The 56,649-nt window shown below is 71.7% G+C and carries 48 protein-coding genes, 1 tRNA gene and 1 pseudogene; 26 read left to right on the forward strand and 24 right to left on the reverse strand.

Annotation, left to right across the window (positions count from 1 at the left end):
* Positions 1-103 precede the first annotated feature (103 nt).
* The 5 genes from IEZ01_RS14980 (at position 104) to IEZ01_RS15000 (ending at position 5,174) form a co-directional block, all read left to right on the forward strand.
* Positions 104-793, forward strand: a complete 690-nt coding sequence (locus IEZ01_RS14980) for a helix-turn-helix transcriptional regulator (RefSeq protein WP_019887023.1) — start codon at positions 104-106, stop codon at positions 791-793.
* Positions 794-970: 177 nt separating this feature from the next.
* A complete protein-coding gene (gene galT / locus IEZ01_RS14985; protein WP_189202074.1) occupies positions 971-2,011 on the forward strand; it encodes a galactose-1-phosphate uridylyltransferase in 1,041 nt (346 codons plus the stop codon).
* Positions 2,011-2,982, forward strand: a complete 972-nt coding sequence (gene galE, locus IEZ01_RS14990; RefSeq protein WP_189202076.1) for a UDP-glucose 4-epimerase GalE — start codon at positions 2,011-2,013, stop codon at positions 2,980-2,982. Before galT ends, galE begins: the two co-directional genes overlap by 1 nt.
* Positions 2,979-4,118 (forward strand): galactokinase, encoded by a 1,140-nt coding sequence (gene galK, locus IEZ01_RS14995; protein ID WP_189202078.1) that lies wholly within the window; start codon positions 2,979-2,981, stop codon positions 4,116-4,118. Before galE ends, galK begins: the two co-directional genes overlap by 4 nt.
* Before the next feature lie 294 nt (positions 4,119-4,412).
* Positions 4,413-5,174 (forward strand): response regulator transcription factor, encoded by a 762-nt coding sequence (locus IEZ01_RS15000; RefSeq protein ID WP_189202193.1) that lies wholly within the window; start codon positions 4,413-4,415, stop codon positions 5,172-5,174.
* On the opposite strand, the gene tamR is transcribed toward IEZ01_RS15000, so the two are convergent.
* Positions 5,133-5,630 carry a MarR family transcriptional regulator TamR gene (gene tamR, locus IEZ01_RS15005; RefSeq protein WP_019887016.1) on the reverse strand — a complete coding sequence of 166 codons (498 nt, stop codon included), beginning with the start codon at positions 5,628-5,630 and terminating at the stop codon, positions 5,133-5,135. The genes IEZ01_RS15000 and tamR overlap by 42 nt on opposite strands.
* Before the next feature lie 131 nt (positions 5,631-5,761).
* On the opposite strand from tamR, the gene IEZ01_RS15010 reads away from it, so the two are divergent.
* Positions 5,762-6,610, forward strand: a complete 849-nt coding sequence (locus tag IEZ01_RS15010) for a trans-aconitate 2-methyltransferase (RefSeq protein WP_019887015.1) — start codon at positions 5,762-5,764, stop codon at positions 6,608-6,610.
* 67 nt (positions 6,611-6,677) lie between these two features.
* Here the strand turns inward: IEZ01_RS15010 and IEZ01_RS15015 are convergent, their stop codons facing one another.
* Both IEZ01_RS15015 and IEZ01_RS15020 read right to left on the reverse strand, forming a co-directional pair.
* Positions 6,678-7,349, reverse strand: coding sequence for a TetR/AcrR family transcriptional regulator (locus tag IEZ01_RS15015; protein WP_040875141.1), 672 nt, complete (start codon positions 7,347-7,349; stop codon positions 6,678-6,680).
* On the reverse strand, positions 7,346-8,311 hold the full coding sequence (locus tag IEZ01_RS15020; RefSeq protein ID WP_019887012.1) for an acyl-CoA desaturase: 966 nt from the start codon (positions 8,309-8,311) through the stop codon (positions 7,346-7,348). The genes IEZ01_RS15015 and IEZ01_RS15020 overlap by 4 nt, the downstream gene beginning before the upstream one ends.
* A 216-nt stretch (positions 8,312-8,527) precedes the next feature.
* Between IEZ01_RS15020 and ppc the strand changes: the two genes are divergently transcribed.
* Complete coding sequence (gene ppc, locus IEZ01_RS15025) at positions 8,528-11,257, forward strand: phosphoenolpyruvate carboxylase (RefSeq protein WP_019887011.1); 2,730 nt, start codon at positions 8,528-8,530, stop codon at positions 11,255-11,257.
* Between the two features lie 60 nt (positions 11,258-11,317).
* Here ppc and IEZ01_RS15030 read toward each other — a convergent pair whose 3' ends face one another.
* From IEZ01_RS15030 to IEZ01_RS15065, 8 genes are all read right to left on the reverse strand, one after another.
* On the reverse strand, positions 11,318-12,046 hold the full coding sequence (locus tag IEZ01_RS15030; RefSeq protein WP_019887010.1) for an LAVTG motif-containing sortase-dependent surface protein: 729 nt from the start codon (positions 12,044-12,046) through the stop codon (positions 11,318-11,320).
* A gap of 171 nt (positions 12,047-12,217) precedes the next feature.
* Positions 12,218-12,676 carry a hypothetical protein gene (locus IEZ01_RS15035; RefSeq protein WP_019887009.1) on the reverse strand — a complete coding sequence of 153 codons (459 nt, stop codon included), beginning with the start codon at positions 12,674-12,676 and terminating at the stop codon, positions 12,218-12,220.
* 26 nt (positions 12,677-12,702) lie between these two features.
* Positions 12,703-13,299, reverse strand: coding sequence for an aminoacyl-tRNA hydrolase (gene pth, locus IEZ01_RS15040; RefSeq protein WP_019887008.1), 597 nt, complete (start codon positions 13,297-13,299; stop codon positions 12,703-12,705).
* A 95-nt stretch (positions 13,300-13,394) separates the two neighbouring features.
* Positions 13,395-13,994, reverse strand: a complete 600-nt coding sequence (locus tag IEZ01_RS15045; protein WP_189202081.1) for a 50S ribosomal protein L25/general stress protein Ctc — start codon at positions 13,992-13,994, stop codon at positions 13,395-13,397.
* Positions 13,995-14,190: 196 nt separating this feature from the next.
* Positions 14,191-15,168, reverse strand: a complete 978-nt coding sequence (locus IEZ01_RS15050) for a ribose-phosphate diphosphokinase (RefSeq protein WP_019887006.1) — start codon at positions 15,166-15,168, stop codon at positions 14,191-14,193.
* A 149-nt stretch (positions 15,169-15,317) separates the two neighbouring features.
* The gene (gene glmU / locus IEZ01_RS15055; RefSeq protein ID WP_189202083.1) at positions 15,318-16,763 is read right to left on the reverse strand and encodes a bifunctional UDP-N-acetylglucosamine diphosphorylase/glucosamine-1-phosphate N-acetyltransferase GlmU; all 1,446 of its coding nucleotides are present in this window, start codon (positions 16,761-16,763) and stop codon (positions 15,318-15,320) included.
* A 109-nt stretch (positions 16,764-16,872) separates the two neighbouring features.
* Positions 16,873-16,944: transfer RNA gene (locus IEZ01_RS15060), tRNA-Gln, on the reverse strand.
* Between the two features lie 29 nt (positions 16,945-16,973).
* Positions 16,974-17,831 (reverse strand): hypothetical protein, encoded by an 858-nt coding sequence (locus IEZ01_RS15065; RefSeq protein ID WP_189202085.1) that lies wholly within the window; start codon positions 17,829-17,831, stop codon positions 16,974-16,976.
* A 155-nt stretch (positions 17,832-17,986) separates the two neighbouring features.
* On the opposite strand from IEZ01_RS15065, the gene IEZ01_RS15070 reads away from it, so the two are divergent.
* Positions 17,987-19,321 carry a sensor histidine kinase gene (locus IEZ01_RS15070; RefSeq protein WP_019887003.1) on the forward strand — a complete coding sequence of 445 codons (1,335 nt, stop codon included), beginning with the start codon at positions 17,987-17,989 and terminating at the stop codon, positions 19,319-19,321.
* 9 nt (positions 19,322-19,330) lie between these two features.
* On the opposite strand, the gene IEZ01_RS15075 is transcribed toward IEZ01_RS15070, so the two are convergent.
* Both IEZ01_RS15075 and IEZ01_RS15080 read right to left on the reverse strand, forming a co-directional pair.
* A complete protein-coding gene (locus tag IEZ01_RS15075; protein ID WP_019887002.1) occupies positions 19,331-19,819 on the reverse strand; it encodes an SUKH-3 domain-containing protein in 489 nt (162 codons plus the stop codon).
* Positions 19,820-19,830: 11 nt separating this feature from the next.
* A complete protein-coding gene (locus tag IEZ01_RS15080) occupies positions 19,831-20,343 on the reverse strand; it encodes a YwqJ-related putative deaminase (protein WP_019887001.1) in 513 nt (170 codons plus the stop codon).
* Positions 20,344-20,583: 240 nt separating this feature from the next.
* Between IEZ01_RS15080 and IEZ01_RS15085 the strand changes: the two genes are divergently transcribed.
* The 3 genes from IEZ01_RS15085 to IEZ01_RS15095 all read left to right on the forward strand — a co-directional run bounded on the left by IEZ01_RS15085 (position 20,584) and on the right by IEZ01_RS15095 (position 25,214).
* Positions 20,584-21,597, forward strand: a complete 1,014-nt coding sequence (locus IEZ01_RS15085; protein ID WP_078513312.1) for an SMI1/KNR4 family protein — start codon at positions 20,584-20,586, stop codon at positions 21,595-21,597.
* 7 nt (positions 21,598-21,604) lie between these two features.
* Positions 21,605-24,160 carry an SUKH-4 family immunity protein gene (locus IEZ01_RS15090; protein WP_040875140.1) on the forward strand — a complete coding sequence of 852 codons (2,556 nt, stop codon included), beginning with the start codon at positions 21,605-21,607 and terminating at the stop codon, positions 24,158-24,160.
* Between the two features lie 142 nt (positions 24,161-24,302).
* Entirely contained in the window at positions 24,303-25,214 is a 912-nt protein-coding gene (locus tag IEZ01_RS15095) for a coiled-coil domain-containing protein (RefSeq protein ID WP_189202087.1), read from the forward strand.
* On the opposite strand, the gene IEZ01_RS15100 is transcribed toward IEZ01_RS15095, so the two are convergent.
* Positions 25,168-26,973 carry an MFS transporter gene (locus IEZ01_RS15100; protein WP_506417161.1) on the reverse strand — a complete coding sequence of 602 codons (1,806 nt, stop codon included), beginning with the start codon at positions 26,971-26,973 and terminating at the stop codon, positions 25,168-25,170. The genes IEZ01_RS15095 and IEZ01_RS15100 overlap by 47 nt on opposite strands.
* Positions 26,974-27,384: 411 nt before the next feature.
* Between IEZ01_RS15100 and IEZ01_RS15105 the strand changes: the two genes are divergently transcribed.
* Both IEZ01_RS15105 and IEZ01_RS15110 read left to right on the forward strand, forming a co-directional pair.
* Positions 27,385-28,173, forward strand: a complete 789-nt coding sequence (locus tag IEZ01_RS15105; protein WP_189202089.1) for an ABC transporter ATP-binding protein — start codon at positions 27,385-27,387, stop codon at positions 28,171-28,173.
* Complete coding sequence (locus IEZ01_RS15110) at positions 28,170-30,743, forward strand: ABC transporter permease (protein WP_189202091.1); 2,574 nt, start codon at positions 28,170-28,172, stop codon at positions 30,741-30,743. Before IEZ01_RS15105 ends, IEZ01_RS15110 begins: the two co-directional genes overlap by 4 nt.
* Positions 30,744-30,824: 81 nt before the next feature.
* Here the strand turns inward: IEZ01_RS15110 and IEZ01_RS15115 are convergent, their stop codons facing one another.
* From IEZ01_RS15115 to IEZ01_RS15125, 3 genes are read right to left on the reverse strand one after another with little or no spacing between them, the layout of a single operon-like run.
* On the reverse strand, positions 30,825-32,291 hold the full coding sequence (locus tag IEZ01_RS15115) for a DUF2079 domain-containing protein (RefSeq protein WP_189202093.1): 1,467 nt from the start codon (positions 32,289-32,291) through the stop codon (positions 30,825-30,827).
* A 16-nt stretch (positions 32,292-32,307) separates the two neighbouring features.
* Positions 32,308-32,778, reverse strand: coding sequence for a hypothetical protein (locus IEZ01_RS15120; protein ID WP_019886990.1), 471 nt, complete (start codon positions 32,776-32,778; stop codon positions 32,308-32,310).
* Positions 32,771-33,265 carry a SigE family RNA polymerase sigma factor gene (locus IEZ01_RS15125; RefSeq protein WP_019886989.1) on the reverse strand — a complete coding sequence of 165 codons (495 nt, stop codon included), beginning with the start codon at positions 33,263-33,265 and terminating at the stop codon, positions 32,771-32,773. The genes IEZ01_RS15120 and IEZ01_RS15125 overlap by 8 nt, the downstream gene beginning before the upstream one ends.
* 187 nt (positions 33,266-33,452) lie before the next feature.
* Here IEZ01_RS15125 and mfd point away from each other — a divergent pair, with 187 nt between their 5' ends.
* A complete protein-coding gene (gene mfd / locus IEZ01_RS15130) occupies positions 33,453-37,007 on the forward strand; it encodes a transcription-repair coupling factor (protein ID WP_189202095.1) in 3,555 nt (1,184 codons plus the stop codon).
* 321 nt (positions 37,008-37,328) lie between these two features.
* Here the strand turns inward: mfd and IEZ01_RS15135 are convergent, their stop codons facing one another.
* Together IEZ01_RS15135 and IEZ01_RS15140 are read right to left on the reverse strand one after the other, a co-directional pair.
* Positions 37,329-37,763, reverse strand: a complete 435-nt coding sequence (locus IEZ01_RS15135) for a protein-tyrosine phosphatase family protein (RefSeq protein ID WP_019886985.1) — start codon at positions 37,761-37,763, stop codon at positions 37,329-37,331.
* Positions 37,760-38,377 (reverse strand): TetR/AcrR family transcriptional regulator, encoded by a 618-nt coding sequence (locus IEZ01_RS15140; protein WP_189202097.1) that lies wholly within the window; start codon positions 38,375-38,377, stop codon positions 37,760-37,762. Before IEZ01_RS15140 ends, IEZ01_RS15135 begins: the two co-directional genes overlap by 4 nt.
* Positions 38,378-38,497: 120 nt before the next feature.
* Between IEZ01_RS15140 and IEZ01_RS15145 the strand changes: the two genes are divergently transcribed.
* A complete protein-coding gene (locus IEZ01_RS15145) occupies positions 38,498-39,367 on the forward strand; it encodes an SCO6745 family protein (RefSeq protein WP_019886982.1) in 870 nt (289 codons plus the stop codon).
* Between the two features lie 193 nt (positions 39,368-39,560).
* Here IEZ01_RS15145 and IEZ01_RS15150 read toward each other — a convergent pair whose 3' ends face one another.
* Positions 39,561-39,752 (reverse strand): antitoxin, encoded by a 192-nt coding sequence (locus IEZ01_RS15150; RefSeq protein ID WP_019886981.1) that lies wholly within the window; start codon positions 39,750-39,752, stop codon positions 39,561-39,563.
* A gap of 118 nt (positions 39,753-39,870) precedes the next feature.
* On the opposite strand from IEZ01_RS15150, the gene IEZ01_RS15155 reads away from it, so the two are divergent.
* From IEZ01_RS15155 to IEZ01_RS15170, 4 genes are all read left to right on the forward strand, one after another.
* Complete coding sequence (locus tag IEZ01_RS15155; protein WP_189202099.1) at positions 39,871-40,548, forward strand: HNH endonuclease family protein; 678 nt, start codon at positions 39,871-39,873, stop codon at positions 40,546-40,548.
* 70 nt (positions 40,549-40,618) lie between these two features.
* Complete coding sequence (locus IEZ01_RS15160) at positions 40,619-41,365, forward strand: N-acetyltransferase (protein ID WP_189202101.1); 747 nt, start codon at positions 40,619-40,621, stop codon at positions 41,363-41,365.
* A 229-nt stretch (positions 41,366-41,594) separates the two neighbouring features.
* The gene (locus IEZ01_RS15165) at positions 41,595-42,143 is read left to right on the forward strand and encodes a hypothetical protein (RefSeq protein ID WP_229832964.1); all 549 of its coding nucleotides are present in this window, start codon (positions 41,595-41,597) and stop codon (positions 42,141-42,143) included.
* Positions 42,140-43,660 (forward strand): serine/threonine-protein kinase, encoded by a 1,521-nt coding sequence (locus IEZ01_RS15170; RefSeq protein WP_019886974.1) that lies wholly within the window; start codon positions 42,140-42,142, stop codon positions 43,658-43,660. Before IEZ01_RS15165 ends, IEZ01_RS15170 begins: the two co-directional genes overlap by 4 nt.
* 11 nt (positions 43,661-43,671) lie before the next feature.
* On the opposite strand, the gene IEZ01_RS15175 is transcribed toward IEZ01_RS15170, so the two are convergent.
* The 3 genes from IEZ01_RS15175 to IEZ01_RS15185 form a co-directional block, all read right to left on the reverse strand.
* Positions 43,672-45,429, reverse strand: coding sequence for a PP2C family protein-serine/threonine phosphatase (locus IEZ01_RS15175; RefSeq protein WP_019886973.1), 1,758 nt, complete (start codon positions 45,427-45,429; stop codon positions 43,672-43,674).
* A gap of 358 nt (positions 45,430-45,787) precedes the next feature.
* On the reverse strand, positions 45,788-46,594 hold the full coding sequence (locus IEZ01_RS15180; protein WP_019886971.1) for a class I SAM-dependent methyltransferase: 807 nt from the start codon (positions 46,592-46,594) through the stop codon (positions 45,788-45,790).
* Between the two features lie 184 nt (positions 46,595-46,778).
* Positions 46,779-49,208: a YfhO family protein gene (locus IEZ01_RS15185; protein ID WP_019886970.1), complete on the reverse strand. Its 2,430-nt coding sequence runs from the start codon at positions 49,206-49,208 to the stop codon at positions 46,779-46,781.
* A 136-nt stretch (positions 49,209-49,344) separates the two neighbouring features.
* Between IEZ01_RS15185 and IEZ01_RS15190 the strand changes: the two genes are divergently transcribed.
* The 5 genes from IEZ01_RS15190 to IEZ01_RS15210 all read left to right on the forward strand — a co-directional run bounded on the left by IEZ01_RS15190 (position 49,345) and on the right by IEZ01_RS15210 (position 54,328).
* Entirely contained in the window at positions 49,345-50,304 is a 960-nt protein-coding gene (locus IEZ01_RS15190; protein ID WP_028797620.1) for a glycosyltransferase family 2 protein, read from the forward strand.
* Positions 50,305-50,321: 17 nt separating this feature from the next.
* Positions 50,322-50,795, forward strand: a complete 474-nt coding sequence (locus IEZ01_RS15195) for a GtrA family protein (RefSeq protein WP_040875495.1) — start codon at positions 50,322-50,324, stop codon at positions 50,793-50,795.
* Positions 50,796-50,818: 23 nt separating this feature from the next.
* The gene (locus tag IEZ01_RS15200) at positions 50,819-51,463 is read left to right on the forward strand and encodes a SurA N-terminal domain-containing protein (RefSeq protein ID WP_019886966.1); all 645 of its coding nucleotides are present in this window, start codon (positions 50,819-50,821) and stop codon (positions 51,461-51,463) included.
* Positions 51,464-51,602: 139 nt separating this feature from the next.
* A complete protein-coding gene (locus IEZ01_RS15205; RefSeq protein WP_189202104.1) occupies positions 51,603-52,589 on the forward strand; it encodes a nucleoside triphosphate pyrophosphohydrolase in 987 nt (328 codons plus the stop codon).
* 35 nt (positions 52,590-52,624) lie between these two features.
* The gene (locus tag IEZ01_RS15210; protein WP_189202106.1) at positions 52,625-54,328 is read left to right on the forward strand and encodes a tetratricopeptide repeat protein; all 1,704 of its coding nucleotides are present in this window, start codon (positions 52,625-52,627) and stop codon (positions 54,326-54,328) included.
* Here IEZ01_RS15210 and IEZ01_RS15215 read toward each other — a convergent pair.
* Positions 54,319-54,956: pseudogene (locus IEZ01_RS15215) on the reverse strand (Uma2 family endonuclease). The gene IEZ01_RS15210 and the pseudogene IEZ01_RS15215 overlap by 10 nt on opposite strands.
* A 99-nt stretch (positions 54,957-55,055) precedes the next feature.
* Between IEZ01_RS15215 and IEZ01_RS15220 the strand changes: the two are divergent.
* Together IEZ01_RS15220 and IEZ01_RS34935 are read left to right on the forward strand one after the other, a co-directional pair.
* Positions 55,056-56,333 carry a cytochrome P450 family protein gene (locus tag IEZ01_RS15220; protein ID WP_189202108.1) on the forward strand — a complete coding sequence of 426 codons (1,278 nt, stop codon included), beginning with the start codon at positions 55,056-55,058 and terminating at the stop codon, positions 56,331-56,333.
* Positions 56,334-56,440: 107 nt separating this feature from the next.
* The coding region (locus IEZ01_RS34935) for a transglycosylase family protein (RefSeq protein ID WP_229832966.1) at positions 56,441-56,649 on the forward strand (209 nt) is incomplete at its 3' end.

A 56,649-nucleotide genomic window follows, 5' to 3' on the forward strand; every position in this document is an offset into this window, starting at 1 on the left:
GGCTTCTGACACGTAAGGGGCGCGCGGCGTCGAACAAGCGTGTAGCTTGCCGGGTCAGTAGGAGCCGGGGGGCCGACTCCAGGGGGATTTGGGGGTTTGCTCGATGGGCGTGCGGCTCATGGTGGTCGACGACCACCGACTGCTCGCGGAGGCGCTTGCCTCGGCACTGAAACTGCGTGGGCACCGGGTGCTCGCGGCGGCGGCCCCGACAGCCGGCGCGGCCGAACTGGTGGTGAGCCGTGCGCCGGAGGTGTGTCTGTTCGGTACGGCGACCCCGGCCGCGGCGGGCGTCTTCGATCCCGTGCTCCGGATCAAACGGGAGCGGCCGCAGGTGGCCGTCGTGGTCCTCGGCCCGGTGCCGTCACCGCGCGGGATCGCGGCGGCGTTCGCGGCCGGCGCGTCCGGGTACGTCCGCCACGACGAGCGGATCGAGGGCGTCGAGCGGGCCATGATGAAGGCCCGCGCCGGTGAGGCGGCGGTCGCCCCGCAGCTGCTCCAGGGCGCGTTCACCGAGCTGCTGAACCCGGCCGCCCAGCCCGACGACGAGGGCCAGCGGCTGCTGCGGATGCTCACCCCGCGCGAGGTGGAGGTGCTGGTCCGGGTCGCGGAGGGCGAGGACACCCGCCTCATCGCGGCCGGCATGGGCATCGCACCGAGCACGGCCCGTACGCACGTCCAGCGGGTGCTCATGAAGCTGGGCGTCGGCTCCCGCCTGGAGGCGGCCGCGCTGGCGGCCCGTACGGGCCTGCTGGACCGGGCCGCGTCGGTGCCGTCTCAGCCCGGCCCGCGCTAGCGCCACGACTCCCCGGCCGTCGCGGCGGCCGGGCGAGCCCGCTGACGTTCTTTGTTTGATCCTGATCGAGCACGAGGCCGGAAACCGCGCCCGGGGCGTCGCATTCCACCGTTGACGCACCTGTTTGTTTATGATGTCTTGTGTGCGTTTCTGTTGGTGGTCGTGAGGGAGCTCCCTGTGAAGAAGACCTCGACCAAGCTCGCCGACGGCCGCGAGCTGCTCTACTACGACCTGCGCGACGACACCGTCCGCGACGCCGTCGACCGACGCCCCCTGGACGCGATCACCACCGCCTCCGAGATCCGGCACGACCCGCTCCTCGGCGACGCCGTCGCCATCGCCTCGCACCGCCAGGGCCGCACGTACCACCCGCCGGCCGACGAGTGCCCGCTGTGCCCCTCTGCGGACGGGCGGCAGAGCGAGATCCCCGACAGCGACTACGAGGTCGTCGTCTTCGAGAACCGTTTCCCCTCCCTTGCCGGCGACAGCGGCCGCTGCGAGGTCGTCTGCTTCACCTCCGACCATGACGCCTCCTTCGCCTACCTCACCGAGGAGCGGGCCGCGCTCGTCCTCGCCGCCTGGACCGACCGCACCGCCGAACTCGCCGCCATGCCCCAGGTCGAGCAGGTCTTCTGCTTCGAGAACCGGGGCGCCGAGATCGGCGTCACCCTCGCCCATCCGCACGGCCAGATCTACGCCTACCCCTTCACCACTCCGCGCACCGCGCTGATGCAGCGCTCCGCCGCCGCCCACCGGGCCCGCACCGGCCGCAACCTCTTCGACGACGTCGTGGCCCGCGAACGCGCCGACTCCGTCCGGGTGGTTCTCCAGGGCGAGCACTGGATCGCCTTCGTGCCGTACGCCGCCCACTGGCCGTACGAGATCCACCTCCACCCCATCCGCCGCGTCCCGGACCTGCGGGCCCTGGACGAGGCGGCCCGCGCAGAGCTCCCACAGATCTATCTGGAACTCTTGAGGCGCTTCGACCGGATCTTCGGCGAGGGCCGGCCCCCGACCCCGTACGTCGCCGCCTGGCACCAGGCGCCGTTCCGTACCGAAGGACGCGACGAGTTCGGGCTCCACCTCGAGCTTTTCACCGTCCGCCGAACGTCCGGCAAGCTGAAGTACCTCGCGGGTTCCGAGTCCGGCATGAGCGTTTTCGTCAACGACGTGCCGCCGGAGGCCGCGGCCCGGCGACTGCGAGAGGTAGCGAGCTGATGAGATATCTGGTGACCGGCGGGGCCGGCTACGTCGGCGGTGTGGTCTCCGCCCACCTGCTGGAGGCGGGACACGAGGTCACCGTCCTCGACGACCTCTCCACGGGCTTCCGCGAAGGCGTCCCGGCGGGCGCCACGTTCATCGAGGGCCGTATCCAGGACGTGGCCCGCTGGCTCGACGCCTCCTACGACGGCGTCCTGCACTTCGCCGCCTTCTCGCAGGTCGGCGAGTCCGTCGTCGACCCCGAGAAGTACTGGGTCAACAACGTCGGCGGCACCACCGCCCTGCTCGCCGCCATGCGGGACGCCGGGGTACGGCGGCTCGTCTTCTCCTCGACCGCCGCCACCTACGGGGAGCCGCGCTCCGTCCCCGTCACCGAGACCGACCCGACGCTCCCCACCAACCCCTACGGCGCCTCCAAACTCGCCGTCGACCACATGATCACCGGCGAGGCCCGCGCCCACGGCCTGGCCGCCGCCTCGCTGCGCTACTTCAACGTCGCCGGGGCGTACGGCAGCTGCGGCGAGCGCCACGACCCCGAGTCGCACCTCATCCCGCTCGTCCTCCAGGTCGCCCTCGGCCGCCGGGACGCCATCTCCGTCTACGGCGGCGACTACCCCACCCCCGACGGCACCTGCGTCCGCGACTACATCCACGTCGCCGACCTCGCCGAGGCCCATCTGCTCGCCCTCGACGCCGTCACCCCCGGCGACCATCTGATCTGCAACCTCGGCAACGGCAACGGCTTCTCGGTCCGCGAGGTCGTCGAGACCGCGCGCAAGGTGACCGGTCACGCCGTACCGGAAGTGACCGCCCCCCGCCGGGCCGGCGACCCGGCCGTCCTCGTCGCCTCCGCCGAGGCCGCCCGCGAGCGGCTCGGCTGGGTCCCCTCCCGGCCCGACCTCGCCGAGATCATCGAGGACGCCTGGGCCTTCGCCCGGCGCGCCGCCGCGCGGGAGAGCGCCGGATGAGGGTGGCGCGGGAGTTCGCGGAGCTGTACGGGGCCGCGCCCGAGGGTGTCTGGGCCGCCCCCGGCCGGGTCAACCTGATCGGCGAGTACACCGACTTCAACGAGGGTTTCGTGCTCCCGCTGGCCCTGCCGCACACCGCTGTCGCCGCCGTCTCCCGGCGCGGCGACGGTGTGCTGCGGGTCCACTCCGCCGAGTCCGGCGAGGGCGTCGTCCAGCTGGACGTGGCCACGCTCGCCCCCCGTCGCTCCGCCGGCTGGGCCGCGTACCCGGCGGGGGTCCTGTGGGCGTTGCGGGAGGCCGGCCATCCGGTCACCGGTGCCGACATCCACCTCTCCTCGACCGTGCCGTCGGGCGCGGGTCTCTCCTCGTCGGCGGCGCTCGAAGTGGTGGTCGCCCTCGCCCTCGACGAGCTGTACGGGCTCGGGCTCACCCGTCCCGAGCTGGCCCTGATCGCCCAGCGGGCCGAGAACGACTTCGTGGGTGTGCCGTGCGGCGTCATGGATCAGATGGCGGCGGCGTGCTGCGTGGCGGGCCATGCGCTCCACCTCGACACCCGCGATCTGTCCTGGCGGCAGGTGCCCTTCGACCTCGCCGCCCACGGGCTGCGGCTGCTGGTCGTGGACACCCGCGTGAAGCACGCGCTCGGCGACGGCGCGTACGCGGAGCGGCGCGCCGGGTGCGAAGCCGGTGCGCGGGCGCTCGGCGTGCGCACGCTGCGTGAAGTGGATGGCGTGCAACTGCCCGTGGCGCTCGTGGAGTTGACTGGCGAAACGGTTCGCCGCTATGTCCGCCATGTCGTCACGGACAACGAACGCGTCCGCCGTACGGTCGCTCTCCTCGACGCCGGGGACCCCCGCGCGGTGGGTCCAGTGCTCACCGAGGGCCATGTCTCACTGCGCGACGATCTACGGGTCTCCTGCCCGGAACTGGACCTCGCGGTGACGGCCGCCAATGCCGCGGGCGCCCTCGGCGCCCGGATGACCGGAGGCGGCTTCGGCGGCTCCGTGATCGTCCTCACCGGCGAAGACGCCGCCGACGAGGTGGCCTCGGCGGTCGGCAAGGCCTTCGCCGACGCCGGGTTCACCGCCCCCCACGTCTTCTCCGCCGTCCCCTCGCCGGGGGCCCGCCGGCTCTGAGCCGACCCCCGAACGGCCGCTGAAATGTCGACTTCTGTCGCACCCCCGCCCTCCCGCCCCACGGGGATCGGCGTGGGCGACCAGTTCCCCGATTCGGCTTCCCCCGCCGCCGCCCGCCCGTACCCTGATGCACAGCGCCGGTGGGGGCCGGTGCTGATCAGGGGACGAGACGGTCGGGTACGGCGTCCGGGGCGGGGTAACAGTCACTGCACGGCGGCGGCCGTGCGACCGATGGACCCTCACTCTCCAGGCGCCGTACCCGCGCCGCTCCGTTTCTGACACTTGGGGGTGTCCGTGGTCCGTATCCGGGTTCTCGTGGTGGATGATCACCGCATCTTCGCCGAGTCGCTCGCCGCGGCCCTCGCGGCCGAGCCCGACGTGGACGTCTCGGCGGCAGGCAGCGGCCCCGCCGCCCTGCGCTGTCTGGAGCGGGCGGCGGCAGAGGGCCGCAGATTTGACGTGATGCTCGTCGACGCCGACCTCGGCGCCGGCGCCGCGCCCGCGGTGGCCCGCCCCGTTCCCGACGGCCCGGACCCGCTGGTCGACGGCATCTCGCTGGTCACCGGGGTCCGCTCCGGCCAGCCCGCTGTGCGCATGGTGGTGCTCGCCGAGAAGGACGACCCCCGCCGCGCCGCCCTCGCCCTCCAGGCCGGCGCCTCCGGCTGGGTCGCCAAGGACTGCTCCCTGCAGCGGCTTCTCACGGTGATACGGGGCGTCCTGCGCGACGAGACCCATCTGCCGCCCGCCCTGCTCACCGGCGTCCTGCGCGAGCTGACCGCGGCCCGCAAGCACCGCACCGAGAGCGAACAGCTGGTCGAGTCGCTGACCCCGCGCGAGCGCGAGGTGCTGCGCTGCATGGTGGCGGGCCTGGGCCGCAAGGCGGTCGCCGAGCGGCTCTTCCTCTCCCCGCACACCGTCCGCACGCATATGCAGAACGTGCTGGGCAAGCTCGGGGTGCACTCCACCCTGGCGGCGGTCGCCCTGGCTCGCAGGGCCGGTGTCGGCCCCGCCGAATCAGCCGGGGACGTTGTCGAACGGGGCGGTCAACTGGCGTAGCAGGGCGGCCAGTTCACCGCGCTGCGTACGGGACAGCTCGGCCAGGATCGCGCGCTCCTGGGCGAGCAGCCCGGCGAGCGCCTGGTCCGCCCGGTCGCGCCCCTCGGGGGTCAGCCGCACCAGCACACCCCGCCGGTCGCTCGGGTCGGGCAGCCGCTCCACCAGACCCTTCTTCGCCAGGCGGTCGATCCGGTTGGTCATCGTGCCGGAGGTGACCAGCGTCTGGGTCAGCAGCTGGCCGGGGGAGAGCTGGTAGGGGGCGCCGGCCCGGCGCAGCGACGTGAGGACGTCGAACTCCCAGGGCTCCAGATTGTGCTCGGAGAAGGCGAGGCGGCGGGCCCGGTCGAGGTGGCGGGCAAGGCGCGAGACGCGGCTGAGCACCTCGAGCGGTTCCACGTCGAGGTCGGGGCGCTCACGGCGCCATGCTGCGACCAGTCGATCGACCTCGTCCTCCATGACGATCAGTGTAGAGGGTCTGTCGATATGAAGTCTCTTGACGTCAAGATATATTCTGCTTGACGATTGGGAAGGACCGGGCCGGAACCTCGTTCCGCTTTGGCGTTCCGTTCCAGCAAGGGGGCTCGAACATGTATTCCGCACCAACCTGGGATCCACAGCAGTATCTCCGGCACTCCGGACACCGCACCAGGCCCTTTCTCGATCTTCTCGGCCGGATACCGGACCTCCCAGGCGATGCCGCCCGCGCCGCGGGCCGCACCGGTGACGTCAGGCCCGCCCGCATCGCCGACCTCGGCTGCGGCCCCGGCAATGTCACCGCACTGCTCGCCGACCGCTGGCCGGACGCCCACATCACCGGCTTCGACCTGTCACCCGAAATGCTGGAGCAGGCCGAGAAACACTACGCCGGCACCACATCCGGCGGAGGCTGGCTGGACTTCCGGCCCGCCGACGCCGCCCACTGGACCCCCGACGAACCGTACGACCTGATCGTCTCCAACGCCGCCCTCCAATGGGTCCCCAACCACCCCGAGTCCTTCCCGCTCTGGCTGGAGGGACTCACCCCCGGCGGCACCCTCGCCTTCCAGGTCCCCGGAAACTTCACCTCACCCAGCCACGCCCTGCTCGGCGAACTCTGCGACACACCCCAATGGCACAGCCGCCTCGCCGACCAGGGCCGCCGCTTCGTCCACATCCTCGAACCCGCCGACTACCTCACCCGCCTCACCGACCTCGGCTGCCAGGTCGACGTCTGGGAGACCACCTACTCCCAGCTCCTGCCCGGCGAAGATCCCGTACTCGACTGGGTCAAAGGCACCGCGCTGCGGCCGGTGCTCACGGCCCTGGCGGGCGACGACGAGGCGATCCAGACATTCCTTGACCAGTACCGCACCCTGCTCCGCCAGGCCTACCCGCCCGGTCGGCACGGCACCGTCTTCCCATTCCGAAGGATCTTCGCAGTGGCGAGGAAGCCATAAGCAGCAGCGCGGCCGGCGGCACCACCCCCACCAGGGGCCCACCGCCGGCCGCGTCCCGCACCCAGCTTCAGTTCTTCCGGTGACCTATCAGCCGTGGCTTCTGCTCCAGACCGTCCAGACCGTGCCACGCCAGATTCACCAGATGCGCCGCGACCTCCGCCTTCTTCGGCTTACGGACGTCCAGCCACCACTGGCCGGTCAGCGCCACACTCCCCACCAGCGCCTGCGCGTACAGCGGCGCCAGCTTCGGATCGAACCCCCGGGCCTTGAACTCCAGTCCCAGAATGTCCTCGACCTGCGTGGCGATGTCGCTGATCAGCGACGCGAACGTACCCGTCGACTGAGCCACCGGCGAATCCCGCACCAAGATCCGGAACCCGTCCGTGTAGTTCTCGATGTAGTCCAGCAGTGCGAACGCCGCCTGCTCCAGCAGCTCCCGAGGATGCCCGGCCGTCAACGCGCCCGTCACCCCGTCCAGCAGCTGCCGCATCTCCCGGTCGACCACGACCGCGTACAGCCCCTCCTTGCCACCGAAGTGCTCGTACACCACCGGCTTCGACACCCCGGCCTTCGCCGCGATCTCCTCCACCGACGTGCCCTCGAAGCCCTTCTCGGCGAAGAGCGTCCGGCCGATGTCCAGCAGTTGCTCACGGCGCTCCGCGCCCGTCATCCGCACCCGGCGGCCACGCCGGGGCTTGTCGCTGCTGTTCGTACCGTCGATCGCCACATCCTCAATCATGCCGCGTTCGCGGACTCGCTCCGGCGCCGGGCGGCGATCCGGTCCTTGTCCGGCCACCGCACATCGTGCGCCCAGCCCAGCAGCTCGAACCAGCGGATCAGCCGCGCACTCGAATCCACCTGCCCGCGCAGCACCCCGTGCCGCGCCGACGTCGGATCCGCGTGGTGGAGGTTGTGCCACGACTCACCGCACGACAGCACCGCCAGCCACCACACGTTCCCGGACCGGTCCCGCGACTTGAACGGACGCTTCCCCACCGCGTGACAGATCGAGTTGATCGACCACGTCACATGGTGCAGCAGCGCCACCCGCACCAAGGACCCCCAGAAGAACGCCGTGAAAGCGCCCCACCACGACATCGTCACCAGACCGCCGATCAGCGCCGGCAGCGCCAGCGACAGCGCCGTCCACAGCACGAACTGCCGCGAAATCGCCCGAATGGCCGGATCCTTGATCAGATCCGGGGCGTACTTGTGCTGCGGCGTCTGCTCCTCGTCGAACATCCAGCCGATGTGCGCCCACCACAGGCCCTTCATCAGCGCCGGAACCGTCTCCCCGTACCGCCACGGCGAATGAGGGTCACCCTCCGCGTCGGAGAACTTGTGGTGCTTGCGGTGATCCGCCACCCAGCGCACCAGCGGCCCCTCCACCGCCAGCGACCCCATGATCGCCAGCGCGATCCGCAGCGGACGCTTCGCCTTGAACGCGCCATGCGTGAAATAGCGGTGGAAGCCGATCGTGATGCCATGGCAGCCGATGTAGTACATCGCCACCAGCAGACCGAGATCCAGCCAGCTCACGCCCCACCCCCAGGCCAGCGGCACCGCCGCGACCAGGGCCAGGAACGGCACCGTGATGAACAGCAGCAGCGTGATCTGCTCGATCGAACGCTTGTTGTCCCCGCCGAGTGTCGCGGAGGGTAGATCCGGGGCGGGTTCGAGCACGTCGGGGCGTGTGGTCATGGGTGTCCCCCGAGGGGTGAAGGGAAGTGGAATGGACGCGCGGCTACGCTCCCGTAACCTACGGCGACGTAAGTATCGCAGCGCCCAGGCGCGCGGCAAGAGGGCCAAGGGCGGCGCCGCGAAAATGGACACCTATCCTGGGTGTGTCGGACAGCGCGGTCCGCAAGCCTCCAGAAACCCTCCAGACGTGCTCAAACGCTGCAAGGAGCCGCACCTGTGAGCAGTGCCGACCAGACCCCCGCCGCAAACGCCGAGCTGCGATCCGATATCCGCCGACTGGGCGATCTGCTCGGCGAGACCCTCGTCCGGCAGGAAGGACCCGAGCTCCTCGAACTCGTCGAGAAGGTCCGCCGGCTCACCCGCGAGGACGGCGAAGCCGCAGCCGAGCTGCTCGGAGACACCGACCTGGAGACCGCCGCGCGCCTCGTCCGTGCCTTCTCCACCTACTTCCACCTCGCCAACGTCACCGAGCAGGTCCACCGCGGCCGCGAGATGCGCGAGAAGCGCGCCGCCGAAGGCGGCCTCCTCGCCCGCACCGCCGACATGCTCAAGGACGGCGACCCCGAGCACGTACGCGAAACGGTCAAGAACCTCAACGTCCGGCCCGTCTTCACCGCACACCCCACCGAAGCCGCCCGGCGCTCCGTGCTCAACAAGCTCCGCCGCATCGCCGCACTCCTGGAAACCCCGGTCATCGAGGCCGACCGGCGCCGCCACGACCTGCGCCTCGCCGAGAACATCGACCTCATCTGGCAGACCGACGAACTCCGCGTCGTGCGTCCCGAGCCCGCCGACGAGGCCCGTAACGCCATCTACTACCTCGACGAGCTCCACGCCGGAGCCGTCGGCGACGTCCTCGAAGACCTCACCGCCGAGCTCCACCGCGTCGGCATCGAGATCCCGGCCGGCACCCGCCCGCTCACCTTCGGCACCTGGATCGGCGGCGACCGCGACGGCAACCCCAACGTCACCCCCCAGGTGACCTGGGACGTCCTGATCCTCCAGCACGAACACGGCATCACCGACGCCCTCGAAGCCATCGACGAGCTCCGCGGACTGCTCTCCAACTCCATCCGCTACACCGGCGCCACCGAGGAGCTCCTCAGCTCCCTCCAGGCCGACCTGGAGCGGCTCCCCGAGATCAGCCCCCGCTACAAGCGCCTCAACGCCGAAGAGCCCTACCGCCTCAAGGCCACCTGCATCCGGCAGAAGCTGGTCAACACCCGCGAACGGCTCGCCCACGGCACCCCCCACCAGGAAGGCCGCGACTACCTCGGCACCGCCGCACTCGTCGAGGACCTCGCCCTCCTGCAGACCTCCCTGCGCGAGCACCGCGGCGGCATCGTCGCCGACGGCCGCCTCGACCGCACCATCCGCACCCTCAGCGCCTTCGGCCTCCAGCTGGCCACCATGGACGTCCGCGAACACGCCGACGCCCACCACCACGCCCTCGGCCAGCTCTTCGACCGCCTCGGCGAGGAATCCTGGCGCTACGCCGACATGCCCCGCGACTACCGGCAGAAGCTCCTCGCCAAGGAACTCCGCTCCCGCCGCCCCCTCGCACCCACCCCGGCCCCCCTCGACCCGGCCGGCGAGAAGACCCTCGGCGTCTTCCACACCATCAAGGAAGCCTTCGAGCGCTTCGGCCCCGAAGTCATCGAGTCCTACATCATCTCCATGTGCCAGGGCGCCGACGACGTCTTCGCCGCCACCGTCCTCGCCCGCGAGGCCGGCCTCATCGACCTCCACGCCGGCTGGGCCAAGATCGGCATCGTCCCCCTCCTGGAGACCACCGACGAGCTCAAGGCCGCCGACGTCATCCTCGACGGCATGCTCGCCGACCCCTCCTACCGCCGCCTCGTCTCCCTGCGCGGCGACGTCCAGGAGGTCATGCTCGGCTACTCCGACTCCTCCAAGTTCGGCGGCATCACCACCAGCCAGTGGGAGATCCACCGCGCCCAGCGCCGCCTGCGCGACGTCGCCCACCGCTACGGCGTACGCCTGCGCCTCTTCCACGGCCGCGGCGGCACCGTCGGCCGCGGCGGCGGCCCCTCCCACACCGCGATCCTCGCCCAGCCCTGGGGCACCCTCGAAGGCGAGATCAAGGTCACCGAACAGGGCGAGGTCATCTCCGACAAGTACCTCATCCCCTCCCTGGCCCGGGAGAACCTGGAACTGACCGTCGCGGCCACCCTCCAGGCCTCCGCCCTGCACACCTCCCCCCGCCAGTCCGGCGAAGCCCTCGCCCGCTGGGACGCGGCCATGGACACCGTCTCCGACGCCGCACACTCCGCGTACCGCAAGCTCGTCGAAGACCCCGACCTGCCCGCGTACTTCTTCGCCTCCACCCCCGTCGACCAGCTCGCCGAACTCCACCTCGGCTCGCGCCCCTCCCGCCGCCCCGACTCCGGCGCCGGCCTCGACGGACTCCGCGCCATCCCCTGGGTCTTCGGCTGGACCCAGTCCCGCCAGATCGTCCCCGGCTGGTACGGCGTCGGCTCCGGCCTCAAGGCCCTGCGCGAAGCCGGCCTCGACACGGTCCTCGGCGAGATGTACGACCGGTGGCACTTCTTCCGCAACTTCCTCTCCAACGTCGAGATGACGCTGGCCAAGACCGACCTGCGGATCGCCCGCCACTACGTCGACACCCTCGTCCCCGACCACCTCAAGCACGTCTTCGACACCATCGAGGCCGAACACACCCTCACCGTCGCCGAAGTCCTCAAGATCACCGGCGGCGAGAAGCTCCTCGACTCCAGCCCCGTCCTCCAGCAGACCTTCGCCATCCGCGACGCCTACCTGGACCCCATCTCCTACCTCCAGGTCGCCCTCCTCGCCCGCCAGCGCACCGCCGCCGAACGCGGCGAGGAAGCTGACCCCCTGCTCTCCAGGGCCTTGCTCCTCACCGTCAACGGCGTCGCCGCCGGCCTGCGCAACACCGGCTGACCCCACCCCCGCACACAACAGTGCCCCCGCCGGACCGGCGGGGGCACTGCCTTACGCGTATCAGTGCTGCTGAGCCTTACGACGCCGCATTACCAGGAAGGCGCCGGCACCCGCGAGGGCGACGGCGACGGTGGCGAGCACACCGACCGGCGCACCGGCGCCCGTCTCGGCGAGATCACCGGAACCGCCACCCTGACCCGACGGAGCCGCCGACGGCGCCGGCGACTCGCCACCCGGCTGCTCCGCGGCCGGCTTCGACGGCTCCGAGACAGGCTCGGACGGCTCCGAGACGGGCTTCGACTCCTTCGGACCCGGCTTCGACTCCTCCGGAGCCGGCTTCGACGGCTCGGTGCCCGACTCCTTCTGCGGCTCGCAGTCCGACTTGAAGACCTTGTGCTTCGCCTTGCCGTTCTCGCCCTCGAAGTTCCAGAACAGCTTGTACTGCCCGTCGGGCAGCGTCATGTCCGGCGTACGACCATGACCCGAGCCGTCCAGCGTCAGCGAACCGGCCTTCACCGTCTCGCCCTTGTCCAGCTCGTTGACGGCCCAGGCCTCGATGTGCCAGATCACCTTCTGGAGGGCGTCAAAACCGAAGCCGTCGAGGTAGAACGCGCAGACCTTGGGCTCGTTCCGGCGGTCGTCCGCGGCGGTCCTGGCGTCATGGATCTTCACGGTGCCGTTGTCGCCCTTGGGCTTGGGCTTGGGCGTGGCGTAAGTGGGGGAAGTCAGCAGCAGCGGCACGGACATGGCCGTGACCAGGGCAGCACTGACGGAAACACGGATGCGCATGGGCAGTCCAACGTGAGAAGTGAGGGATGCCGTGGGGGGCGGCTTGAGCCTCCCACGCACCCCACGCGGCCCCACACCCCCGGCGATAACGATCAGGTGAATCTCAGATTCCGCTACGCGCGCCGCGCCCGACGAGCCCCCACGCAAGCCCCCGAACCCCCACACACGCCCTCACAACGCGAAGAACGTCCCCACCAACACCGAACCACCCGCCGCCGCCACACCCCACGCCACCCGAGGCAACCGCATACCCCCACCGATCACCAGCGACGCCAGCAACAACGCCCCACCCAACGGCAGCCACGCGTGCAAACCCCCCGCCCAGCCCGACCGCAGCGCCTCCTTCGTCCCCGGCTTCACCACCACCGGCAACGACTGCCCCTTCTGCACCGCCACAGAACGCTCGATCGTCACATCCGTACGAGCCCCGCCAACCTCCGGCGCAAACCGGCCCGTACAGACCTCCTCACCACACCCCGCCACCGAAAACGTCCCGTGCTCACGGCCCTTCGACAACACCACATGCTGCGCCGAACCCCACGACGACCACACACCCGCCACCACCAACAACACGGCCACCAACGCCATGGCGAGACTGCGGGCAAGGGGGACGAGGTCACTCCGCTTCATGAGCGGGGATCGTACAGGCGTACCCCTCAGGAGTTGTACGTGGACTGCGCCCGCTCCAACCCCTCGATCACCAACGCCTCCACCGCATCGGCGGCCCGGTCCACGAAATACCCGAGCTCCTTACGCTCCGCCGACGAGAAATCCTTCAGCACGAAATCCGCCACCTGCATCCGCCCCGGCGGACGCCCGATCCCGAACCGCACCCGGTGATACTCCGCACCCATCGCCTTCGTCATCGACTTCAGACCGTTGTGACCGTTGTCCCCGCCACCCAGCTTCAGCCGCAGCGCCCCGTAATCGATGTCCAACTCGTCATGGACCGCCACCACATGAGCCGTCGGCACCTTGTAGAAATCCCGCAACGCCGTCACCGGCCCACCCGACAGATTCATGTACGACATCGGCTTCGCCAGAACCACCCGACGATTCGCCGGACCCGCAGGCCCCAGACGCCCCTCGACCACCTGCGCCTGCGCCTTCTGCGCCCGCTTGAACTTGCCGCCGATCCGCTCCGCCAGCAGATCCACCACCATGAAGCCGACATTGTGCCGATTACCGGCATACTCCGGACCCGGATTACCGAGGCCCACGATCAGCCAGGGGGCGTTCGCGTCGGTCGTCATGTGCGTCACGTCTCCTCGAATGCGTACACGTACAAAAGAAACGGGGTGGCGGGCCGCAGCCCACCACCCCGTCCACGTCAAGCAGAGCCTACGGCTCAGGCCTCGGCGCCCTCAGCGGCCTCGGCAGCCTCACCCTCGGCAGCCGGCTCCTCGGCCTGCGCGGCCAGAACCTGCAGCACCACGGCGTCGGCGTCCGTCACCAGGACGACGCCGTTCGGCAGGGTCAGGTCCTTCGCCAGCACCGACGAACCGGCCTCCAGGCCCTCGACCGACACAGTCACGGCCTCCGGCAGGTGGGTGGCCTCAGCCTCGACGGAGACCGTGTTCAGCACGTGCTCCAGCAGGTTGCCACCGGCCGCCAGCTCACCCTCGGCCTGCACCGGAACCTCGACGGTGACCTTCTCGCCGCGCTTCACCAGCAGCAGGTCGACGTGCTCCAGGAAGCCCTTCAGCGGGTCACGCTGCACAGCCTTCGGGATCGCCAGCTCGTTCGACTTGCCGTCGATGTCCAGGGACAGCAGAACGTTCGGCGTACGCAGCGCCAGCAGCAGGTCGTGACCCGGCAGGGTCAGGTGCAGCGGGTCGGTACCGTGACCGTACAGAACACCGGGAACCTTGTTGTCGCGGCGGATACGGCGGGCAGCACCCTTGCCGAACTCGGAACGGGTCTCGGCGGTGATCTTCACCTCGGACATGTGCACTCCTCGTAAGCAGTAACGAATGTGGCTGAGTCACCCGGCCACGACTGGCCTGCTACGAAGAGCGCGTCGATAACGGACCGCCGCACCCATGGGTACGGCCTCCCTCGCCGAGCAACCTCGCCAGTCTACGCGGAAGGCCGCGAGCAACCCAACTGGATCACTCGCGGCCTTACCAGCACAGAGGAAACGACTAGCCCTGCTCCTCGAAGAGGCTCGTCACCGAACCGTCCTCGAACACCTCACGCACCGCACGCGCGATCGTCGGCGCGATCGACAGCACCGTGATCTTGTCCAGCTCCAGCGAGCTCGGGTCCGGCAGCGTGTCCGTGAACACGAACTCGCTCACCTTCGAGTTCTTCAGCCGGTCCGCCGCCGGGCCCGACAGCACACCGTGCGTCGCCGTCACGATGACGTCCTCCGCACCGTGCGCGAAAAGCGCCTCAGCGGCCGCGCAGATCGTGCCACCCGTGTCGATCATGTCGTCGACCAGGACACACACCCGGCCCTCGACCTCACCGACGACCTCGTGCACGGTCACCTGGTTCGCCACGTCCTTGTCACGGCGCTTGTGCACGATCGCCAGCGGCGCGTCCAGCCGGTCGCACCAACGGTCCGCCACCCGCACCCGGCCGGCGTCCGGCGACACGATCGTCAGCTTCGAACGGTCCACCTTCGCGCCCACGTAGTCCGCCAGGACCGGAAGCGCGGAGAGGTGGTCCACCGGACCGTCGAAGAAGCCCTGGATCTGGTCCGTGTGCAGATCGACCGTGAGGATCCGGTCGGCACCCGCCGTCTTCAGCAGATCCGCGATCAGACGCGCCGAGATCGGCTCACGACCACGGTGCTTCTTGTCCTGACGGGCATAGCCGTACGACGGAATGATCACGGTGATGCTCCGGGCCGACGCCCGCTTCAGCGCATCGATCATGATCAGCTGTTCCATGATCCACTTATTGATCGGAGCCGTGTGACTCTGGATCAAGAAGCAGTCCGCGCCACGCGCCGACTCCTGGAAGCGGACGTAGATCTCACCGTTCGCGAAGTCGAAAGCCTTGGTCGGCACGAGGCCGACACCCAGCTGATGGGCGACCTCCTCGGCCAGCTCGGGGTGGGCGCGGCCGGAGAAGAGCATCAGCTTCTTCTCGCCGGTCGTCTTGATCCCGGTCACAGCACTGTCTCCTCAGACGTGTTCTCTGGCCGCGGGTCCCTCGAGCGCGAGCCAGCCGACTGTACGGACCCGGGGATGGCACCCCGGACCCCGAGCCGAATTAATGTGCACGTATCACGGTACGCCCAGATCGGCGCACCTGTTTTCGGTCAGTCTTCGCCGTTGGCCTGTTCAGCCGCGACCTGAGCCGCCTGAGCGGCCGCGCTTCCAGGCCGCTTCCGGGCCACCCAACCCTCGATATTCCGCTGCTGGCCACGGGCGACGGCGAGCGAGCCGGGCGGCACATCCTTGGTGATCACAGAGCCCGCCGCGGTGTACGCGCCGTCCCCGACCGTGACAGGAGCCACAAACATGTTGTCCGAGCCGGTCCGGCAGTGGGACCCGATCGTCGTGTGGTGCTTCTTCTCGCCGTCGTAGTTCACAAAGACACTCGCGGCACCGATGTTCGAGTGATCACCGATCGTCGCGTCACCCACGTACGACAGATGCGGCACCTTCGTACCCTCACCGATCGACGCGTTCTTCGTCTCCACGTACGTACCGATCTTGCCCTTGGCACCCAGCCGCGTCCCCGGCCGCAGATACGCGAACGGACCCACCGACGCGTCCTCACCGATCACCGCGGAATCGGCGACCGTGTTGTCCACCCGCGCCCCACGGCCCACCGTCGTGTCCCTCAGCCGGGTGTTCGGACCCACCTCGGCGTCCTCGGCCACATGCGTCGAACCGAGCAGCTGCGTCCCCGGGTGCACAATCGCGTCCCGCTCGAACGTCACCGTCACGTCCACCAGCACCGACGCCGGATCCACGACTGTCACACCAGCCGTCATCGCCGCCGTCAGCAGCCGCTCGTTCAGCAGCCGACGGGCCTCCGCGAGCTGCACACGGTTGTTGATCCCCAGGATCTCCCGGTGATCACCCGCGACCGACGCACCCACCCGGTGCCCCGCCTCCCGCAGGATCCCCAGGACATCGGTGAGGTACTCCTCGCCCTGGCTGTTGTCCGTACGCACCTTGCCCAGCGCGTCCGCGAGCAGCCGCCCGTCGAAGGCGAAGACCCCGGAGTTGATCTCCCGGATCTCCCGCTGCTCCGCCGAGGCGTCCTTGTGCTCGACGATCGCCGTGACGGCCCGGGAGGCGTCCCGCACGATCCGGCCGTAACCGGTGGAGTCCGGCACCTCGGCGGTCAGCACGGTGACGGCGTTGCCGTCGGCGGAGTGGGTGGCGGCGAGGCTCTTCAGCGTCTCCCCGGAGAGGAGAGGCGTGTCACCGCATACGACCACGACGGTCCCGTCGGGAGCCTGCCCCAGCTCTTCGAGGGCCATACGAACGGCGTGACCGGTGCCGTTCTGCTCGTGCTGGACGGCGGTGCGGGTGCCCTCGTAGTACGCGTCGAGATGCCCCTTGACCTGCTCACGGGCGTGCCCGACGACCACGACGAGGTGCTCGGGCCCGAGCTCACGGGCGGCGGAAACGACGTGTCCGACGAGCGAGCGCCCGCAGATCTCGTGCAGGACCTTGGGGGTCTTCGACTTCATGCGGGTGCCCTCACCCGCTGCGAGGACGACGACGGCTGCCGGGCGGTTGGCGCTCACGGGAATGCCCTTCGGCTTCGGGTGGTGGACATCCGCAGGATACCGGGGGGTCTCGGGGGTGAAATGAGTGCGGGTCCCGACCGTGGAGGTCGGGACCCGAACCAAGCAGCTCCCCTGCCAGGACTCGAACCTGGAACAAATCATCCAAAGTGACCCGTGTTGCCGATTACACCACAGGGGATAGCTTACCGGGCCGAAACGGACAATTCGTTAGTCCGCTGACCTGGCGGCCTCCACTATGCCGTACCAAGACCCTTCGATGCGACGGTAGAGCTCGGCGCTCTGCCGTACTTTGACGACGAGGCAGCCTCGGTAGTCGGACCCGGTGTTCTTGCGGACCGTCTTGGGGTTGTGCCTCTTGAGCGTGGTCTTGTTGAAGGCGCTGCGATCCGCCCCCACGAGCTGCGCCCAGTACTGCTCGGCGCCCTCGACGTCGGCGTTCTCGTGGATCATCACGCAGTACCGGACCAGCCCCCGTTCCACTCCGAGGAGATCGAGCCAGGCGAGGAAGATCTCGATCATCCCGGGGTCGCTGTTGACGAACGTGACGTTCTCCCGGCGGTCGTAAGGCTTGTCCTTGCTGCCTTCCGCCCAGTACAGGCCCACACCCAGCAGGAACAGCTCACGGTCCGAGAGGGTGCCTACCTCGCTCGCGGCGGTGCGCTTGGTCGCCTGCCGTTCCTCCTCGCGTCGCTGCAGCGTGACCTCCCAGCCGCGCTTGGCGATCTCCGACGCCTGCTCGCGGGTCCGCTTCCGCTCCGGCTTCGGCAGATCCCGTACCCACAGCGAGATCGAACTCTTCGAGCACCCCAGTTCCAGCTGGATCTGGTCGTACGTCTTCCCCTCCCGCCGCAGCTCCCGCGCCCTCTCCCTCAGGTCGTCCTTCGCGTTCGGGCGCTTCGTCCACTCCGGTGCGGGTTCGCCGTCCAGGAGGCGGTTGAGGATGTCGTTGTTGTCGACGAAGAGGCGGTCGCGGATCTGGCGGCGGCTGAGGCCTTCGCGGCGCAGGGCGATCGCCTGGCGGCGAAGGCCCTCGAAGTCGGCGTACTTGCCGGTGGTGGAGGTCATGGGCATACCGTCGTCCGGAATCCGGACGTCCGGCTCGAAAGCGCGGGCGATTCAGTTGTTCGGGGGATCTCTGCCCGTTTCGAGGGTGAATCGCCATTTTCCGTGCTCCCGTACCCCCCGGAAAATCGCTCGCCACCGCCCTTAGTCTGGGAGGCATGACCACATCGGGGGCACACCAGGACGCGGCGGGCGTTGCCGCTCGTGGCTGGTGGTGGTGGGAGCGGCGGCGGAGTGTCGCGTTGGACGTGGGGCTTGGCCTGGTGTCCGCGCTGGAGTGTGCGCTGGAGGGGGTCGGGTTCGCCGATCGGGCCGGGGTGCCGGTGCCGGTGGGGGTGTTGTTCGGGCTGGTCGTCGGGGCCGTGCTGGTGTTGCGGCGGCGGTGGCCGATCGTCGTGGTGCTCGTGTCGATCGCGGTGACGCCGGCCGAGATGGGCTATCTGATGGGCATCGTCGGGCTGTACACGCTCGCGGCGTCCGAGGTGCCCCGGCGGATCATCGCCGCGCTCGCGGGGATGTCGATGGTCGCGGTGATGATCGTGACCTTTGTGCGGCTGCGGCAGGACATGGCGGAGGCGGATTTCGACGCCTCCGCGTGGTACGTCCCGCTGGTGTCGGTGATCATGACGCTGGGGCTGAACGCGCCGCCTGTGCTGTTCGGTCTGTACATAGGGGCGCGGCGGCGGCTGATGGAGAGTCTGCGGGAGCGGGCGGACAGTCTTGAGCAGGAGCTGTCGTTGCTGGCGGACCGGGCTGAGCAGCGGGCTCAGTGGGCGCGGCAGGAGGAGCGGACGCGGATCGCGCGGGAGATGCATGACGTGGTCGCGCACCGGGTGAGTCTGATGGTGGTGCATGCGGCGGCGTTGCAGGCGGTGGCGTTGAAGGATCCGCAGAAGGCGGTGAAGAACGCGGCTCTGGTGGGTGACATGGGGCGTCAGGCGTTGACGGAGCTGCGGGAGATGTTGGGGGTGCTGCGGGAGGACGCCGGGGGCGCGGGGCAGGTGCGTGGGGTGGCTCCGGTGCCGTTGGCGGCGGTGGGGATGGCTGCTGCGGCGGCTGCTCAGGCTGCGGCTGATGCGGGTGGGGGCTCTGAGGGGCCGTGTCTGGAGCATGTGGCGGAGCTGGTGGAGCAGTCGCGGCAGGCCGGCACGGTGGTGGAGCTGGTGGTGATGGGGGAGGCGCGGGTGTATGCGCCGGAGGTGGAGCAGACGGCGTACCGCGTGGTGCAGGAGGCGCTGACGAATGTGCACAAGCATGCGGCGGGGGCGAAGGTGATTGTTCGGCTGGCGCACCGTGAGGCGGAGGTGGCGATGCAGGTGGAGAACGGTCCGTCGGACGGGGCGGTGGCGGATGCGGGTCTGCCGAGCGGGGGCAATGGTCTGGTGGGGATGAGGGAGCGGGTGACGGCTCTGGGTGGGGTGTTTGTGTCGGGGCCGACGGATGCGGGTGGTTTCCGGGTGTCGGCGGTGTTGCCGACGGGTGGGGTTGTCTGAGCCTGGCTGTCAGGGGGAGACGAGGCGGGTGGGCCGGGCCCCGGTGATCAGGGTGGCGAGGGCGGCGTCGATGGTGTTGCCGAGGTACCAGTCGCCGGTGTGGTCGAGGCTGTAGACGCGGCCTTCGGTGTCGATGGCGAGGACGGCTTGGTGGTCGCCTTCTTCGCCGAGTGGGGCGATTTCGGTGTCGAGTGCGCGTCCGAGGTCGGCGAGGGTGCGGGCGAGGTGGAGTCCGGCGAGTGGGTCGATGTGGAGGGTGGCGGGGGCGATTTCCCGGCCGGGGCCGGGGGCGGTGATGTGGAGTCCGCCGAATTCGGCCCAGGCTTCGACGGCGGCGGGGAAGAGGGTGTGGCGGTGGCCGGCGGGGGAGACATGGGCGCGCAGGGTGTCGGCCCAGTGTTCGGCCTGTTTGATGTCCCAGCGGCCGGGTTGCCAGCCGGCTTCGCGCAGGGCGGCGTCGACGGCGACGGGGAAGCGTGTGGTGTTGAGGTCGGGCATGGGGGCGGGGTTCAGCCGTTCTGGGCGGTGGGGTCGACGGGGCGTACGCCGAAGTGGGCGAGCATGGCCGTGCAGGAGCGGCAGGGGGCGGCGTAGCTGCCGTGGAGGGGGTCGCCGTCTTCGCGGATGCGGCGGGCGGTGAGTTTGGCGTGCTTGAGGGAGCGGCGGGCTTCGCCGGGGGTGAGTGGTTTGCGCTGGGCGCGTTTGGAGCGGCCTGCTTCGGTCGCGGTGAGGTGGCGGGAGAGCAGGATGGCTTCGGGGCAGCGGCCGGTGAAGCGTTCGCGTTGGCCGCTGGTGAGGGTGTCCAGGAAGTCCTGGACGAGGGGGTGCAGCGGGGGTGGGTGTTCGCCGCGTCCGGCGGTGCAGGTGAGGGTTTCGCCGCGGACGGAGAGTGCTGCTCCTACGGTGGGAAGGATGCCGTCGCGGCGTTGACGCAGTAAGGGGGCGCGGTTGGGTTCGGCGCTGCTCCAGCTGAGGCGTGGATCGCCTCCGGTATTCGTCGTACCGGCCTGTGCTGCGTGCATTGTGCGGTCTTCCCCTCCTACGCAATCCCCCGAGTTGCGGTTACAGCCTGCCAAATGGGGTGGGTCGTGTGGAAGCTGGGGCGCTGAAACGTGTCGTGGGTGTGTCGTGGGGTGGTGTGGGGGCGTCTTTGGGTCACGTGGCTGTGACGGTTGGTCACGGTGGATGCGGGCCGGGACCGGGCGGCGGGGCACCGCATAGGCTGTGCGGAACCAGCCAGACGCAGCAGGGGGTCATCCGCCATGACGACAGGTCGGCTCGGGCTTGGGGCACCTCCCGGCCCCCAGGGCCGGGGGAATGCCGCGCCACCGAACGCGGCCTATGCCGGGCAGGTCGTGCACTTCCCGGATCCGGTCCGGGCGTCCCGGCATCCTAGAGGGGTGCGGGTGGACGAGAACGGCTATCCGGATTTCTCGCCGTACGCGCGGGCGGCCGCGGAGATCGCCGATCCTCCGGAGGGGTTCGGTGTGGACGAGTTGCGGCTCACGGATTACGTGTCGGCGAATGCGGCGCAGCATGGTGCGGGGCATGAGCTGTGGGACACGGTGGCGCCGGTGGCGACGCCGCACGGCTGGACGTGGCATCACGTGGCGGGTACGCGCCGGATGGAGTTGGTGCCGGTCGAGGTGAAGGCGTTGCTGCGGCATCACGGTGGTGTGGCGACGGCGGCGGTGGATCATGGGAAGCGGGGTACGCGGCCTCTTCAGGAGACGCGGCCTGCGCATTTCGGTCTGCCGAAGGGGTCGGTTTCTGTCTCCGAGCAGCAGTTGCTGGGGGTGGAGGAGGACCTGGGGTACCGGCTTCCGGGTGCGTACCGCTCGTTCCTGAAGGCGGCGGGTGGTTGTGCGCCGGTGGGTGTGGCGCTGGATGCCGAGTTGGGGCTGCTGGTGGACCAGCCGTTCTTCACGGTGCGGGAGCAGGCGGCGGCCAATGACCTGGTGTATGTCAACAAGTGTCTGCGTGATCATCTGACGAAGGACTATCTGGGCGTCGGTTTTGTCCAGGGTGGGATCCTCGCGGTGAAGGTGAAGGGCGGGGACATCGGCTCGGTGTGGTTCTGTGCGTATGACGATGCGCGGGATCAGGACGGGTGGAGTGTGCAGGAGCGCGTGGAGCGGTTGTTGCTGCCGTGCGGTGCGGACTTCGACGAGTTCTTGCAACGGCTGGCGGGGAGCCCGCCGGAGCTGGAGACGGTGGCGAACCTGATGGTTGACGGCGGCTTCGCGCGTGCTGTCCCGGTTTTGGACGAGGGGTGAGCGCTCGGTGGTGACCTTCGCGCAGGCGCAGGAGCGCGCGGAAGAGTGGATCAACGGCGATGTGCCCGTGTATCAGCACCGTGAGGTGCGGGTGCGGGAGTTCGAGCTGGGGTTCGTGGTGTGGGCGGAGGACCGTGAGGACGGTCCGACGTCGGACGGTGGCCGGCAGCGGCTGGTGATTGCCCGGGACAGTGGCGAGGCGTCGTTGTGGCCGGGGTTGCCGGTGGGTGAGGTGATCCGTCGGTATGAGGAGGAGTACGGGGTGACGCAGGAGGCGTCGGAGCCGGTGGCGGCGGCGCCTGAGCGGATCGATCTGAATCAGACGTCGTTCTTGCTGAGTCCGCCGGAGTGGTTGCAGGAGGCGGCGGACAAGCTGGGGATTCCGGACGCGCGGAGGGACGGGGCGTCTGCGGAGTCCTCGTCGTCGCCCCAGCCGGGGGCCGCGCCCGCCGCACCTGTCGCCGCCGCTGCTTCGCCTGCTGTTCCTTCCGCTGTTCCGTCTGCGAACGCGTCGCAGGCGGCCGGGAGTTCGTCGGACCAGTCCGCGCCGTGGGAGCCGGGTTCGTCGTCGGGGGCCTCGTGGCCGAGCGCCGGAACCGGTGGTCCGGAGCACGAGCCGACGGCGTCCGAGGGGGTGCCGCCGCGTGCTCCGTGGGCGGATGCGAACGCCTCGGACGACGACAGCGGTTCCGTACCGCTGCCGGCGACGGTGTTCGCGCCGCCGCTGTCGGGGACGGACGACGAGGACACTCCGCCGCCGGCGGTGGGTGCGGACGCTCCGACGGCCCTGATGTCGGGTGGCAGCCAGTTGCCGAGGACGGCGGTGGCCCCTGCCCTGCGCCCGGACGCCCCGGCGCCGGCTGCCCCTGTGGCCCCGGCGGCTCCCGGTGATCCGTTCGCCGCGCCCGGTGCGGGGGCGACGCCTCCGCCCGCGCGGGACCCGTTCGCCACGCCCGCGGGCGGGCCCGCGGACATCGCCGACGCCGCGACGAGCAAGGCCGCGCTGCCGCCGACGGGCGGGCGGGGCACCGGGGCGACCACTCCGCCGCCGCCGGCTCCGCCCGGTGTTCCTGGCGCGCCTGGTGGTGGGGGCGTACAGCACGCGGCGACGATGCTGGCGCACCCGGGCCCGGGTGGCCCGGCTGGTCCTGGTGCGCCGCCGCCTCCGGCTCCTCCGGCTCCGCCCGCCGCGCCTGGCGCTCCCGGGGCTCCCGGTGGTGGGGTGCACCATGCCGCGACGATGCTGGCGCATCCGGGCCAGATGGGGCCCGGTACGCCGCCGCCTCCGGCTCCGCCCGGTGTTCCTGGCGCGCCCGGTGGTGGGGACGTTCAGCACGCGGCGACGATGCTGGCGCACCCGGGCCCGGGTGGCCCGGCTGGTCCTGGTGCGCCGCCGCCTCCGGCTCCGCCCGGGGCGCCCGGTGGGGGGATGCAGCACGCGGCGACGATGCTGGCGCATCCGGGTCAGATGGGGCCCGGTACCCCGCCGCCTCCCGCTCCTGCCCCGGCGCCCGCTCCGGCTCCCGGCCCCGGCCCTGTGCCCGGTCCCGGGCCCGGTCCCGCGTACGGGTATCCGCAGCAGTCGATGGGTCAGCCGACCGTGGGCCCCGGCTACCAGGCAGTGTTGCGCTACCGCGCGCCGGACGGGTCCGAGCAGCAGCTCATCCGCCGCTCGGCGCCCGGTACGCCGCATCCGGAGTGGCAGATCTTCCATGAGCTGCGTGCCATGAACATCCCGCCGGACCAGGTGCTGGAGCTGCACACCGAGCTGGAGTCGTGCGAGCTGCCCGGTGGTTACTGCGCCCGGATGATCCGGGAGACGTGGCCGCAGGCGCGGATCACCAGTATCGCGCCGTACGGCCGGGATCACGCGGGCCGTCAGCAGGGCATGCGTCAGCTGCTCACGCACCAGGGGGAGTTGCACCAGGTCGCGGACGGTCCGGCGCGGCCGGCTCCGGTGCGGGCGCCGCTGCCGCAGGTGCAGCCCGCGCCGCCGGTGCCGCCGGAGGCGATCGCGCAGGAGCTGGCGGGCGCGTTCGGGCCGGGGATCTGCCGGTTCGACCAGCGGGCGGTGTCGCGTCAGGGTGTGCCGGAGATGGTGGCCCGTACGCTCGTGTGGGCGGGTCTTCCGGCGGACTTCGGGCCGTTCTTCTGGGCGCAGCCGGCTCAGCCGGTGGTGCCGACGCTGGCCGAGCTGGCCGCGCAGAGGCAGGTGCAGCCCGCGGCGGACGCGGGGTCGTATCTGGTGGTCGGTTCGGACTTCGGCCGGGCGATCTGTGTGCAGTACGGCACGGCGCACATCGTGGCGGTGCCGGTGGAGGCCGGTCCGGGTGGTCAGCCGGTGGCGCCGCAGTTCGTGAACAGCGGTCTGCCCGAGTTCACCCGCTCGATGGCGCTGCTGGGGCGGATGTGGCGGCTGCGGTTCGGGCTCAACCCGGAGCAGGCGGGGCGCTGGACGGTGGACTTCCAGGCGCAGCTGGCGATGGTGGATCCGGCGGCGCTGGCGTCGCCGGAGAGCTGGTGGTCCGTGCTGCTGGAGCAGATGTGGGACGGACTGCTCTGAGCTGAGCCCCCGCGGGAATGCCCGCGAACGTGCACGAACGGCGGTGCCCCGGTCTGGATCCAGGCCAGGGCACCGCCGTTTCTGTCCGCAATTGCCGCATCCTTGACCGAGGAATGGTTCATCGTGAGAGGAGCCGGCAGGGATGAGTTCGGAAGCGACATCGCATGGCTTCGCCGTCGTCCGCGGCCGCGGCTACGGCTACCGCGCGGAGCAGGTGGACCGCCGGTTCGCCGACCTCTCCGCGGAGCGGGACACGGCGTGGGAGCGGGCGGCGCGGCTCACCGTCCTGGCGAAGGAGATGGAGGAGGAGGCGGCGCGGCTGCGGGAGGTGGTGGCAGGGCTCGCTCCGCAGCGGTACGAGTCCCTGGGCAGCCGGGCCCAGCACATCCTGGTCCTCGCGGAGGACGAGGCGGACGCGGTCCGGGCGGGCGCGGCCGAGCAGGCGCAGGCGCTGCAGGATGCGGTCGAGGTGGCGGGGCGTCAGGCCAGGGACGCGGCGCGCGCCGGCGCGGACGCGGTCCGGGCGGAGGCGGAGGAGTGGGCCCGTGGGGTGCTGCGGTCGGCCGGGGAGGAGGCGGACGCGGTACGGGCGGCGGCCCGCGCGGACGCCGAGCGTGAGCGGGGCGAGGCGCAGGAGGAGCTGGAGGCGACGCGCCGCCGGATCGACGAGCTGCTCGCGGCGGACGAGGCGGAGCGGGCCGAGCGGCTGGAGGAGCTGGAGCATGAACTCGCCGAACGGGAGGCGGCGCTGGATGCCCGGCACGCGGAGCTGACGGGGTATGCGGAGGCGCGGCTTTCGGAGGCGAAGCGGGACTTCGCCGAGTTGGAGGAGAGCGCCCGGCACGGCCAGGAGGACGCCGACGCCCGTGCGGACGAGCTGCTGTCGGCGGCGCGGGCCCAGCGGGAGCGGACCGAGCGGGAGACGGAACGGGTGCTGCGGGAGCACGCGGAGGCCCGGGAGGAGCTCCAGGCCCACATGGAACATGTCCGCGGCAGTCTGGCGGCGCTCACCGGGCGGGGGGCGGCGGTGGAGACGGAGGACGAGGAGTCCTGAGCGTGCCTTGGTGGGTCGTCGGCTTTTCCGCCCCCTCCGCCCGCGTCCCGTCGAGTGCCTCCTCGGTGAGGACGGGGAAGCGGCGCGGGGCGAGGGTGAGCAGGGCGAGCAGCGCCAGGGCCGCCGCGGCCGCCGCGCCCACGTACACGTAGTCCACGGCGGCGTCGACGGCCCGCCGCACCTGTTCGGAGGCGGTGCCGTCGGTGAGGGTGCGGGCGAGGGAGTCGAAGTCGTCGCCGCCGCCGAGCCGGGCGGCCAGGACGCCGTTGGCGACGGCTCCGAAGAGGGCGGCGCCGACGCTCTGGCCGACTTGGCGGCAGAAGAGTACCGAGGCGGTGGTGGTGCCCCGCTCGGACCAGGGCACGGTCGACTGGACGCCGACGATCAGCGGCAGCTGGAACAGGCCGAGTGCCGCGCCGAGCAGCAGCATGATCAAGGTCGGCTGCCAGGGCTCCCCGGGGAAGGGCAGGAACGGGAAGGCCAGCAGGGTCAGCAGCGACAGCGTGATGCCGATGACGGCGGTGAGCCGGAAGCCGATGCGGGTGTAGAGGCGGCTGGAGAACGCCGCGCTGACCGGCCAGGTCAGGGTCATCGCGGAGAGGACGAAGCCGGCCGCGATCGGTCCGAGGCCGAGGACGGCCTGGGCGTAGGTGGGCAGGAAGACGGTGGGGGCGACCATGAGCAGGCCCAGGGCGCCGAGGGCGAGGTTGACGGCGGCGATGGTGCGGCGGCGCCATGTCCAGCCGGGGATGATCGGCTCGGCGGCGCGCCGTTCGACGACGACGGTGAACGCGGCGGCCACGGTGGCGGCGCCGAAGAGGCCTAGGGAGGGCGCGGAGAGCCAGGGCCAGGCGACGCCGCCCTGGACGAGCGCGGTGAGCAGCAGGGTGCCGGTGGCGAAGATGGCGAGCGCCCCGAGCCAGTCGACCTTGGGCCGGCGGCGGCCACCGGCGCCCGTACGCGAGCGGTCCCGGCTCCCCCGGCCCGTACGCGAGGCGTCCCGGCTCCCCCGGCCCGTACGCGAGCGGTCCCGGCTCCCCCGGCCCGTACGCGAGGCGTCCCGGCTCCCCCGGCCCGTACGCGAGGCGTCCCGGCCCCCAGGTCCCGTACGCGAGGCGTCCCGGCCGCCGTCACCGCCTTCCCCGGCACCCTCCGCCGTGGCGCGGGCCGGTTCCACCAGATGGCGGGCGATCAGCCACAGGGCGAGCCCGCCCACCGGCAGGTTGATCAGGAAGATCCAGCGCCAGTCGGCGTAGCCGGCGAGCAGGCCGCCCGCCGCCGGGCCGGCGACCGCCGCCGTGGCCCAGACCGAGGAGAGCCGGGCCTGTATCTTCGGGCGTTCTTTGAGGGGGTAGAGGTCGGACGCGAGGGTCTGCACGGTGCCCTGGAGCGCGCCGCCGCCCAGGCCCTGGACGATGCGGAAGGCGATCAGGGACGGCATGTTCCATGCGGCCGCGCACAGCACGGAGCCGATCAGGAAGAGGATGATCCCGGCGATCAGGACCGGCTTGCGGCCGAAGGTGTCGGAGAGTTTGCCGTAGACCGGCAGGGTCACCGTGACGGCGAGGAGATAGCCGGAGAAGAGCCAGGAGAAGACGGCCAGCCCGCCCAGATCGCCGACGATCTGGGGGACGGCGGTGGAGACGATGGTGCCGTCGAGGGCGACGAGCGCCATGCCGAGCATGAGGGCCGCGACGACCGGTCCCCGCCCGCGCGGGGCGACGGCCGGTGAAGCGGCAGGCGTCGTCGCTTCGCTCACCGGGATTCCTTTCCCTATGCATGTATCGCGCCCGGGACAGCCTCTCACTTGCACCTCACCCTGCGGGAGGGGGCAGAGTCCCCAGGGTGAGGTCGGCCCGGGGGCGGAGAGCCCTTAGGCCCGGGGGCGGAGAGCCCTTAGGGGAACCTCCCTCATCCGGACCGGGGATGGGTCGTCCCGCCGGAGGAGGTGATGGCCGAAACCGGTCCTTACCTTGGTCTTACGGGGCAGGGGAGAGCCCCGCCACCGCGCGGGGGGTGGGGAAAACCCCAGGGTGAACAGTGCGCTGCGCACCAGCGCGCCGACCCCCCTCGCCCCGACAGACTCGAACCAGATCCGGACAGCGGATTCGGCTGTCAGTGGATCCGGTCTTTCGGCAGATCCAGTTATCGGCGAAATAGGAGACATACCGTGACTTCGGCTGTGACCATTCCCAGGCACGGGGGTACTGGAACGCGAACGGCCGTCGCCGCGCGGGGGCGGCAGGTCGTCAAGGCGTACGGCTCGGGTGAGACCCGCGTCGTGGCCCTCGACCATGTCGACGTGGACATCGCCCGTGGCCAGTTCACCGCCATCATGGGCCCGTCCGGGTCCGGCAAGTCGACGCTGATGCACTGCCTGGCCGGTCTGGACTCCGTGACCGGCGGTCAGATCTTCCTCGACGAGACCGAGATCACCGGCCTGAAGGACAAGAAGCTGACCCAGCTGCGCCGGGACCGTATCGGCTTCATCTTCCAGGCGTTCAATCTGCTGCCGACGCTGAACGCGCTGGAGAACATCACGCTCCCGATGGACATAGCCGGCCGTAAGGCGGACCCGGCCTGGCTGAACCGGGTCGTGGAGACCGTCGGGCTCGGCGAGCGCCTGCGGCACCGGCCGAACCAGCTCTCCGGCGGCCAGCAGCAGCGGGTCGCCGTGGCCCGTGCCCTCGCCGCCCGGCCCGAGATCATCTTCGGTGACGAGCCGACCGGAAACCTGGACTCCCGCGCGGGCGCCGAAGTCCTCGGCTTCCTGCGCCAGTCGGTGGACGAGCTCGGCCAGACCATCGTCATGGTCACCCACGACCCGGTGGCCGCCTCCTATGCGGACCGGGTGCTCTACCTCGCGGACGGGCGGATCGTCGACGAGATGTACCGGCCGACCGCCGAGGCCGTCCTGGACCGGATGAAGGACTTCGACGCGCGCGGGCGGACCTCATGACCGTGCTCAGAACCTCCCTGCGCAACTTCCTCGCCCACAAGGGCCGGATGGCGCTCTCCGCGGTGGCCGTGGTGCTGTCGGTGGCGTTCGTGTCGGGCACGCTCGTCTTCACCGACACCATGAACACCACCTTCGACAAGCTGTTCGCGGTGAGCGCGCCCGATGTGACCGTCAGCCCGAAGGCGGCCGGGAGCGACGACGAGACCCCGCAGACCGGCCGGCCCGAGACCCTCCCCGCCTCGCTCGTGGGCCAGGTGGAGCGGGCCGAGGGCGTCAAGGCGGCCGAGGGCGCCGTCGTCTCCATGAGCGTCACGGTCGTGAACGCCGACGGCGAGAACGTCGGCCCCACCAGCGGCGCGCCCACCATCGCCGGCAACTGGACCCGTAACGACCTGCGGTCGATGGAGATCACCTCCGGCCACGCCCCGCGCGCCCCCACCGACGTGATGGTCGACGCCGACACCGCCGAGAAGCACGGCCTGAAGCCCGGCGACGAGCTGCGCACCATCGCCGTCACCGGCGACTTCACGGCGAAGATCTCCGGCATCGCCTCCTTCAAGGTCACCAACCCCGGGGCGGCCGTCGTCTACTTCGACACCGCCACCGCCCAGCGTGAACTGCTCGGCAAGGAAGGGCTGTTCACCAACGTCGCGGTGGAGGCGGCGCCCGGGGTGAGCGACGAGACGCTGAAGCGGAACGTCGCCGCCGTCCTGGACGGCCCGTACAAGTTGCAGACCCAGAAGGAGGCGGCGGACGCCGGCCGGGAGGACGTCGGGTCGTTCCTGGACGTGATGAAGTACGCGATGCTCGGCTTCGCCGGGATCGCCTTCCTCGTCGGCATCTTCCTCATCGTCAACACGTTCTCGATGCTGGTGGCCCAGCGCACCCGCGAGATCGGTCTGATGCGGGCCATCGGATCGAGCCGCAAGCAGGTCAACCGCTCGGTCCTGGTCGAGGCCCTGCTGCTCGGCGTCGTCGGCTCCGTCGTCGGCGTGGCCGCCGGAGTGGGGCTCGCCGTCGGTCTGATGGAGCTCATGTCGTCCATGGGCATGGAGCTGTCCACGCAGGACCTGACGGTGAAGTGGACGACCCCGGCCGTGGGTCTGGGCCTCGGTGTCGTCGTCACCGTCCTCGCCGCGTACATCCCGGCCCGCCGGGCCGGCAAGGTCTCCCCGATGGCGGCGCTGCGCGACGCCGGAACGCCCGCCGACGGCAAGGCCGGTCTGGTGCGGGGCGGGCTCGGCCTGGTCCTCACCGGCGGCGGGGCGGCGGCGCTGTGGGCCGCCACGCAGGCCGAGAAGGCCGGTGCGGGCTCGCTCTGGCTCGGCCTCGGCGTCGTCCTGAGCCTGATCGGTTTCATCGTCGTCGGCCCGCTGCTGGCGGGCGCGGTGGTCCGGGCCATCAGCGTGCTCGTGCTGCGGATGTTCGGGCCCGTGGGGCGGATGGCCGAGCGCAACGCGCTGCGCAACCCGCGCCGTACGGGAGCGACCGGCGCGGCCCTGATGATCGGTCTGGCGCTGGTGGCGTGTCTGTCGGTGGTCGGCTCGTCGATGGTCGCCTCGGCCACCGAGGAGCTGGACCGGTCGGTCGGCGCGGACTTCATCGTCCAGTCCTCCAACGGCCAGCCGATCATGCCGCAGGCGCAGCGGGCGGTGGAGAAGACGGCCGGACTGGACCATGTCACCGAGTACAAGTGGCTGGACGTCACCGTCGCGGCCCCCGGCGGCAAGCCGGAGAAGGACGGTCTGACCGCCGCCGACCCGACCTATGCGCAGGATCTGCGGCGCACGATGGTCGCCGGTGAACTGTCCGCCGCGTACGGCGAGAACGCCATGTCGGTCGGTGACGACTACGCCACCAAGCACGGGGTGAAGGTCGGTGACACGCTCACGGTCGGCTTCCCCGGCGGCCGGACGGCGAAGCTGAAGGTCGCGGCGATCACCTCCGACGAGGGGAACGTCGACAAGGGCGCGATGTACACCAGCATCACGACCGCGGCGCGGTACGTCCCCGCCGACCGCATGCCCCAGAACATGATCATGTTCGCGACGGCGCAGGACGGCAAGGAGAGCGCGAGCTACGAGGCGCTCAAGAAGTCCCTCGCCGCCTATCCGCAGTACAAGGTGCAGAACCAGGCCGACTTCAAGCAGGACCTGAAGGACCAGGTCGGCCAGCTCCTCAACATCGTCTACGGCCTGCTGGCGCTGGCGATCATCGTCGCGGTGCTCGGTGTGGTGAACACGCTGGCCCTGTCGGTGGTGGAGCGGACCCGGGAGATCGGGCTGATGCGGGCGATCGGTCTGTCGCGGCGTCAGCTGCGCCGGATGATCCGTCTGGAGTCCGTCGTCATCGCCCTGTTCGGCGCGCTGCTCGGGCTCGGGCTCGGCATGGGCTGGGGCACCTCCGCGCAGCGGCTGCTCGCCCTGGAGGGCCTGGGTGTGCTGGAGATCCCGTGGCCGACGATCCTGACGGTCTTCGTCGGGTCGGCGTTCGTGGGGCTGTTCGCCGCGCTGGTCCCGGCGTTCCGGGCCGGCCGGATGAACGTTCTGGGCGCCATCGCCACGGAGTAGCGCGGACCGGTTCCGTAGGATTGGCCGTGCCGGCCCCGGTGAGCATCCTCCATGCTCACCGGGGCCGTTGCCGTGCCCGGGTCACCGGCGCCGTAGCACCACGTAGCCGCCGGCCTCGCCCTCCAGGGCCCAGCGGGCCTCCGGGTGCAGCCGCTTGGCGTACGCCACCGGGTCGTCGAGGTCTTCGTTGCCCAGCGCGATGAACTGCGGGGTGATGCCGCGGGTGTCGCCGATCCAGAAGACCCGGCAGCGTGCGGTCAGCCGGGCGATCGGGCCGACGTTCGCCTCCACGGTGGCGCCGTCGGGGATCGTGTCGAGCAGCTCCTTCGCCGCCGCGACCCGGGCGGGCGGCCGGTAGGCCTCCGGTTTCGTGAGCATCGACAGCGGCAGCGAGGTCGTCAGGGCGAGCGCGGCCGCCACCGCGCAGGCCGGCAGGTGCGTCGCGTACGTCCGTAGCCAGGGGCGCGGGCTGCGGCGCGAGATGTCCACGGCGTCGGCGAGGGCGAGCAGCAGGACGGGCATGAGGACGGCGTTGTAGTGCCAGTCCGTGGACCAGTAGTGGTCGTCGGCGGAGAGGAACCGCCATCCCAGTGTGGGCAGGGCGGCCAGCAGCAGCGGGGAGCGCACGGCGAGCAGGCCGGTGGTGGGCAGCAGCAGCCACAGCAGCGTCCTGGTCTTGGTCTCCAGGCCGGTGGTGAGGGGGTTGCCCGCGCCGTCGAGCTTGCTCCAGTAGTCGTACGCCTCGGTGGTGTTGAACGCCGGGATCAGCACGGTCAGCGTGAGCAGGGTCGCCAGGATCCCGAAGGCGGCGGTCCCGATCGCGTACGGCAGCACCTGGGGCCTGGACCGGCGGGCCCGCCAGGCCACGACCAGCGCGAGCGCGGCGACGGTGGTGCCGAGGTCTTCCTTGACCAGGACCAGCGGCAGCGCCCACAGCAGGGCGGCCCGCCACCGGCCGCGCAGGACGGCCTCCAGGGAGAAAGCGATCAGCGGGACGGCGAAGGCGATCTCGTGGAAGTCGAAGTCGACGGCCCGCTGGACGCCCCAGGACAGCCCGTACGCCACTCCGAGGGCGAGGCCGCCGCCCCGGCCGAGGAGCCGGGTGGCCGCCCTGGTGACGGGGACGACCGACAGCGCGAACAGGGCGGCCTGGGCGACGAGGAGGGTGACGGGGGTGGGGAAGAGCCGGTAGGCGGGGGCGAGCAGCGCGGTCACCGGGCTGAAGTGGTCGCCGAGGATGTGGGTGCCGGGCCCTTTGAGGTCGGCGACGGGAGCCTGGAGGTGGGCGTAGCCGCGGACGGCCTGCTCGAAGATGCCCAGGTCCCAGGAGCGGGTGGCCAGGGCGTGGTGGCGCAGCACGGACAGGGTCGCGTAGGCGGCGAACAGCAGGGCGGCGAGGGCGTACGGGCAGGGGTCGCGCCGACGCCGCGCGGGCGGCGCCGAAGGGGGTGCCGGGGCGGGCCCCGGCCCGGGTATCGCGCCGTCGCCGTCCGCGTCCTCGCCGGCGGCCGGCCCGGTCGCGGGCGGGTCGAGCAGGGCTCCTCGCATGCCGGTGTCCTTCACGTCAGGGTCGCTCGGGCGGCGTGCCGGACGGGCTGCCGGTGGTGGGGGCCTGTGTGGTGGGCGTGACGCTCGCGGCGTCGCCGCCGGGGCTCGTCGGCGGTGGCGAGGACTCGGGCGGGGACGCGGTCGCCGACCCGGCCGGCGGCGTCGTCGGCGACGCCGTCGGAGGCACCGACGCGGACGGCTCGCCCGGCTCCGACGGGGACGGCGAGGGCGAGGGCGTGTCGGTGACGGACGCGGGCGGCACGGGGCCGTGCGTCTCCCGCAGCGAGACGGCCGCGCCCGTGCCCGCCAGGACGCACACCACGCACGCGGCGGCGGCCGCGACCCGGCGAGCCCGGCGCCGCATCCCGCGCACGGTGACCTGCGCGGCCGGCGCGGGCACGATGCGCCGCCCGCCGGCCGCGGCGGCCCGCTTGAGGGCGCGGGCCAGCGGATCGTCCCCGGCGGGACGGAGCTCGGGCTCAGACACGGTGGTCCTCCTCGGGGGTCAGCTGAGGTGCGAGGGCGGCGCGGGCCCGGAAGAGATGAGTCTTGACCGTGCCCGCCGAGACTCCGGTCTCGGCCGCTATCTGCTCGACGGTCAGGTCGCACACGTAGTGCAGGACGGCGACCCGCCGCTGCCGTTCGGGCAGCGTGCGCAGCGCGGAGACCAGCGCGACCGTGTCCGGGTCGGGCGGGGGCGCCGCGGCGTCCTGGGCGGCCCCGTGCCGCCGCCAGGCCTCCACGGCCCGGCCCCGGCGCCGCCAGCGGCTGACCGCGAGCCGCCAGGCCACGGTCCGGATCCACGCCTCGGGCCCGGCGGCCCGGGACAGCTTGGCGCGCCGCCCCCAGGCCCGTACGAACGCCTCCTGGACGACGTCCTGCGCCTCGTGGAGGTCGCCCGTCATCAGATAGACCTGTCCCACCAGCTGAGTGACGGAGTGAGCGTAGAACTCCTCGAACTCCTCGACGGTCAATGCGGTCTCCTGGTGGTGGGACAGGTCTCATGGTCTGTACGCCTGGGCGGGGCGATTCGGTTGACACGGTGGCGCGTGAGGTCTGGGCGTAGTCTGGGAACCCCCGGCCCGTACGACGTGTCGGGCGGTTCGCGTTGCCCAGCGCTGACCGAGATGCCCAGTTCGGCCACCCGCGGATGGAACACCCATGAGCCTGCACGGTCTGCTCGACGCCGTCGTACGAGACGCGGCCCTCGCCGAAGCGGTGAAGGCCGCCGCCGACGGCAACCGTATGCATGTCGACCTGGTCGGCCCGCCGGCGGCCCGCCCCTTCACGGTGGCGGCGCTGGCCCGGGAGGCCGGGCGGCCGGTGCTCGCCGTGACCGCGACCGGCCGGGAGGCCGAGGACCTCGCGGCGGCGCTGCGCGGCCTGCTCGACCCGGACACGGTGGTGGACTACCCCTCCTGGGAGACGCTGCCGCACGAGCGGCTCTCGCCCCGCTCCGACACCGTCGGCCGCCGGCTCGCGGTGCTGCGCCGGCTCGCCCACCCGTCGCCGGACGACCCGGCAGCCGGTCCCGTGTCGGTGGTCGTGGCGCCCGTACGGTCGGTGCTCCAGCCGCAGGTCAAGGGGCTCGGTGACCTGGAGCCGGTGGCGCTGCGGACCGGTCAGCAGGCCGATCTGAACGCGATCGTGGACGGGCTCGCAGCGGCCGCGTACGCGCGCGTGGAGCTGGTCGAGAAGCGCGGCGAGTTCGCGGTGCGCGGCGGGATCCTGGACGTGTTCCCGCCCACCGAGGAGCATCCGCTGCGGATCGAGTTCTGGGGCGACGACGTCGAGGAGATCCGTTACTTCAAGGTCGCCGACCAGCGGTCCCTGGAGATCGCCGAGCACGGCCTGTGGGCGCCGCCCTGCCGCGAGCTGCTGCTGACGGACTCCGTGAGGGAGCGGGCCGCCGCGCTCGCCGAGGCCCACCCGGAGCTGGGCGAACTCCTCGGCAAGATCGCCGAGGGGATCGCGGTCGAGGGCATGGAGTCCCTCGCGCCGGTCCTGGTGGACGACATGGAGCTGCTGCTCGACGTCATGCCGGCGGGGTCGATGGCGGTGGTCTGCGACCCGGAGCGGGTGCGGACGAGGGCGGCGGACCTGGTCGCGACGAGTCAGGAGTTCCTGCAGGCGTCCTGGGCGGCCACGGCCGGCGGCGGCGAGGCCCCGATCGACGTCGGCGCGGCGTCGCTGTGGGGGATCGCGGACGTACGGGACCGGGCGCGCGAGCTCGGCATGATGTGGTGGTCCGTCTCGCCGTTCGCGGCGGACGAGGAGCTGACGGAGACATTTGCCGCTGACGCGGCGGGGGACACCCTCAAGCTGGGGATGCACGCCCCGGAGTCGTACCGCGGCGACACCGCCCGGGCGCTCGCCGACACCAAGGGCTGGCTCGCCGACGGCTGGCGGACGGTGTTCGTGACGGAGGCGCACGGCCCGGCGGCCCGTACGGTCGAGGTCCTCGGCGGCGAGGGCATCCCGGCCCGGCTCGACGCCGACCTGGGGGAGCTGTCGCCGGCGCTGGTGCACGTGGCGTGCGGCTCGATCGACTACGGCTTCGTCGACCCGGCGCTGAAGCTGGCCGTACTGACCGAGACGGACCTGTCCGGGCAGAAGGCGGCCGGCAAGGACGGGCAGCGGATGCCGACCCGGCGCCGCAAGCAGATCGACCCGCTGACCCTGGAGGTCGGCGACTACATCGTGCACGAGCAGCACGGCGTCGGCCGGTACATCGAGATGGTGCAGCGGACCGTGCAGGGCGCCACCCGTGAGTACCTGCTGGTGGAGTACGCGCCGGCCAAGCGCGGCCAGCCCGGCGACCGGCTCTACATCCCCACCGACCAGCTGGAGCAGGTCACCAAGTACGTCGGCGGGGAGGCCCCGACCCTGCACCGGCTCGGCGGCGCCGACTGGACGAAGACGAAGGCGCGCGCCAAGAAGGCCGTCAAGGAGATCGCCGCCGACCTGATCAAGCTCTACAGCGCCCGGATGGCGGCGCCGGGCCATGCCTTCGGTCCGGACACGCCGTGGCAGCGGGAGCTGGAGGACGCCTTCCCGTACGCGGAGACCCCCGACCAGCTCTCCACGATCGCCGAGGTCAAGGACGACATGGAGAAGACGGTCCCCATGGACCGGCTGATCTGCGGCGACGTCGGCTACGGCAAGACCGAGATCGCTGTGCGGGCGGCGTTCAAGGCGGTCCAGGACGGCAAGCAGGTCGCGGTCCTCGTGCCGACGACGCTGCTGGTGCAGCAGCACTTCGGCACGTTCTCCGAGCGGTATTCGCAGTTCCCGGTCGTCACGCGCGCGCTCAGCCGCTTCCAGTCGGAGTCCGAGGCGAAGGCGACGATGGAGGGGCTGCGGGACGGCTCGGTCGACGTCGTCATCGGCACGCACCGGCTGTTCTCGTCCGAGACGAAGTTCAAGGACCTCGGCCTGGTCGTCGTCGACGAGGAGCAGCGCTTCGGCGTCGAGCACAAGGAACAGCTGAAGAAGCTCCGCGCCAACGTGGACGTGCTGACGATGTCCGCCACGCCGATCCCGCGGACGCTGGAGATGGCGGTCACCGGCATCCGCGAGATGTCGACGATCACCACCCCGCCGGAGGAGCGGCACCCGGTCCTCACCTTCGTCGGCCCGTACGAGGAGAAGCAGATCGGTGCCGCGATCCGGCGTGAGCTGCTGCGCGAGGGCCAGGTCTTCTACATCCACAACCGGGTCGAGTCGATCGACCGGGCCGCGGCCCGGCTGCGGGAGATCGTGCCCGAGGCGCGGATCGCCACCGCTCACGGCCAGATGGGCGAGAGCCAGCTGGAGCAGGTCGTCGTCGACTTCTGGGAGAAGAAGTTCGACGTGCTGGTGTCGACGACGATCGTCGAGTCCGGCATCGACATCTCCAACGCCAACACCCTGATCGTCGAGCGCGGCGACAACTTCGGTCTCTCGCAGCTGCACCAGCTGCGCGGCCGGGTCGGCCGTGGCCGCGAGCGCGGGTACGCCTACTTCCTCTACCCGCCGGAGAAGCCGCTGACGGAGACCGCGCACGAGCGGCTCGCCACGATCGCCCAGCACACGGAGATGGGCGCGGGCATGTACGTGGCGATGAAGGACCTGGAGATCCGCGGCGCGGGCAATCTGCTCGGCGGCGAGCAGTCCGGTCACATCGCGGGCGTCGGCTTCGACCTGTACGTACGGATGGTCGGCGAGGCCGTCGCGGACTACCGCGCCTCCCTGGAGGGCGGTGTGGAGGAGGAGCCGCCGCTGGAGGTGAAGATCGAGCTGCCGGTCGACGCGCACGTCCCGCACGACTACGCGCCGGGCGAGCGGCTGCGTCTGCAGGCCTACCGCGCGATCGCCGCCGCCAACTCCGAGGACGACATCAAGGCGGTCCGCGAGGAGCTCACCGACCGCTACGGCAAGCTGCCGGAGCCGGTGGAGAACCTGCTCCTGGTCGCGGGCCTGCGGATGCTGGCGCGGGCGTGCGGCGTCGGCGAGATCGTCCTGCAGGGCCCGAACATCCGCTTCGCGCCGGTGGAGTTGCGGGAGTCGCAGGAGCTGCGGCTGAAGCGGCTCTACCCCCGTACGGTGATCAAGGCGCCGACCCGGCAGGTCCTCGTACCCCGCCCGACGAGCGGCAAGATCGGCGGGAAGCCGGTCGTGGGCCGCGAACTGCTGGCGTGGACCGGCGAGTTCCTGACGACGATCCTCGGGTCCTAGGCGAGCGGGGCATCCACCTGACTGAATGGGGGCTGCCGTGCAGCGTCTGGGTCTGGCGCTCCCGCGCCCCAGCCAGACACCGCCGCCACACATTTCAAGTTCGAAACTCGCCGGACTCGGCATCGACCCCGCCGAGATCGGCGAACCCACCTTCGGCACCGCCCGCCGCCACACTCTGCCCTGTGGTGGCTGGTTCGAGACCCAGGCCATGCACCGCGCCCGGCCCCGCCTCTGGGCCGTCGTCCTGGTCGTACCGCCCCCCGCGCCTCCTCTGACGCGCGCGCTCCCTTGGCTCGGCTGTTCCCGGGAGCCGGGACGGGGTCAGGGCTTGAAGTGGCGGACGTACCGCCTCTGCCAGGGCGTCTCGACCGACTTCACGTCGTAGTTGTCGCGGACGTACTGCACCGCCCCGGTGGGCGGGACCCCGTCGATGACGGCGAGGCAGGCGAGCGCGGTGCCGGTACGGCCGCGGCCGCCGAAGCAGGCGACCTCGACGCGTTCGGTGGCCGCCCGGTCCCATGCCTCGCCGAGGACCGCGCGGGCCGTGGTCCGGTTGGTCGGGACCCAGAAGTCCGGCCAGTGGATCCAGACCGCCTCCCAGTCGACCTGCGGCGGCCGCTTGCCGAGCAGGTAGACCGCGTAGTCCGGGTGCGGGCCGGGTGGCAGGGGCTCGCGCAGACCACGGCCGCGGATGAGTCTGCCGGAGGGCAGCGGAAGGATCCCTGGGGTCGTCGGGTCCCAGGTGTCGCTCGTCATCGTGGGCCTCCGGGATCGCGGGGGTGCCGTTCGTCGTCCGTACTGAACAACAACCCCGCCAGCGCCCGGAATACTTCCGCCGGGTCCTGGCCGCCGACCGGCCCTGCCAGGTTGTGGCTGAGCAGCAGCGTCGCGAAGCCGTGCGCCAGGGACCAGGCGGCGACCCCCGCGAGCCGGGCGTCGGGCCCGCGGCCCTCGGCGGGCAGGCCGGCGATCTGGCCGCGGAGCCCTTCCGCGGCGCGGGCCCGGGCGGCCGTGAGCTCCGGGTCGTCCGGCCGGTACAGATCGGGCTGGAACATCACCTGGAAATGGGCCGGATGCTCGACGGCGAAGCGTACGTACCGCACGCCCGCGTCCTTGAGGTCGTCCGCGTCGGCGAGGGTCCGGGCGAGCAGGTCGTAGCCCTCGGCGGCGACGGCCGTCAGCAGGCCGGCGCGGTCCTTGAAGTGGTGGGCGGGGGCGGCGTGCGAGACGCCCGCGCGGCGGGCGAGGTCGCGCAGGCTCAGGGCGGAGGGGCCGTCGGCGCGGATGACGTCGAGCGCGGCGGTGAGTACGGCCCGCCGCAGGTCGCCGTGGTGGTACGTACGCCGGTCCGTCTGTTGCTCCTCAGCCATGGCCTCACCCTACGACCTCCCAGGACGGAATCTAGTCATTGACAAGTTAGGGGGACGGGCGCAATCTTGTCAGTGACAAGATGCTTGTCCGGGGAAGACCGGGAAGACGGAGGTACGGCCGTGAGCAGCACGGATCCGGGGCGTGTACGGCAGCTGTGGCATCTGCTGGAGCCCCTGCACGCCGTTGTCTACTACGCACCACAGGCCTTCGAGGAGGCCGCCGCGCTCGGCTACGCCACCGACGAACGCTGGCCCAGCTACTTCGCCTGGCGGGCCGCCCCGCTGGGCGAGGCCGGCGCCGGTCGGGTCGCCGCCGCCTTCTACAGCTTCCGGCCGGGCATGGTCGCCAGGTACGTGCCCCACGCCTGGCGGATCGCGGCCCCCGGCGACGTGCTCGCCGCCCGCTCGCGGGCCGTAAACCGTATCTACCGGGAGCTGCTGGGGGACGCCGTCGACGGTCCCGAGCTCGCCGAGGCCGCCGCGCTGGCCCGCCGCGCAGCCGAGGCCGCGGTCACCGCCGGGCGCCCGCTGGCCGCCGCCAACGCCGAGCTCGCCTGGCCGGAGCCCGCGCACCTCGTCCTCTGGCAGGCCGCCACGATCCTGCGCGAACACCGCGGCGACGGCCATCTGGCCGCGCTGCTGCTCGCCGGGCTCGACCCGGTCGAGGCGCTGGTCTCCTTCGCGGCCGCCGGCGCGGCGCCGCGCGAGGTCTTCGCGAGCCGCGGCTGGAGCGAGGAGGAGTGGGCGGCGGCGCACGACCGGCTCGTCGCGCGCGGACTCCTGGCGCCCGGCGGCACAGCGACCGAGACCGGCCGGGCCCTGCGCGCCGAGGTCGAACTGCGTACGGACGAACTGGCCGCGGGCCCCTGGGACGCCCTGGGCCCCGAGCGCACCGCCCGCCTCGCGGACCTGCTCGGCGACCCCTGGCTCGCGGTGATCGGCTCGGGCCTGCTGCCGGCCGTGAACACCCTCGGTATCGGCAAGATCTGAGGGGGCGGCCTGGGGGCCTTCGCGCCTGACGTGGCGCAGTACCGCGTCGGCGGCCAAGGATCCGGACACGCGGTAGGTGGCCTCCGGGAGCCCGGAGCGGTGCCGTACCGCCCGCGTCGCCGCCCGGGCCCGGACGCGGCGCCGTCCGCGGAGGCGGGAACGCGCTCCGCGGACGGGGTGGGAGGGGGAGCCGTCAGGTCGGGGGCTGGTCCCGCCGGTCACGCATGCCGAGGCGGTCCTCCACCTGCTGCTGACCCTGATCGACCTTGTCCTCGTACTTGCCGCCGGTCCTCTCGTTGATCTTCCGTTCCGCGGCGTCGGACGCCTGACCGGCCTTGTCCTGGTGCTGGCCCAGCATGTCCTTGAGCTTGTCCATGATCCCCATGTGTGGCTCCTTAGGAAGGGGACATACAGCGCTTTCGACGCTACGCGCCTCGCTTCGAATGTGCGCGCCGAAGCCCCAGGTGGTCTGGACCACAGGGGTGCCTGGCTAGGATCCCCGCGTGCCCACCTATCGAACGGCAGCCCCCGCCGCCCTCCTTGCCGCCGCCGTCCTCGTCACCTCCGCGTGCACGGCGGAAGACGGCTCCCCCGACGGGGAGCGCGGGGCGCCACCGGCCGGCGGGTCCGCGCTCGCGGCCGTCGACACCCTCACCGTCAAGGGCCGCGCCCCCCGGACCGGCTACGCCCGCGAGGAGTTCGGGCGCGCCTGGACGGACGTCGACCGCAACGGCTGCGGCACCCGCGACGACATACTCAAGCGCGACCTGTCCGGCGTCACCTTCAAGGACGGGCGGTGCAAGGTCGCCTCCGGGACCCTCGCCGAGGACCCGTACACCGGCCGGAGCGTCACCTTCACCCGAGGCCGTAGCAAGGTGGACATCGACCATGTCGTGGCCCTGTCGGACGCCTGGCAGAAGGGGGCGCAGAAGTGGGACGCGGGGAAGCGGACACGGTTCGCCAACGACCCGTTGAACCTCCTCGCCGTCGACTCCACCGCCAACCGCCGCAAGAGCGACGGCGACACCGCGACCTGGCTGCCGCCCCACAAGGCGTACCGCTGCTCCTATGTGGCCCGGCAGGTGGCGGTGAAGAGGAAGTACGGGGTGTGGGTGACCGCCGGTGAGCGGGACGCGATGAAGCGCGTGCTGGGCGGCTGTCCGCGACAGGCGCTGCCGTAGGTGCCGTTGGTCCCGTCGGCGGGCGGGAAAATCCCTTGGGGTGCGGCGGAGGGCTGGTTAGCCTGCCCCGATGGACGTGAACATATCCACCCTCGCGGAGCGCCCGCAGTTGCAGGGGCCGCTGTGGCAGATGATCGACCTCTGGCCGGAGTTCATGCTCCACGATCCGATCGGCTGGGCGAACATCGGGCGCATCGTGGCCGAGCTGCCGGAGTACGTCCTGGTCGCCACCGACGCCGACGACAAGGTGCTGGCGCGGGCGTTCAGCGTCCCCTTCCAGCTCGGGGCGAAGGGGCGCGGGGAGCTGCCGGCCACGGGCTGGGACCAGGTGCTGCTGTGGGCCTTCTCGGATCTGCGGCACGGACGCATCCCCGACACGGTGAGCGCCATCGAGGTCGCCGTCGACGAGGGCGTGCAGGGCACGGGGCTCTCGGCGCGGATGCTCGCCGCCATGCGGGACAACGCCCGGGCGCTCGGCTTCCGCGAGGTCGTCGCCCCGGTCCGGCCCAGCGCCAAGCACCGCGAACCGGGAACGTCCATCGAGGAGTACGCCTTCCGTACGCGCCCCGAGGACGGGCTGCCGTACGACCCGTGGCTGCGCGTCCACGTCCGCGCGGGCGCCACCGTCGAGGCGGTCGCCCCGGCGTCGATGACGATCGCCGCCTCCGTGGGCCAGTGGCGGGAGTGGACGGGGCTGCCCTTCGACGCGGACGGGCCCGTCGAGGTGGAGGGTGCGCTGGTGCCGGTGCACTGCGAGGCGAGCCGCGGCTACGCGGTCTACGTCGAGCCGAACGTCTGGGTCCGCCACCGGCTGTGAACGCCCGCGGTACGAGGGGCTGACGGGCGGGACGGTGTCGGTGTGACGCGCCGGCCCTGTCCGAGCTGATCAGTTCAACAACGGTTCGGTACTACCCGGGAACTGTTGTCGGCGTCGGTGTATAGGCTCGACCCCGCACCCGACTCACCGCCCAGGAGCAGGAATGTACGGCCCCGGCCCCGGCTTCGCGCCCCCACCGCCCCGTCGCCCGTCGACAGGAGCGGTGATCGTGCTGCGTGTCCTGTTCACACTGGTGCCGCTGATCACCATCGGTTTCCTGACCGGCGTCACGGCGATGCGGATCGCGATAGTGACCCGCCGCGCCTGGGACTGGGTCTACTTCGTCGTGTCCGTCGTCGTCACGATCGGCTCCGTCGCGTCCTTCCCGGAGGACACGGACAGCGCGCAGATGGACGTCGCCATGTCCGTGCTGCTGCTGAACGCCGCCGCGGCCGCCGCCTACTTCCTCTACGCCGACATCCGCCACCACGAGCGGCTCGGCGCCCACCCGGGCGTCCAGCAGCCCGGCCGGCCGCCGTTCAACCCGTACGCGACCACCATGCCGCCGCAGGGCGGGGGTTATGCCCACCCGCAGCAGCAGACCGCCCCGCAGCTCCCGCCCCAGCCGCAGCCTCAGTCCCCGCCGTACACCGCTGCCCCCGCGCCCACCCCGGCTCCCGCGCCGCCCGCCGCGCCGCCGCAGTCCCCCCGGATCAACCAGGTCCGTGCCGAGCTCGACGAGCTCAGCGATCTCCTCCGCAAGGAAGAGGGGAAGTGAACGGACGGGTCGTCGGGGGCCGGTACGAACTCTCCACGCTCATCGGCCAGGGCGGCATGGGCCAGGTCTGGACGGCCTACGACGGCCGCCTCGACCGCCGGGTCGCCGTCAAGCTCCTGCGGCCCGACCACATGGCCGCCGCCACCGGCGCCGACGAGATGCGGCGCCGGTTCGTCCGCGAATGCCGGGTCACCGCCCAGGTCGACCACCCCGGCCTGGTCACCGTCCACGACGCCGGCAGCGACGGCGAGGAGCTCTACCTCGTCATGCAGTACGTCGAGGGCGCCGACCTCGCCGACCACCTCGCCGGGCACGCCCCCTACCCCTGGCCCTGGGCCGTCTCCGTCGCCGCCCAGCTCTGCGCCGTCCTCGCGGCCGTCCACGCCGTCCCGATCGTCCACCGCGACCTGAAGCCGCGCAACGTGATGGTGAAGCCCGACGGCACGGTCACCGTCCTCGACCTCGGTGTCGCCTCCGTCCTCGACACCGACACCACCCGCCTCACCCACACCGGCTTCCCCATCGGCAGCCCCGCCTACATGGCCCCGGAACAGGCGATGGGCGGCGCCGTCGGCCCGTACACCGACCTGTACGCGCTCGGCGTGACCCTCTACGAACTCCTCACCGGCAACGTCCCCTTCGCCGGCTCCACCGTCCTCGGCGTCCTCCACCGCCATCTGTACGAAGCCCCGGTGCCCGTACGCCAGCTGCGCCCCGAGGTCCCCGAGGCGCTCGAAGCACTCGTCCTGCGGCTGCTCGCCAAGGACCCGCAGCACCGCCCGGCCGGCGTCCAGGAGGTGTACGAGCACCTGCTGCCGCTGCTGCCCGCCCGCGGCACCCCGGCGGGACCGCTCGACCCGACCCGCCCCTTCCTGCGCCCCCACGCGCCCTGGCCCGACCGGGCCACCACTCCCGCGTCCGTACCGGCACCACCGGCCACGCCCCCCACCGTCGGCGGCCGCCCGGACGTCGCCGCCGCCGTCGACGAGGTCAAGCGCCTCCTCGGCGAGGGCAGCATCACCCAGGCCGTGGACATCCTCGGCCGCATCCTGCCGGCCGCGGCGGCCGAACACGGCGAGCACTCCCCGGTCGTCCGGATCCTGCGCAAGCAGTACGCGACCACGCTGATGGACGACGGCCAGTACCGCCGCGCCCTGCCGGAGCTGCGCCGCCTCGCCGACGACCGGGCCGCCGAAGCGGGCCCGGCCGACCCGCAGACCCTCCAGTTCCGCTACGACGCCGCGCTCTGCCTCGAACAGCTCGGGGAGACCGCCGCGGCCCTCGCCGAATACCGCGCCCTCCTGCCCTACCACCAGGCCCCGGGCGCCGACCCCGGCCGGGCCTTCGACATCCGCCAGCGCATCGGCCAGCTGCTCCTCGCCACCGGCGACCACACCGCCGGCCACCACCAGCTGCAGAACCTCCTCTACGACGCCGAGCGCACCTACGGCCCGTACCACCCCCTGCCGGGCGAACTGCGCCGCGCGCTGGAGCGCCAGCGCCAGATGCGGGGCTAGCGCCGGTCGGGTCAGTCGACGCGGATGGCCAGCAGGCAGGCGTCGTCGTCATGGCCCGAGCGTTCGTACTCCGCGATGAGCTTGCCGATGACCGCCTCCGGCGCCATGCCGTTCAGGGCACCCAGCTCCCGCGTGAGGCGTTCGATGCCGTCGGTGATGTCCTCGCCGCGGCGCTCGACCATGCCGTCCGTGTAGAGCAGCAGCAGATCGCCCGGGCGCAGTGGGTACGACGACGTGTCGTACGCGTACCCCGGCAGCGCCCCCAGCAGTGGGCCCCGCTGATCGGTGGGCAGGGCGAAGGCGCTCCCCGCGCGCCGCAGCAGCGGGGCGGGGTGCCCGGCGTCCGCCCAGTGCAGCACCCGCTCCTCGTCGATGTGCCCGGCGATCACGGTCGCCGTCTCGCCCGAAGGGTCGCTGCACACCAGCTCGTTCAGCCACGTCATGATCGCGCCCGGCGGTGAGCCCGTCTGGGCGAGCCCCGCCAGCGCGTGCCGCTGCTGCGCCATCCGGGCGACGGCGTCGAGACCGTGCCCGCAGGCGTCCCCCATCGCCACGAGCACCCGGCCGTCCGGCAGCAGCCGGCACTTGTACCAGTCGCCGCCGACCGCCGCCTCGGTCTCGGCCGGCAGATACGCGGCCGCCACCGTCAGCCCCACCGCGGCCAGCGCCTCGGAGTGCGTCGGCAGCAGCGCCTCGCGCAGCGACTCGGCGACCCGGCGCTCCGCCGCCGCCCGCTGGCGCAGCCGTTCCGTCTCCCGCTCCGTCTCGGCGAGCCGGCGCCGGCTGCGCATCTGCGGCGTCAGGTCGCGGGCGACCAGATGCACGGCCCACGGCCGCCCGTCCGTACCGGCCACCGGGCGCCCGAGCACATCGAGCGTGCGCACCTCACCCAGCACGAGGAAGCGGATGCGGGTCCAGGTGGGTTCCTCACCGGCGAGGACGGCGGTGACGAACTCGCCGAACGCCGTCATGTCCGCCGGCAGCACGACGTCGCACAGCTCCTGCAACGACCACGGAATGTGGGTCTCCACGCGGAAGATCCGGGCCAGCCCCTCCGACCAGGTCACCTTTCCGGACAGCAGGTCCCAGTGCCCCCATCCCATGGACGCCAGATGCTGTGCGTCGAGGGTGAGCAGCTCGGCCTGGCTGCGGACCGGCCGCCAGGTCGCCAGCACCTCGTCGCCGCAGGACGCGGCGTAGTGCAGGAGCTGGGCGCGGCGCAGCCGGCCGTGCCGCTCCTCGGTGTAGTCCACGACGAGCCCGTCGAGCGCGCGACCGGTCTGGAGCACCTCGGTCAGCGCGGCCAGCAGCCCGCTCGTGGCGGCCCCGGGCCGGGCGGCCAGGAACCGCTGGCCCACCTGGCGATCGGGGGCCTCCAGCCATTCGGCGGAACGGATGTGGTTGCCGGCCCGGATGACGAAGTCGGTGATCTGGTCGGTGTCGTCCCGTACGGGGGTGAGCAGCGCGGCGGAGACGGGAATGGCCGGCAGCGCGGCGCACACGCACGCCCAGGGATCGTGCGGCTCGATGCCCTCGTACGGCTGCCCGGCGCCGTCACTCGTGTCGCAGAGGCAGGTGACGGACCGGGCGCCGCGGGGTTTGTGCGGCAGGGAGAGGGTGTCGGCCTGGGCGGGCGAGGCGAGCGCCGAGGTCACGGCGGGCGGCTGCCGGGCCTCGGTCTTTCTCCGTACGTCCGCGCGAAGGGCGGCGACCTCCCGCTCGATGAGTGCTTTGAGGGAGGTCGCGTCTTCGGGCAGCGGAACGTTCATGGGACGCCTCGGGGAGACCGCGAGAAGATCATGTCCCTACGAGCCTAGGGCGGGCCCGCAGGCCCCGCGAGCGCGGCGGCGCGCTTCCGCAGGGGGGTGATCCCGGCCGTCCCCGGCTTCTCGGACCGTCCCGGGAGCGCGGCGGCGCGGCGGCGGACCCGGCCCGGCGGGGGAGGCGACCGCCGAGGTCACGGCGGAGCGGCTGCCGGGCAGGCCGGACACCCCGGCTCCGGGGAGCGCGAAGCGCGGGCCTTCGCTGATCCGCTCGCAGAGCGGTTCCCGCGGCACCGCGGCAGGCTCGCGGTCCTCGACCTTCGGCGTGCCGAGAAGGGCCGCTGAGCCGACCCGCCACGTCTTCTCAGGCCCGCAGGAACGCCGAGTCCGAGACGCTGCCGAGGGGCCGCAGCGCCGCCGTGCCGGGGTTGTCGCGGCCGGGAGCGACGACGACCGCGCCCGGGGCGGCGAGTGCCGCCACCGCCGACAGGTCGTGGTCGCCGTTGACGACGATCACGCCGTAGAGGCGGTCGTCGGCGGACGCCCGTACCGCCGGGTCGGCGAAGTCGCCCTGGATCAGCCGGGAGGTGTCGCCGCCGCCGAGGGAGAGGTTGGCCCGGACGCGGTCGGGGCGGGTAGGCGAGTCCGACAGGGGGTCGACGATGGTCAGCCGCGCGTCGATGTCGGCGTGCCGCAGCATCCGCTGCAGGGCGGCGGCGAAGAGGCCGTGCAGGGTGCCGATCTCCAGGACGTCGCCGTTCGGCGGCCGGAGCAGCGGCACCGTGGCGAGGCGTCCGCACACGTCCGACAGCGACCCGGCGAGGCTGCCGACGCCGAGCGCCTCCAGGGCGACCAGGTGCCGGTAGGCGACGGTGACGTCCCGCCGTGCGCGCCCGCCCTGCTCGCCGGCGAGGTCCCGCACCTCCCGCACCAGCGTGTCGAACTGCGCGGCCGTCGGCATCCGGTGGCCGTCCCGGCCCGCCTGGTCGAGCAGCAGAGAGAGCCCGTACTGCTGCCGCCGCAGGTCGGAGACCTCGTGCTGGAGAGCGTCCAGGTCCGACTGGAAGGCGGACGTGGCGCGCTCGAGGCGCTGGTCGAAGTTCTGCTCGACCATGGTGAACGCCGGCCGAAGAACCCGCTTCGCCAGCCGGTTGCTCAGAAGAGAGGGCATGGCGGGCAAGCTACGCCGATTCGACGGCCTTACGGGCCACGGACGCGTGGTGCTCGGGTGAAGTCTGGGTGTCGCCCGGACGACACATGGCCGGTCCGCGACGGGACGGGGGTGCGGTCAAGAGCAGGACGCCGGCCCGGCAGGGCGGCTACCGCCCGGCGGCGCGGCTCGGGGTGCGGCAGCTTTACGGTGGCCCGGCGGCCCCCCGGCGATCCGCTGCCCATGTGCCCCGCCCGGAGCCCGTCCGCCCCGGCCGGGACCCGCCGCCGGGCCGCCGCCCGTACGCCGCGGTCAACGTCAGGGCCAGCAGGGCCGCCGCGCCGAGGCCCGCCCCGAGGCGCAGTCCGGGCGGGCGGAACGTGCAGTCCAGGGTGGTGGCGCCGGTCGCCTCGGTGGCGATCAGACCCAGATGGTTCGTGGCCGGTCGTCCGTCGCAGGTCCAGCCCGGGATGCGGGGCGCCGCCACGACGAGGAGGCCGCGGGTGCCCGGGGGCAGTTCGGCGTGGACGCCCCGGGAGGTGACCCGGACCGAGACGGCGCCGGTCGCGCGCAGCCCGGCCACGGCCGCCGCCAGCCGGGCCCGGTCCAGGCATCCGACCCGCTCACCCGGAGCAGGGACCGCGCCGCGGCCGGTGAGGGTGACCGGCGTCGCGGCGACGCGCTGGGTGCCGAGCGGCGCCATCGCAGCGCGCCGCCTGGGCAGTCCGCCCCGCAGCTCGGCCCCCGGCCCGTCGCCGAGCCGAGCGGTGCCGGTGAAGTCCGGTGCCCAGACGAAGACGTCGCTGCCGACGGGGCAGATCCCGTCCGCGGGCAGGGTGTAGACGCGGGCGCCGAGCAGCAGCTCCTGGTTGCGGAACGGCGAGGAGCCGTATCGGGACCGCTCGGGAAGCGGCCGTACGGTCACCAGCGGGGGCTCGGCGCCGGCCCGTACGACCTCCACTTCCCGGCCGCCCTTGCCGGCCCGAACCCGCGCGCCGACCGAGAACACCGCGTCCGTGACCGGATTGTCCAGGCTCTGCAGGTTGCGGCCGTTCGACGTCCAGCCGCCGCCGAGCGCGGCGAGCGTCCGGGTGAGCACGTCCGGGGTGTGGCTGCTGTAGTACCCGGCGCCCTGACCGCCCATCAGCAGCGGGTCGTTTCCGGTGATCTGCTCGCGCCCCGGATCGGTCCGGTACGCGGGCCAGCCGTCCGCCGCCGCCACCGCGGCCGCCCGTGCCTGGTGCCGGGCGTCCCACGCCGGGTATTCGTCCATCCGGCCGAGGCGCTGCCGGTCGGCGTAGGCGGTGGTCGCCGCCGCCTGACCGACGAGCGTCCCGCACAGCAGCACCGCCGCCACCGCCTCGTACCGCCCGCGCCGCGCCAGTCCCAGTCCTGCCCCTACCGCCACCAGCCCGGCACCGGCCAGCGGCAGTGTCCACGCGGTCAGCAGCTCGCTGCCCGCGGCCGCGCACACCGCCGCCAGGGTGAGCACCGCCGCCCCGCCGAGCAGAGCGCGCCGCCCTGGCCGGCTGTGGGCGAGCCCGGTCCAGGCCGTCATGACGACGATCCCGGCGAGGACGAATGTCTGTCGGTAGGGACTGCCGTTCGGGGTGGCGAACACATGCCACACCAGATGCGTCGGCCCCCACTGGAAGGAGACGGCGACGGCGACGGTCAGCCCGGTCCAGATCCACCGCTCCCGCCCGGGCACGTTCCGGTCGAAGGCGAGCGCGGCGGCGAGCAGCAGCGCGCCCGTGCCGAGGAACAGCGCGGGGGTGAAGAAGCTGTACGTCGCCGGAAGCGTCCGGGCGAGCACATCCGGCCAGCTCGCCGCCGCGAACTCCCGCCGCCAGCCAGGGTAGGCGTGCCGCGAGCCGAGGAAGACCGGTACGAGTACGGGCGCGGCGAGCGCGACGCCGAGCAGAACCGTCCCGGTGGTGCGTACGACGACCCGGGCCCTGGCCCGTACCGGCAGGTCGTCCGCGGTGGCGAGCCGTGCGAGCAGCACCAGCGCGGCGCCGAGGGTGGCCATGTACGCGGTGTAGAAGTTGGCGGTCCAGGCGAGGGCGACGACCACCGGTCCGAGCACCCGGTGCCGCCGCTGCCGTACCCACTCGCCGACCAGGCACAGCAGCGGGAAGGCGATCAGCCCGTCCAGCCACATCGGGTTGTACGACGCCTCGACGACCGCCCAGCCGCACAGCCCGTACGACGCCCCCAGCACGGCGGCCCCCCACCAGGGCCCGCCCGTCCGCTGGGCGCGCAGCAGCGCCGTCATCGCGGCCGCCGCCCCCGCCGTCTTCAGCAGCGTGACGACGTACACGGCGAGATCGATGTCGTCCCGTGGGAAGAGCCCGACCAGCAGCGCGAACGGGCTGGTCAGATACGTTCCGAGGTCCGGCAGGAAGCTGGTGCCGTAGCCGGAGCGCCAGTTCAGCAGCAGCCCTCCCTCGGCCCGCCCGTGCAGCAGGTCCCACAGCTGGGCGTGGTACGGCACGAACTGGTTGCCCAGGTCGTTGACGCTGCGCGTCTTCGGCCCGAAGGGGAAGACCCTGGCGACGGCGTCACCGGCCCCCACCGCGAGCGCGGTGAGCAGCCCGGCGAGCGCGGCCGCACGGGTGGAATGGAAGCGCATGATGGTTCGAATATGCCCTTGCGGAAGGTGAAATGGGCGGCGCCGGAATGCAGTTCACGCGATGGTCGTCTGCTTGCCGACGGGGCGCCATGTGCCGAATCCGCCCCCGACATTCCCATGGGCTGTCGTTACCGGCGTGCTGATCTCGATTGTGGTCCCGTGCTTCAACGAAGAGGAGATCATCGGCCGCTTCCACGACCATGTGACGGCGGAGCTCTCCCGGGGCGAGGGAGAATTCGAGCTGGTCTACGTGGACGACGGAAGTCACGACCGTACGCTCCCGATCCTGGAGGAGATCGCCTCCACCGACCCGCGTGCCCGGTACGTCTCCTTCAGCCGCAACTTCGGCAAGGAGGCAGCCATGCTGGCCGGCCTCCAGCACGCCGACGGCGACGCGGTGGTCATCATGGACGCCGACCTCCAGCACCCGCCGGAGCTCGTCCACCGTATGCTCGCGCTGCACGCCGAGGGTCACGACCAGGTCGTCGCCCGCCGCACCCGCACGGGCGACCGGGTCACCCGCACCCTGACCGCCCGCGCCTACTACTGGCTGATCAACCGCCTGGTCGACGTCGAACTCATGGACGGTGTCGGAGATTTCCGTCTCCTGTCCCGTCGCACGGTCGACGCGGTCCTGGAACTCACCGAGTACAACCGCTTCTCCAAGGGCCTTTTCGCCTGGGTCGGATTCCGTACCACCACATTCGAGTACGAGAATGCGGTACGTGAACAGGGCCGCTCCAAATGGACCTTCGGAAAGCTGCTCAACTACGGCCTCGACGGGCTGCTTTCCTTCAACAACAAACCCCTGCGCGCCGCGCTCTACCTCGGCCTCCTGCTCGTCTCCCTCGCCACCGCCTACGCCACCTGGATCGTCGGCGTCGCCCTGGTCGACGGCGTGGACACGCCGGGCTACGTCACGCTCCTGGTGATCGTCACGGCGCTCGCCGGGGTCCAGATGGTGATGCTCGGACTGGTCGGCGAGTACGTCGGCCGTATCTACTACGAGGTGAAACGCCGCCCCCACTTCCTGGTGAAGGCGGCCAGCACCGGCGTGCCACGCCAGCCGCGCCGGGAGGAGCTGCTGCGACGGTGAGGACGGGTGAGGAGACGATGCGGACCCGGGGCCAGATCCTCCGCTTCGCCCTGGTGGGCGTCGTGAACACGGCCACGTACTACGCCCTCTACCTGCTGCTGAAGAACTGGCTGCCGTACGTGGCGGCCCACGCGGCCGCCTTCGTCCTGAGCATGACCGGCTCGTTCTTCCTGACCACGTACGTCACGTACCGCACCCGCCCGACCTGGCGGAAGTTCCTCCTCTTCCCCCTGACGAACGCCACGAACTTCGTCGTCACCACCGCCGGCGTCTACCTCCTGGTCGACCTCGCCGGCCTCTCCGACCGGTACGCCCCCCTGCTCGCCGCGGCCGCCGCGATCCCCGTGACCTTCCTCGTCTCGCGAACGATCATGCTCCGGCCCGAGACTCCTCGAACGCGTGACTCGTTGGACGAAAACAGTGGCTTCGAAGTAGTGGCCCAGGCCACTACGACTGCCTACCATCGATCACCGCAAGGTCGTCCACACTGACGCACGACCGCCGGGAGGCTCCTTTGCACCGCCGCACCGCATCCGCCCTCTCCGCCGCGCTGCTCGCCGCGGCCCCGCTGCTCACCGCCTGCGGCAGTGACGCCCACCCAGGAGCGGCGGCGGTCGTCGGTGGCGACCGGATCGAGGTGGCCGCCCTCCAGGAGCAGGTGCGGGACGTGCGGACCGCGCAGGAGGCGTCCCCGCAGGCCGAGCAGCTGGTCAAGGCCACCGGCGACCTCAGCCGCGAGAAGCTCAACGTCATGATCTTCGACCGGATCGTGGAGCGCGTCGCCGACGACCACGGCGTGAGCGCCACCCGCAAGGAGATCCAGCAGACCCGCCAGGAAGCCGCGGACCAGAGCGGCGGCGAGGAGCAGCTGGCCGCCATGCTGCTCCAGTCGCAGGGCGTCGCCCCCGACGAGATCGACACGGCCGTCCGCCGCCAGATCCTGATGAACAAGGTCGCCGCCAAGCTCGGCGTCGGCAACACCCCGGAGGGCCAGCGCAAGCTCGCCGAGGTGTTCGCCGCCGCGTCGAAGTCCCTCGACATCGACGTGAACCCCCGCTACGGCTCCTGGGACGACGAGAAGATCCAGCTCGGCACGTACACCGCGCCGTGGCTGCGCCAGCTCACCAAGCAGCCGCAGCCGGTGGAGGCCGGTGCGTAGCGGGTGCCGTGGCTGCGTCGGCTGACCAAGCGGCCGCAGCCGGTGGAGGCCGGTGCGTAACGGGTGCCGTGGCTGCGTCGGCTCATCAAGCTGCCGCAGCCCGTGGAGGCCGGTGTGTAGCGGGACGTAGGGTCGAGGGGTGAACGCTGAAGCCCCCGTCGAGCCCGGCCGTATCGTCCTGCTCACCGCCAGCCACCGCGTCGCCCCCGGCCTCCTGTCCTGGCCGGCGTGGCAGACCCTGCGCGCCGCCGACCGTGTGCTCTGCCCCGACCCGTCCCACCCGCAGCTGCCGTACCTGCGGGAGGCCGGCGTCGAGGCGGAGACCGTGACCCCGACCGCCCAGGAACTCGTCGAGGCCTGCGCCGGCGGGCGGACCGTGGTCGTCGTCCCGTCCGGCGAGGGCGACCGGGCACTCACCGACGGGCTCGCCAGGATGGCCGGCTCGGGCCGCGTCAGCATGCCCGACCTGGAGCTGCTCCCCGGCTCGTACGACCTGCCCGGCTCCCGGCTCCTCGACCTCGTCCAGGTCATGGACCGCATCCGCCGCGAATGCCCCTGGTCCTCGCAGCAGACCCACAAGGGCCTGGCCAAGTACGGCATCGAGGAGGCGTACGAACTCGTCGAGGCGATCGAGGACGGCGACCGGAACGAGCTGCGGGAGGAGCTGGGCGACGTCCTGCTCCAGGTCGTCTTCCACTCCCGCATCGCCGAGGAGGGCCGCGAGGAGGACGGCGCCGAGCCGTTCTCGATCGACGACGTCGCCGGCACGATCGTGGAGAAGCTGATCCACCGCCACCCGCACGTCTTCGGCGACGAGCACGCCGAGACCCCGGAAGAGGTCAAGGAGCACTGGCTGCGCACGAAGGCCGCCGAGAAGCAGCGGGCCTCGGTGACGGACGGCGTCCCCCTGGGCCAGCCCGGCCTCGCCCTCGCCGCGAAGCTCGCCTCCCGGGTCCGCACGGCGGGTCTGCCGGTGCCGCTGCCCTCCGGCGACGGCGTCGGCTACGAGCTCCTCGCGATGGCGGCCCGCGCGGAGGCGGAGGGCGTCGATCCCGAGGCCGCGCTGCGCGCCGCGGCCCGTACGTACCGCGACGCGATCAGGGCGGCGGAGGGCCACGCGGGTTAGTACGGTGGCCTCAGGGCCGTACGGGGGTGGGAGCGATGAACAACAGCGTGTCGGGCGGTTCGGCGAGGGACGTCGTCCAGGCCGGCTCCATCGGCTCGGTCTCCTTCTACACCCAGGGCCACAGCGCCCTGCCGGACCCGTCCCACTGGCCGCTCTTACGGGACGCCGCCCGCGTCGACCCGGGGGTCAAGGGCTCGGACACCCTGCCCTACCTTTCCCGCGACCGCGGCCTTGAGCTGGCCGGCCTGATCGCGTCCGGCGAGCACCCGCTCGTCCTGGTCACCGGCTCGCCCCTGACCGGCAAGACCTTCACGGCCTGGGCGGCCCTGCGCTACGCCCTGCGGGACCACCAGGTCTGCGCCCCGTCCCCCGGCGCCGACCTCCGCGTCCTGCCGGACCTGATCCGCGCCCGCCCGGGCTCGTACGCCCTCTGGCTCGACGACCTCACCCGCCACCTCGGCGACCACGGCCTCGACCACGGCCTCCTGGCGCAGCTCTCGTCCCTGGCGGTCCCGGTCGTCGCCACGATGTCCGACCAGGAATACGGCGAACACCGCTTCGGCTCGGCCGCCCACGCCCAACTCCTGCGCCGCGCGCGGACGGTGGCACTACCCCGCGAGTGGAGCGAGACGGAGCTCCGGGGCCTGGCGGAGAGCCCGAACCCCCGGCACCAGGACGCGCTGAAGTGGCGGGGCGGGTCCGGGGTGACGGAGTTCCTGGCGGTGGGGCCGGAGCTGTGGAGCGAGTGGCAGTGGGCGAAGAGGAACCATCCGTTGGGGCACCTTCTCGTGCGGGCGGCTGTCGATGTGGGACGGTGCGGCTACGTGGGCCCGATCCCTGAGGACGAGCTGTTCGACATGTGCAGGTACTACAAGGAGTACGACGCAGCCGTCGGCCGGGAGACCTTCGAGGACGCCCTTGCGTGGGCCACCAAGGCCAGACTTGGTGTCACCGGCCTGCTCGTGGCCGGGGGAGCGCAGGAGGCCTGGCAGGTGTACGGCTCCCTGGTGGCGGAAGCGGTGCGCGCACCTGACCTGCCGCGTGCGCCTTTCGGCGCGTGGATCCACGCGGCCCACGAGGGTGACGACACCGACCGGAGCGCAGTCCTGACAGCTGCCGTCGAGGCGTACCGACCGGAGGTCGAGCGGGGTGACGGCCGGGCCATGTATTCGCTCGCCCTGTTGCATGAGGACCACGACGAGGAGGAGGCGCTGCGCTGGTACCGGAGGGCGGCCGACACGGGACACGGGTACTCCCTCCTGCGGGTAGGTAACCAGCTGGCCGCGCAGGGCGAGTACACCGAGGCGCTCACCTACCTTCAGCGCGCCGCCGGGACCGGGGACCCGCACGCCGCCTCCCGCCTGGGGGAGTTCCTGCGTGACCGCGCCGAGCACTGGCTGCGCGTCGGCGTCGAGGGTGGCAGCGTCCGAGCGGCGTACGTGCTGGGCGACATGCTCGTCGGTACCGGCGCCACGGACGAGGCCTTGCACCTCTACCAGAAGGCGGCGAAGAACCGGTTCCTCAAAGAAACCGTCGCCGCCAGCCTCGGCACCCTCCTCCACCACACCGGCGACCTCACCGAGGCCGAAAGCTGGTACCGCATCGGCGTCGAAGCGGGCGGCCCCCGCGCCATGCGCGGCCTCGCCGCCCTCCTCCGCCCGAAGGGCGGCATCGACGCCGCCGAGGCCGAGTCCCTCCTGCACCGCGCCGCGGAGGAGGAGGCTGACGGTCAGGCCTGAGAGCCCCGCCGCCGGGCCACCTCGGTCAGATCGACGTCGATGTCGAAGGGCACGGACAGCTTGAGCCGGTCGTGGTGGATGCCGGTGACGGCGTAGGTGTTGGTGGCCGGGTCGAGTTCGTAGACGAAGACGGTCGGCAGTCCGTCGTTCTTTTCCACCCGCCAGAAGTGAGGGATCCCTGCTGCCGCGTACTTACGAGGCTTGATGCCGCGATCCCGCTCAAGGGAGTCCGTCGAGACGACCTCGACCGCCAGCTCGATATCCGTGGGGTCGAACCAGGTCTGGTCAGGGTCGGGGACCGCTGTCACACGTACCGCCATAGGTCGGGCTCTGGCCGGTCCCGCTTCCCGAGCTTGGTCGACATCTCACGGATGATCTCGACGTCCGACGGCGCCTGGGCCAGCAGGAGACCCCCCAACAGCCGCAGCGTCGCCATGTGGAAGTAGGTCTGCGGACTCCTGAAGAACAGGCCCCCGTCGAGCAGCTCGGTGTGCGGCGGGAGTCCAGGCATTCTGTCCAGGTCGTCCGCCGTCCACCCACCGACAGGAGGAGGCGGGAAGTCGTACCGCAGCTCCGGCTGTTCCCCGACGTCGTCGCCATCGGCTGCCGCACTCGTCATCGCTCCCATGGGGCGGAGTCTGGCGCGTACGGTCAGCGTACCCAGCCCGACCTCGGACGGATCGCCCGAACGAGTGGGCGCCCCCCCCGCTCCCGTTACCGTCGTCCCATGCACGACGCCAAACCCCCCGCCCCCGAGCTCTTCACCTGGGAGTTCGCCACCGACCCGTACCCGGCCTACGCCTGGCTGCGGGAGCACTCGCCCGTGCACCGGACCAAGCTTCCCAGTGGGGTCGAGGCGTGGCTCGTCACGCGGTACGGGGATGCCCGGCAGGCTCTCGCCGATCAGCGGCTCAGCAAGAATCCGGCGCATCATGACGAGCCTGCGCACGCCAAGGGGAAGACAGGGATCCCCGGGGAGCGCAAAGCCGAACTGATGACGCATCTGCTCAACATCGATCCGCCGGACCACACCCGGCTGCGGCGGCTCGTGTCGAAGGCGTTCACACCCCGGCGGGTCGCCGAGTTCGCGCCGCGGGTGCAGGAGCTGACCGATCGGCTCATCGACGGGTTCATCGAGAAGGGGTCGGCCGACCTCATCCATGAGTTCGCCTTTCCCCTCCCCATCTACGCCATCTGCGACATGCTCGGCGTCCCGCGCGAGGACCAGGACGACTTCCGGGACTGGGCCGGGATGATGATCCGGCACGGCGGCGGGCCGCGCGGTGGGGTCGCGCGGTCGGTGAAGAAGATGCGGGGCTATCTCGCCGAGCTGATTCACCGTAAGCGGGAGAATCCGGGCGACGATCTCATCTCCGGACTCATCAAGGCGTCCGACCACGGCGAGCACCTGACCGAGAACGAGGCCGCCGCCATGGCGTTCATCCTCCTCTTCGCCGGGTTCGAGACCACCGTCAACCTCATCGGCAACGGCGTCTACGCGCTGCTGCGCAACCCCTCCCAGCGCGAGCGGCTCCAGCGGTCGCTCGCCGCGGGGGAGAGCGAGCTGCTGGCCACCGGTGTCGAGGAACTCCTGCGCTACGACGGGCCCGTGGAGCTCGCCACCTGGCGGTTCGCAACCGAGGCGCTGACGCTTGGCGGGCAGGAGATCCAGGCCGGCGATCCCGTACTGGTCGTGCTCGCGGCGGCCGACCGGGACCCCGAGCGGTTCGCCGAGCCGGACACGCTCGACCTCGCCCGTCGCGACAACCAGCATCTGGGGTACGGGCACGGCATCCACTACTGCCTCGGCGCGCCGCTCGCCCGCCTGGAGGGGCAGACCGCGCTGGCGACGCTGCTGACCAGGATGCCGGATGTGCGACTTGCGGTCGATCCGGACGATTTGCGGTGGCGTGGAGGGCTCATCATGCGTGGATTGCGCACACTTCCGGTGGAGTTCACACCGGCTTCCACGCCCCCGGAAGCTGACGCTCCATCAAGAATGTGACTTTTACGTGATCTCCGCTGCATCGACTTGTGACTGACGTTCGAATGCCGCTACGTTCACCGTCAATCTCAACCGATGTCCCAGTAGTCACACGGAAGGTCCACCGCATGCGCTCCGGGAACGGACGGCACCGTAGACCCCGCCAGGCCCCCGCCATCGTTGTCGCCGCGGGGGTGACCGGCTCGGCCATCGCCCTCCCTCTGCTCGGCGCGGGCTCCGCGTCCGCCGCGGAATCCGCCACGTGGGACCGGGTCGCCGAGTGCGAGTCGGGCGGCCTGTGGAGTGCCGACTTCGGCAACGGGCAGTACGGCGGCCT

The sequence above is a fragment of the Streptomyces purpureus genome (assembly GCF_014648195.1).
GTDB lineage: Bacteria > Actinomycetota > Actinomycetes > Streptomycetales > Streptomycetaceae > Streptomyces > Streptomyces purpureus.

Excerpts from the sequence above, each read along its gene's own strand:
- IEZ01_RS15110 (WP_189202091.1), top strand. The coding sequence starts at position 28,170 with ATGACCGTGCTCAGAACCTCCCTGCGCAACTTCCTCGCCCACAAGGGC.
- IEZ01_RS15095 (WP_189202087.1), top strand. The coding sequence starts at position 24,303 with ATGAGTTCGGAAGCGACATCGCATGGCTTCGCCGTCGTCCGCGGCCGC.
- mfd (WP_189202095.1), top strand. The coding sequence starts at position 33,453 with ATGAGCCTGCACGGTCTGCTCGACGCCGTCGTACGAGACGCGGCCCTC.
- galE (WP_189202076.1), top strand. The coding sequence starts at position 2,011 with ATGAGATATCTGGTGACCGGCGGGGCCGGCTACGTCGGCGGTGTGGTC.
- IEZ01_RS15045 (WP_189202081.1), bottom strand. The coding sequence starts at position 13,994 with ATGTCCGAGGTGAAGATCACCGCCGAGACCCGTTCCGAGTTCGGCAAG.
- IEZ01_RS15085 (WP_078513312.1), top strand. The coding sequence starts at position 20,584 with ATGACGACAGGTCGGCTCGGGCTTGGGGCACCTCCCGGCCCCCAGGGC.
- IEZ01_RS15140 (WP_189202097.1), bottom strand. The coding sequence starts at position 38,377 with ATGGCTGAGGAGCAACAGACGGACCGGCGTACGTACCACCACGGCGAC.
- IEZ01_RS15075 (WP_019887002.1), bottom strand. The coding sequence starts at position 19,819 with ATGCCCGACCTCAACACCACACGCTTCCCCGTCGCCGTCGACGCCGCC.
- IEZ01_RS15080 (WP_019887001.1), bottom strand. The coding sequence starts at position 20,343 with ATGCACGCAGCACAGGCCGGTACGACGAATACCGGAGGCGATCCACGC.
- IEZ01_RS15160 (WP_189202101.1), top strand. The coding sequence starts at position 40,619 with ATGGACGTGAACATATCCACCCTCGCGGAGCGCCCGCAGTTGCAGGGG.
- IEZ01_RS15175 (WP_019886973.1), bottom strand. The coding sequence starts at position 45,429 with ATGAACGTTCCGCTGCCCGAAGACGCGACCTCCCTCAAAGCACTCATC.
- IEZ01_RS15115 (WP_189202093.1), bottom strand. The coding sequence starts at position 32,291 with ATGCGAGGAGCCCTGCTCGACCCGCCCGCGACCGGGCCGGCCGCCGGC.
- tamR (WP_019887016.1), bottom strand. The coding sequence starts at position 5,630 with ATGGAGGACGAGGTCGATCGACTGGTCGCAGCATGGCGCCGTGAGCGC.
- IEZ01_RS15135 (WP_019886985.1), bottom strand. The coding sequence starts at position 37,763 with ATGACGAGCGACACCTGGGACCCGACGACCCCAGGGATCCTTCCGCTG.
- IEZ01_RS15150 (WP_019886981.1), bottom strand. The coding sequence starts at position 39,752 with ATGGGGATCATGGACAAGCTCAAGGACATGCTGGGCCAGCACCAGGAC.
- IEZ01_RS15010 (WP_019887015.1), top strand. The coding sequence starts at position 5,762 with ATGTATTCCGCACCAACCTGGGATCCACAGCAGTATCTCCGGCACTCC.
- IEZ01_RS15185 (WP_019886970.1), bottom strand. The coding sequence starts at position 49,208 with ATGCGCTTCCATTCCACCCGTGCGGCCGCGCTCGCCGGGCTGCTCACC.
- IEZ01_RS14980 (WP_019887023.1), top strand. The coding sequence starts at position 104 with ATGGGCGTGCGGCTCATGGTGGTCGACGACCACCGACTGCTCGCGGAG.
- galK (WP_189202078.1), top strand. The coding sequence starts at position 2,979 with ATGAGGGTGGCGCGGGAGTTCGCGGAGCTGTACGGGGCCGCGCCCGAG.
- IEZ01_RS15065 (WP_189202085.1), bottom strand. The coding sequence starts at position 17,831 with ATGACCTCCACCACCGGCAAGTACGCCGACTTCGAGGGCCTTCGCCGC.
- IEZ01_RS15070 (WP_019887003.1), top strand. The coding sequence starts at position 17,987 with ATGACCACATCGGGGGCACACCAGGACGCGGCGGGCGTTGCCGCTCGT.
- IEZ01_RS15195 (WP_040875495.1), top strand. The coding sequence starts at position 50,322 with ATGCGGACCCGGGGCCAGATCCTCCGCTTCGCCCTGGTGGGCGTCGTG.
- IEZ01_RS15180 (WP_019886971.1), bottom strand. The coding sequence starts at position 46,594 with ATGCCCTCTCTTCTGAGCAACCGGCTGGCGAAGCGGGTTCTTCGGCCG.
- IEZ01_RS15020 (WP_019887012.1), bottom strand. The coding sequence starts at position 8,311 with ATGACCACACGCCCCGACGTGCTCGAACCCGCCCCGGATCTACCCTCC.
- pth (WP_019887008.1), bottom strand. The coding sequence starts at position 13,299 with ATGACGACCGACGCGAACGCCCCCTGGCTGATCGTGGGCCTCGGTAAT.
- IEZ01_RS15210 (WP_189202106.1), top strand. The coding sequence starts at position 52,625 with ATGAACAACAGCGTGTCGGGCGGTTCGGCGAGGGACGTCGTCCAGGCC.
- IEZ01_RS15035 (WP_019887009.1), bottom strand. The coding sequence starts at position 12,676 with ATGAAGCGGAGTGACCTCGTCCCCCTTGCCCGCAGTCTCGCCATGGCG.
- IEZ01_RS15220 (WP_189202108.1), top strand. The coding sequence starts at position 55,056 with ATGCACGACGCCAAACCCCCCGCCCCCGAGCTCTTCACCTGGGAGTTC.
- IEZ01_RS15030 (WP_019887010.1), bottom strand. The coding sequence starts at position 12,046 with ATGCGCATCCGTGTTTCCGTCAGTGCTGCCCTGGTCACGGCCATGTCC.
- IEZ01_RS15015 (WP_040875141.1), bottom strand. The coding sequence starts at position 7,349 with ATGATTGAGGATGTGGCGATCGACGGTACGAACAGCAGCGACAAGCCC.